The 56,322-nt window shown below is 72.0% G+C and carries 52 protein-coding genes and 1 pseudogene (1 of these 53 cut by a window edge); 11 read left to right on the plus strand and 42 right to left on the minus strand.

Going from position 1 to position 56,322, the window contains the following annotated elements:
• Positions 1–1,587: 1,587 nt before the first annotated feature.
• The 3 genes from ACIBZJ_RS13755 to era are packed head-to-tail and all read right to left on the minus strand — an operon-like array spanning position 1,588 to position 4,043.
• Complete coding sequence (locus ACIBZJ_RS13755; protein ID WP_395929178.1) at positions 1,588–2,397, minus strand: isoprenyl transferase; 810 nt, start codon at positions 2,395–2,397, stop codon at positions 1,588–1,590.
• Complete coding sequence (gene recO / locus ACIBZJ_RS13760) at positions 2,394–3,137, minus strand: DNA repair protein RecO (protein WP_395929180.1); 744 nt, start codon at positions 3,135–3,137, stop codon at positions 2,394–2,396. The genes ACIBZJ_RS13755 and recO overlap by 4 nt, the downstream gene beginning before the upstream one ends.
• A 3-nt stretch (positions 3,138–3,140) precedes the next feature.
• Positions 3,141–4,043 (minus strand): GTPase Era, encoded by a 903-nt coding sequence (era, locus tag ACIBZJ_RS13765; protein ID WP_395929182.1) that lies wholly within the window; start codon positions 4,041–4,043, stop codon positions 3,141–3,143.
• A gap of 44 nt (positions 4,044–4,087) precedes the next feature.
• On the opposite strand from era, the gene ACIBZJ_RS13770 reads away from it, so the two are divergent.
• On the plus strand, positions 4,088–4,285 hold the full coding sequence (locus ACIBZJ_RS13770; RefSeq protein ID WP_395929184.1) for a hypothetical protein: 198 nt from the start codon (positions 4,088–4,090) through the stop codon (positions 4,283–4,285).
• Between the two features lie 10 nt (positions 4,286–4,295).
• On the opposite strand, the gene ACIBZJ_RS13775 is transcribed toward ACIBZJ_RS13770, so the two are convergent.
• The 10 genes from ACIBZJ_RS13775 to hemW form a co-directional block, all read right to left on the minus strand.
• Positions 4,296–4,628 carry a cytidine deaminase gene (locus ACIBZJ_RS13775; protein ID WP_395929186.1) on the minus strand — a complete coding sequence of 111 codons (333 nt, stop codon included), beginning with the start codon at positions 4,626–4,628 and terminating at the stop codon, positions 4,296–4,298.
• Positions 4,621–5,934, minus strand: coding sequence for a hemolysin family protein (locus tag ACIBZJ_RS13780; protein ID WP_395929188.1), 1,314 nt, complete (start codon positions 5,932–5,934; stop codon positions 4,621–4,623). The genes ACIBZJ_RS13775 and ACIBZJ_RS13780 overlap by 8 nt, the downstream gene beginning before the upstream one ends.
• Positions 5,934–6,443, minus strand: a complete 510-nt coding sequence (ybeY, locus tag ACIBZJ_RS13785) for an rRNA maturation RNase YbeY (protein ID WP_395929190.1) — start codon at positions 6,441–6,443, stop codon at positions 5,934–5,936. Before ybeY ends, ACIBZJ_RS13780 begins: the two co-directional genes overlap by 1 nt.
• 20 nt (positions 6,444–6,463) lie before the next feature.
• The gene (locus ACIBZJ_RS13790; RefSeq protein ID WP_395929192.1) at positions 6,464–7,489 is read right to left on the minus strand and encodes a PhoH family protein; all 1,026 of its coding nucleotides are present in this window, start codon (positions 7,487–7,489) and stop codon (positions 6,464–6,466) included.
• A 96-nt stretch (positions 7,490–7,585) separates the two neighbouring features.
• Complete coding sequence (locus tag ACIBZJ_RS13795) at positions 7,586–8,941, minus strand: serine hydrolase domain-containing protein (protein WP_395929194.1); 1,356 nt, start codon at positions 8,939–8,941, stop codon at positions 7,586–7,588.
• Positions 8,942–9,001: 60 nt separating this feature from the next.
• The gene (locus tag ACIBZJ_RS13800) at positions 9,002–9,736 is read right to left on the minus strand and encodes a 16S rRNA (uracil(1498)-N(3))-methyltransferase (protein ID WP_395929196.1); all 735 of its coding nucleotides are present in this window, start codon (positions 9,734–9,736) and stop codon (positions 9,002–9,004) included.
• An 8-nt stretch (positions 9,737–9,744) separates the two neighbouring features.
• Complete coding sequence (dnaJ, locus tag ACIBZJ_RS13805) at positions 9,745–10,881, minus strand: molecular chaperone DnaJ (RefSeq protein WP_395929198.1); 1,137 nt, start codon at positions 10,879–10,881, stop codon at positions 9,745–9,747.
• A gap of 45 nt (positions 10,882–10,926) precedes the next feature.
• Positions 10,927–11,949, minus strand: a complete 1,023-nt coding sequence (gene hrcA / locus ACIBZJ_RS13810; RefSeq protein ID WP_395929200.1) for a heat-inducible transcriptional repressor HrcA — start codon at positions 11,947–11,949, stop codon at positions 10,927–10,929.
• Between the two features lie 100 nt (positions 11,950–12,049).
• Complete coding sequence (locus tag ACIBZJ_RS13815) at positions 12,050–12,526, minus strand: MarR family winged helix-turn-helix transcriptional regulator (RefSeq protein ID WP_395929202.1); 477 nt, start codon at positions 12,524–12,526, stop codon at positions 12,050–12,052.
• Between the two features lie 51 nt (positions 12,527–12,577).
• Positions 12,578–13,804 carry a radical SAM family heme chaperone HemW gene (hemW, locus tag ACIBZJ_RS13820; RefSeq protein WP_395929204.1) on the minus strand — a complete coding sequence of 409 codons (1,227 nt, stop codon included), beginning with the start codon at positions 13,802–13,804 and terminating at the stop codon, positions 12,578–12,580.
• Positions 13,805–13,959: 155 nt separating this feature from the next.
• Between hemW and ACIBZJ_RS13825 the strand changes: the two genes are divergently transcribed.
• Positions 13,960–14,820: a hypothetical protein gene (locus ACIBZJ_RS13825; RefSeq protein WP_395929206.1), complete on the plus strand. Its 861-nt coding sequence runs from the start codon at positions 13,960–13,962 to the stop codon at positions 14,818–14,820.
• 6 nt (positions 14,821–14,826) lie between these two features.
• Here the strand turns inward: ACIBZJ_RS13825 and ACIBZJ_RS13830 are convergent, their stop codons facing one another.
• From ACIBZJ_RS13830 to ung, 4 genes are all read right to left on the minus strand, one after another.
• Positions 14,827–15,495, minus strand: coding sequence for an MOSC domain-containing protein (locus ACIBZJ_RS13830; protein WP_395929208.1), 669 nt, complete (start codon positions 15,493–15,495; stop codon positions 14,827–14,829).
• Positions 15,492–16,142, minus strand: coding sequence for a response regulator (locus ACIBZJ_RS13835; protein WP_395929210.1), 651 nt, complete (start codon positions 16,140–16,142; stop codon positions 15,492–15,494). Before ACIBZJ_RS13835 ends, ACIBZJ_RS13830 begins: the two co-directional genes overlap by 4 nt.
• Positions 16,139–17,404 carry a sensor histidine kinase gene (locus ACIBZJ_RS13840; protein WP_395929212.1) on the minus strand — a complete coding sequence of 422 codons (1,266 nt, stop codon included), beginning with the start codon at positions 17,402–17,404 and terminating at the stop codon, positions 16,139–16,141. Before ACIBZJ_RS13840 ends, ACIBZJ_RS13835 begins: the two co-directional genes overlap by 4 nt.
• Positions 17,405–17,473: 69 nt before the next feature.
• The gene (gene ung / locus ACIBZJ_RS13845) at positions 17,474–18,151 is read right to left on the minus strand and encodes a uracil-DNA glycosylase (protein ID WP_395929214.1); all 678 of its coding nucleotides are present in this window, start codon (positions 18,149–18,151) and stop codon (positions 17,474–17,476) included.
• 107 nt (positions 18,152–18,258) lie between these two features.
• On the opposite strand from ung, the gene ACIBZJ_RS13850 reads away from it, so the two are divergent.
• A complete protein-coding gene (locus ACIBZJ_RS13850) occupies positions 18,259–19,005 on the plus strand; it encodes an ABC transporter ATP-binding protein (protein WP_395929216.1) in 747 nt (248 codons plus the stop codon).
• The gene (locus ACIBZJ_RS13855; protein WP_395929218.1) at positions 19,005–21,452 is read left to right on the plus strand and encodes an FtsX-like permease family protein; all 2,448 of its coding nucleotides are present in this window, start codon (positions 19,005–19,007) and stop codon (positions 21,450–21,452) included. Before ACIBZJ_RS13850 ends, ACIBZJ_RS13855 begins: the two co-directional genes overlap by 1 nt.
• 65 nt (positions 21,453–21,517) lie before the next feature.
• Here ACIBZJ_RS13855 and lepA read toward each other — a convergent pair whose 3' ends face one another.
• Positions 21,518–23,362, minus strand: a complete 1,845-nt coding sequence (lepA, locus tag ACIBZJ_RS13860; RefSeq protein ID WP_395929220.1) for a translation elongation factor 4 — start codon at positions 23,360–23,362, stop codon at positions 21,518–21,520.
• Between the two features lie 329 nt (positions 23,363–23,691).
• Here lepA and rpsT point away from each other — a divergent pair, with 329 nt between their 5' ends.
• Complete coding sequence (rpsT, locus tag ACIBZJ_RS13865) at positions 23,692–23,952, plus strand: 30S ribosomal protein S20 (protein ID WP_395929222.1); 261 nt, start codon at positions 23,692–23,694, stop codon at positions 23,950–23,952.
• A 96-nt stretch (positions 23,953–24,048) separates the two neighbouring features.
• Here the strand turns inward: rpsT and ACIBZJ_RS13870 are convergent, their stop codons facing one another.
• The 17 genes from ACIBZJ_RS13870 to ACIBZJ_RS13950 all read right to left on the minus strand — a co-directional run bounded on the left by ACIBZJ_RS13870 (position 24,049) and on the right by ACIBZJ_RS13950 (position 43,013).
• Positions 24,049–24,483: a hypothetical protein gene (locus ACIBZJ_RS13870; protein ID WP_395929224.1), complete on the minus strand. Its 435-nt coding sequence runs from the start codon at positions 24,481–24,483 to the stop codon at positions 24,049–24,051.
• A complete protein-coding gene (gene holA, locus ACIBZJ_RS13875) occupies positions 24,480–25,475 on the minus strand; it encodes a DNA polymerase III subunit delta (RefSeq protein ID WP_395929226.1) in 996 nt (331 codons plus the stop codon). The genes ACIBZJ_RS13870 and holA overlap by 4 nt, the downstream gene beginning before the upstream one ends.
• Before the next feature lie 101 nt (positions 25,476–25,576).
• Positions 25,577–28,000: a ComEC/Rec2 family competence protein gene (locus tag ACIBZJ_RS13880; protein WP_395929228.1), complete on the minus strand. Its 2,424-nt coding sequence runs from the start codon at positions 27,998–28,000 to the stop codon at positions 25,577–25,579.
• On the minus strand, positions 27,997–28,752 hold the full coding sequence (locus ACIBZJ_RS13885) for a ComEA family DNA-binding protein (RefSeq protein ID WP_395929230.1): 756 nt from the start codon (positions 28,750–28,752) through the stop codon (positions 27,997–27,999). The genes ACIBZJ_RS13880 and ACIBZJ_RS13885 overlap by 4 nt, the downstream gene beginning before the upstream one ends.
• Before the next feature lie 104 nt (positions 28,753–28,856).
• A complete protein-coding gene (locus ACIBZJ_RS13890) occupies positions 28,857–29,708 on the minus strand; it encodes a DegV family protein (RefSeq protein WP_395929232.1) in 852 nt (283 codons plus the stop codon).
• 53 nt (positions 29,709–29,761) lie between these two features.
• Complete coding sequence (locus ACIBZJ_RS13895; RefSeq protein WP_395929234.1) at positions 29,762–30,457, minus strand: histidine phosphatase family protein; 696 nt, start codon at positions 30,455–30,457, stop codon at positions 29,762–29,764.
• The gene (gene rsfS, locus ACIBZJ_RS13900; RefSeq protein WP_395929236.1) at positions 30,454–30,849 is read right to left on the minus strand and encodes a ribosome silencing factor; all 396 of its coding nucleotides are present in this window, start codon (positions 30,847–30,849) and stop codon (positions 30,454–30,456) included. The genes ACIBZJ_RS13895 and rsfS overlap by 4 nt, the downstream gene beginning before the upstream one ends.
• 131 nt (positions 30,850–30,980) lie before the next feature.
• Positions 30,981–31,223, minus strand: a complete 243-nt coding sequence (locus ACIBZJ_RS13905) for a hypothetical protein (protein ID WP_395929238.1) — start codon at positions 31,221–31,223, stop codon at positions 30,981–30,983.
• Between the two features lie 132 nt (positions 31,224–31,355).
• A complete protein-coding gene (gene nadD, locus ACIBZJ_RS13910) occupies positions 31,356–31,949 on the minus strand; it encodes a nicotinate-nucleotide adenylyltransferase (protein ID WP_395929240.1) in 594 nt (197 codons plus the stop codon).
• Positions 31,950–32,003: 54 nt separating this feature from the next.
• Positions 32,004–33,269: a glutamate-5-semialdehyde dehydrogenase gene (locus ACIBZJ_RS13915; protein WP_395929242.1), complete on the minus strand. Its 1,266-nt coding sequence runs from the start codon at positions 33,267–33,269 to the stop codon at positions 32,004–32,006.
• A 42-nt stretch (positions 33,270–33,311) separates the two neighbouring features.
• A complete protein-coding gene (gene proB / locus ACIBZJ_RS13920) occupies positions 33,312–34,409 on the minus strand; it encodes a glutamate 5-kinase (protein WP_395929244.1) in 1,098 nt (365 codons plus the stop codon).
• Positions 34,406–35,857, minus strand: a complete 1,452-nt coding sequence (gene obgE, locus ACIBZJ_RS13925; protein WP_395929246.1) for a GTPase ObgE — start codon at positions 35,855–35,857, stop codon at positions 34,406–34,408. Before obgE ends, proB begins: the two co-directional genes overlap by 4 nt.
• Before the next feature lie 185 nt (positions 35,858–36,042).
• A complete protein-coding gene (gene rpmA, locus ACIBZJ_RS13930; RefSeq protein ID WP_395929248.1) occupies positions 36,043–36,300 on the minus strand; it encodes a 50S ribosomal protein L27 in 258 nt (85 codons plus the stop codon).
• A gap of 11 nt (positions 36,301–36,311) precedes the next feature.
• The gene (rplU, locus tag ACIBZJ_RS13935; RefSeq protein WP_395929250.1) at positions 36,312–36,638 is read right to left on the minus strand and encodes a 50S ribosomal protein L21; all 327 of its coding nucleotides are present in this window, start codon (positions 36,636–36,638) and stop codon (positions 36,312–36,314) included.
• 183 nt (positions 36,639–36,821) lie between these two features.
• On the minus strand, positions 36,822–40,109 hold the full coding sequence (locus tag ACIBZJ_RS13940) for an Rne/Rng family ribonuclease (protein ID WP_395929252.1): 3,288 nt from the start codon (positions 40,107–40,109) through the stop codon (positions 36,822–36,824).
• Between the two features lie 124 nt (positions 40,110–40,233).
• The gene (locus tag ACIBZJ_RS13945) at positions 40,234–41,085 is read right to left on the minus strand and encodes a TIGR03936 family radical SAM-associated protein (protein ID WP_395929255.1); all 852 of its coding nucleotides are present in this window, start codon (positions 41,083–41,085) and stop codon (positions 40,234–40,236) included.
• Positions 41,085–43,013, minus strand: a complete 1,929-nt coding sequence (locus ACIBZJ_RS13950) for a TIGR03960 family B12-binding radical SAM protein (protein WP_395929258.1) — start codon at positions 43,011–43,013, stop codon at positions 41,085–41,087. The genes ACIBZJ_RS13945 and ACIBZJ_RS13950 overlap by 1 nt, the downstream gene beginning before the upstream one ends.
• A 135-nt stretch (positions 43,014–43,148) precedes the next feature.
• Here ACIBZJ_RS13950 and ACIBZJ_RS13955 point away from each other — a divergent pair, with 135 nt between their 5' ends.
• Positions 43,149–43,343 (plus strand): hypothetical protein, encoded by a 195-nt coding sequence (locus ACIBZJ_RS13955; protein WP_395929260.1) that lies wholly within the window; start codon positions 43,149–43,151, stop codon positions 43,341–43,343.
• A gap of 96 nt (positions 43,344–43,439) precedes the next feature.
• Here ACIBZJ_RS13955 and ACIBZJ_RS13960 read toward each other — a convergent pair whose 3' ends face one another.
• A complete protein-coding gene (locus tag ACIBZJ_RS13960; protein WP_395929262.1) occupies positions 43,440–45,104 on the minus strand; it encodes a hypothetical protein in 1,665 nt (554 codons plus the stop codon).
• A 246-nt stretch (positions 45,105–45,350) separates the two neighbouring features.
• On the opposite strand from ACIBZJ_RS13960, the gene ACIBZJ_RS13965 reads away from it, so the two are divergent.
• Genes ACIBZJ_RS13965 through ACIBZJ_RS13975 form a run of 3 tightly spaced genes read left to right on the plus strand, consistent with a single transcriptional unit; the run spans position 45,351 to position 48,903 of the window.
• Entirely contained in the window at positions 45,351–46,178 is an 828-nt protein-coding gene (locus tag ACIBZJ_RS13965) for a patatin-like phospholipase family protein (RefSeq protein WP_395929263.1), read from the plus strand.
• A 3-nt stretch (positions 46,179–46,181) separates the two neighbouring features.
• Positions 46,182–47,210, plus strand: coding sequence for a 1-acyl-sn-glycerol-3-phosphate acyltransferase (locus ACIBZJ_RS13970; RefSeq protein WP_395929265.1), 1,029 nt, complete (start codon positions 46,182–46,184; stop codon positions 47,208–47,210).
• A 16-nt stretch (positions 47,211–47,226) separates the two neighbouring features.
• Entirely contained in the window at positions 47,227–48,903 is a 1,677-nt protein-coding gene (locus ACIBZJ_RS13975) for a DUF885 domain-containing protein (protein ID WP_395929267.1), read from the plus strand.
• 41 nt (positions 48,904–48,944) lie between these two features.
• On the opposite strand, the gene ACIBZJ_RS13980 is transcribed toward ACIBZJ_RS13975, so the two are convergent.
• The 4 genes and pseudogenes from ACIBZJ_RS13980 to ACIBZJ_RS13995 form a co-directional block, all read right to left on the minus strand.
• Positions 48,945–50,369: a serine hydrolase gene (locus ACIBZJ_RS13980; protein WP_395929269.1), complete on the minus strand. Its 1,425-nt coding sequence runs from the start codon at positions 50,367–50,369 to the stop codon at positions 48,945–48,947.
• Between the two features lie 95 nt (positions 50,370–50,464).
• Entirely contained in the window at positions 50,465–50,935 is a 471-nt protein-coding gene (locus ACIBZJ_RS13985) for a hypothetical protein (protein WP_395929271.1), read from the minus strand.
• 31 nt (positions 50,936–50,966) lie between these two features.
• On the minus strand, positions 50,967–51,755 hold the full coding sequence (locus tag ACIBZJ_RS13990; RefSeq protein WP_395929273.1) for an ABC transporter permease: 789 nt from the start codon (positions 51,753–51,755) through the stop codon (positions 50,967–50,969).
• 35 nt (positions 51,756–51,790) lie between these two features.
• Positions 51,791–52,474, minus strand: a pseudogene (locus ACIBZJ_RS13995) (ATP-binding cassette domain-containing protein); the annotation flags it as partial.
• 69 nt (positions 52,475–52,543) lie between these two features.
• Here ACIBZJ_RS13995 and ACIBZJ_RS14000 point away from each other — a divergent pair.
• The gene (locus tag ACIBZJ_RS14000) at positions 52,544–53,236 is read left to right on the plus strand and encodes a TetR/AcrR family transcriptional regulator C-terminal domain-containing protein (protein ID WP_395929275.1); all 693 of its coding nucleotides are present in this window, start codon (positions 52,544–52,546) and stop codon (positions 53,234–53,236) included.
• A gap of 781 nt (positions 53,237–54,017) precedes the next feature.
• On the opposite strand, the gene ACIBZJ_RS14005 is transcribed toward ACIBZJ_RS14000, so the two are convergent.
• A complete protein-coding gene (locus ACIBZJ_RS14005; protein WP_395929277.1) occupies positions 54,018–55,424 on the minus strand; it encodes a benzoate/H(+) symporter BenE family transporter in 1,407 nt (468 codons plus the stop codon).
• Between the two features lie 18 nt (positions 55,425–55,442).
• On the opposite strand from ACIBZJ_RS14005, the gene ACIBZJ_RS14010 reads away from it, so the two are divergent.
• Entirely contained in the window at positions 55,443–55,958 is a 516-nt protein-coding gene (locus tag ACIBZJ_RS14010; RefSeq protein ID WP_395929279.1) for a helix-turn-helix domain-containing protein, read from the plus strand.
• Here ACIBZJ_RS14010 and ACIBZJ_RS14015 read toward each other — a convergent pair.
• Positions 55,939–56,322, minus strand: partial view of a hypothetical protein gene (locus ACIBZJ_RS14015; protein WP_395929281.1) — the 3' portion only. Its footprint extends 438 nt past the window's final position; the window shows 384 of its 822 coding nt (coding positions 439–822); the start codon falls outside the window, past its right edge; the stop codon is at positions 55,939–55,941. The genes ACIBZJ_RS14010 and ACIBZJ_RS14015 overlap by 20 nt on opposite strands.

Raw genomic sequence — 56,322 nt, forward strand, 5'->3', positions numbered from 1 at the left:
CACTGGGGCGCGGGCGTACTGGGGCGCGGGCGTACTGGGGCGCGGGCGTACTGGGGCGCGGGCGTACTGGGGCGCGGGCGTACTGGGGCGCGGGCGTACTGGGGCGCGGGCGCGTACCGGGCGCGGGCGGCCCACCGTCGCTTTCCGGGCCACCGCCGCGTACCGGGCCGACAGCGCGGAAGAGGGCGGCCGCTGCTTCCGCCGACACAGTGGACGGAGCGGCGCGGAGGCCGAATCGTCCAGCCTTCGCCGGCGCGAGTCCCACACCCGGACCGGCAGGCCCGGGCCGCGCTAGCCTGCCGGCGCCGCGCCCGAAGGCCCGCACGGCCGCCGCGCGGCGAGCGTCGCGCACCGCCGGAGCCGCCGAGAATCAGCGCAGTATCGCCGGGCCCTGTAATCGACCGGCGCGGTACCGGAGGCCCGCATATCTGGCCGCGCGGCGAGGGTCCCCCCATCAAGCAAGCGGCTCGCGGACCAGGCCGCTGTGGCAGCAGCAGCGGCAGCGGCAGCCCCGGCCCCCGGCCCCAGCCCCGGCCCCAGCCCCGGCCCCAGCCCCAGCCCCAGCCCCAGCCCCAGCCCCAGCCCCAGCCCCAGCCCCAGCCCCAGCCGAGAATCGTCCAGCCCGCGCCCGCGCGAGTCCGCACACGGCCGGGTAGGTCCGAGCCGGGGGTAGCCGGCCGGCGCCGCGCCCGGAGGCTCGCGCGGTCGGCTGCGTGGCGCGCGTCCCGGGCCGCCGGAGGCGGCGGGAACCGGGCGGACCCGCCGGGCCGCATCTGGGCTGACCGGCTCGAGCGGCTGATGCCCCGGCGGCCTCTGAATCCGGTGCCCCGGCGGCCTCTGAATCCCGTGCCCCGGCGGCCTCTGAATCCGGACGGCCGATTCAGCACCACGAGGCGATTTCTGAGCCCCGTGGACCGCATTCTGACGCCGAGCGAGCCGAGTCCGTAATCCTCGGCAAACGTGAATAGGATATTCATTTCTTCGCCGCAACAACCTGCGGCAGGCAGTAAACCGGTGCACACTTCGGTCAGCGGCATCGTCCCGGCTGGGGTCGCCACCTCCCGGGACGATGTCCCCTACGTCCGAGCGGCCCGCCGATCCGCCCGCGCCGTCGTAGCCACGCGGTATCGCCCCTCAGGCTTCAGACGACAAGGACCGCCGAGCCGTCGTAGCCACGCGGTATCGCCCCTCAGGCTTCAGACGACAAGGACCGCCGAGCCGTCGTAGGCTGCATCGCCCTCAGCCCACGACGGTCGGCGGGTCCGCCCGAGCACGACGGCCCATGGGTGGGGTTTCCGTAGCCGTCATGCCCGGATCTTCACCCGGCGTCCGAAGGGCCCGCAACGAACACCGGGGAGAGCGGACCGCGACCAGCGGCGTCCGGAGTAGCCGCCGCCGGACCGCTGTACGCGCGGCCGGGCACCAGACCGGGAACTGGTACCCGACCGCTCTCCACCCGACGCTCCCCGGCGAGGCGAACCCCGCGACCGTCGGGCGAGACCGCCCGAGAACCATTGGGCCTTACGCCATCACCGAACGGTAGAGTGACGCAGCCTTCACTCACTTTCACCAAGCGTCAGAGTCTCGTTACTCCGAGGTAGCGACGGCGGACACCGGGTTCGGAACCGCCCCGCCGTAGCGCCGATCGCGCGACGCGTAGATCTCGCAGGCCCGCCAGATGTTCCGGCGATCGAAGTCCGGGAACAGCGTGTCGTCGAAGACCAGCTCCGCGTACGCCGACTGCCAGAGCAGGAAGTTCGAGATCCGCTGCTCCCCCGACGACCGCACGAACAGGTCGACGTCCGGGATCGACGGCTCGTCGAGATAGCGCGCGAACACCTTCTCGGTGATCTTGTCCGGCGACAGCTTCCCCGCCGCGACCTCCCGCGCCACCGCGGCCGCCGCGTCGACGATCTCGGCCCGCCCGCCGTAGTTCACGCAGAACTGCAACGTGAGGACGTCGTTGTCGACGGTCATCTCCTCGGCCGTCTCGAGCTCGGCGATCACGCTGCGCCACAATTTCGGACGCCGCCCGGCCCACCGGACCCGCACGCCCATCGCGTTCAGCTGATCGCGCCGCCGACGGATGACGTCCCGGTTGAATCCCATCAGGAACCGGACCTCGTCCGGCGACCGCTTCCAGTTCTCGGTCGAGAACGCGTACGCCGAGAGGTACTTCACGCCGATCTCGACGCAACCCTCGATGACGTCGAACAGCGAGTCTTCGCCGCGCTTGTGACCCTCGGTCCGGGGCAGGCCGCGCTGCTTCGCCCAGCGCCCGTTGCCGTCCATGATCAGCGCGACGTGCCTCGGCACCAGATCGGCCGGGATCGCCGGCGGCCGCGCACCACTCACATGGGGGGTCGGCGGGCGAAAGGGCCTGCGCCGCTTGCTCATCGAGAGGACTCCGTTCGATCGACCAGCGGCAACGAGCGTAGGCCCCGCTCCAAGTGCCACTGCAGGTGGGCCGCCACCAGTCCGCTGGCCTCGCGCCGGGTCGGCGACTCGGTGCGCCCGGCGTGGTTCCAGTCGCCCTCCAGCAGCGCCACCATCAGCTCCAGCGCCTCCACCGACGGCGAGGCCGACCCCGGCGGACGGCAGTTCGCGCACACGCATCCACCAGCCTGTACCGAGAACGCCCGGTGCGCGCCGCGCAGGCCGCAGACCGCGCACTCCATCAGCGCGGGGGCCCATCCGGCGTAGCTCATCGCGCGCAGCAGATAGGCGTCCAGAACGAGTGGGGCGTCGTGCTCGCCGGCCGCCAACGCGCGCAGCGCGCCGACCGTCAGCAGGTGCAGCCGCAACGCGGGCTCGCGCTCCTCGGCGGTGAGCCGCTCCGCGGTCTCCGCGATCGCGCTCGCCGCCGTGTACCGACCGTAGTCGTCGACGATGTGCTTCCCGAACGGTTCGACGGTCTCCACCTGGCTGACGACGTCCAGCGACCGGCCTTCGTAGAACTGGACGTCGACGTGACTGAACGGCTCCAACCGGCCGCCGATCCGGCTCTTGGTCTTCCGGACGCCCTTCGCCACCGCACGGACCCGGCCGTGCCGCCGGGTGAGGAGCGTGATGATGCGGTCGGCCTCACCGAGTTGCTGAACCCGGAGGACGACGCCGATGTCCCGGTAGAGCGGCAAGTTCTAGAAACCCAATCGTCGGAGCTGGCGCGGATCACGCTGCCAGTCCTTGGCGACCTTGACCCGCAGATCCAGGAAAACCTTCGTCCCGAGCAGGGCCTCGATCTGCCGCCGGGAGGTGCTTCCCACGTACTTGATCCGCTCGCCACCGGCCCCGACCACGATCGCCTTCTGGCTCGGACGCTCGACGAACACCGTCGCGCGGACGTCGAGCAGGTCGTCGCGGCCCTCGCGCTGCTCCATCTCCTCGACGACGACCGCCAGCGAGTGCGGCAACTCGTCCCGGACGCCTTCCAGCGCGGCCTCGCGGATCAGCTCGCCGACCATGACCATCTCGGGCTCGTCGGTCAGCTCGCCGTCGGGGTAGAGCGGAGGAGACTCCGGCAGGTACTTGGTCAGCAGGTCGGCGAGCAGCTCGACCTGCTCGCCGGACTTCGCCGACACCGGCACGATCTCGGCGAACTCGGCCAGCTGCGAAACCGCCAGCAACTGCTCGGCCAGGCGCTTCTTCTCGACCAGGTCGGTCTTGGTGACCACCGCGATCAGGTTCTTCTTCTTCAACCCGGCGATCTCGTCGGCGATGAACCGGTCACCGCGCCCCACCGGCTCGTCGGCCGGCACGCAGAGCGCCACCACGTCGACCTCGGCCCAGGTCGTGCGGACCAGGTCGTTGAGCCGCTCGCCGAGCAGCGTCCGCGGCTTGTGCAGGCCCGGGGTGTCGACGAGGATCAGCTGCGAGTCGGGCCGGTTGACGATGCCCCGGACGGTGTGCCGGGTCGTCTGCGGCTTACTGCTGGTGATCGCGATCTTCGTACCCACCAGCGCATTCGTCAGCGTGGATTTGCCGGCGTTCGGCCGGCCTACGAAGCATGCAAACCCGGCATGAAAGTCGCTCACGCCGTCCATTCTCCCACTCCCGCGAGGTGGCGTCGGCCGGGCATGCTGTTCGCGTGGGCCGTGCCGACGAGTTACCACCCGCCGTGCGCCGGGCCGGTGCCTCCGAACTGACCGGCCTGCCGGTCGACGACCTGCTCGACCGGCGCGGAATGGTCCGGTCGGCGCCCGGTCACACCCGCGGGGCACGTGCGCTCGTCTACGCGCGCTCCAGTCCGGACGACGCCTACGACGAGATCGGGCTGCGGCAGTAGCCGCAGCCGATCAGGGCCGGGCGACCACCGCGCCGGTCGGATCGGCGACGAGGATCGGCGCACCCGGCGTCAGGTCCCGCACCGCCGCGGCGCCGGCCGCGTCCGCCGCACCGGCGGCGGTGACGACGGCGGCGGCCTCCAGGCCCGGCGCACCGCTCGACACCGCCATCGCTACCGCGACCTGCAGTGCGGAGAGCGAGAGCGACGGCAACGCGACGGTGGACGCCGCATACGTGCGGCCGTCGGTGTCACGCACCGCCGCGCCCTCGGGCGCACCGTTGCGCGCCCGGGTGGACCGCGCCAGCGTGATGATCTTGGCGTCCTCAGCATCGAGCTCAGACATCGGCGGTGTGCGTCTCCTCGGCCGGTTCGTCGTCGGATGAAGGCTCGAGACGCCGGACCAGGACCGTGTCGATCCGGTTCCGCCGCCCGCCCGCGCTCTCGGCGGTCAGTTCCAGGCCCTGGATCCGCACGCTCGCACCCGGAATCGGCACCTTGCCGAGCTCGTGCGCCAGCAGGCCGCCGACCGTCTCGATGTCGTCGGAGTAGTCGGGCAGATCGACGTCGAGCAGCTCACCGAGGTCTTCGACCGGCAGCCGGGCGGTCACCCGCACGGAGCCGTCGTCGAGGTTCTCGACCGGCGGACGCTCGTTGTCGTACTCGTCGGCGATCTCGCCGACGATCTCCTCCAGGATGTCTTCGATCGTCACCAGACCGGCGGTACCGCCGTACTCGTCGATGACGATCGCCATGTGGATGCGCCGCTGCTGCATCTCGCGCAGCAGGTCGGCCACCGGCTTGGACTCCGGGACGAACTCCGCGTCACGCATGATCTGCTCGACCCGCAGCTGACGATCGGCCTCCGGCTGCCCCTGGACCCGCCGGACCATGTCCTTGAGGTACACGACGCCGACGATGTCGTCGATGCTCTCGCCCAGCACCGGGATCCGCGAGAAGCCGCTGCGCAGCGCGAGTGACGTCGCCTGCCGCACGGTCTTCGTCCGCTCGATCCAGACGATCTCCGGCCGCGGCACCATCACCTCGCGGACGATCGTGTCGCCGAGCTCGAAGACGGAGTGAATCATCTCCCGCTCTTCGCTCTCCACGACCCCGCGCTGCTCGGCCAGGTCGACCAGCTCGCGCAGTTCGGTCTCGGTCGCGAACGGGCCCTCGCGGAACCCGCGGCCGGGCGTCACCATGTTGCCGACGAGGATCAGCAGGCGGGCCAGCGGGTTGAGCACCCGGCCCAGCCAGCGGGTGATGCCTGCGCTGGCCAGCGCCACCGGATACGGGTGCAGCCGGCCGATCGTGCGCGGCCCGACCCCGACCAGCACGAAGCTGACCACGGTCATGCTGCCCGCGCTGACCAGCGCGGCGATCCACCCGGGGCCCCAGCGGTCGATCGCGACGAGCGCGACGAGCGTCGTCGCGGTCAGCTCGCAGGCCAGCCGGATCAGCAGCAACAGGCTGACGTGCACCGGCAGGTTGCCGACCAGCGCGACGAGGTTGCCCGCCCCGCGCGTGCCCGCCCGCTGCATCTCCTCGGCCCGCGCCTGCGAGATCTGGTTGAACGCGGTGTCGGCGGCCGCGACCGCCCCCGCCACGACGACGAGACCGGCCGCGGCCGCCAGCAGACCCGGAGTGCTCATCAGTGATCGGAGATGGTGGGCTTGAGGTCGGCCGTGGCCGGCATGCCGGCACTGCGCCGGTACGCGCTGACCAGGCGGTTCTGCAGGCCGAACATCTCGCGCTCCTCCTCCGGCTCGGCGTGGTCGTAGCCGAGCAGGTGCAGGATGCCGTGCACGGTGAGCAGCATCAGCTCGTCCGGAGTGCTGTGACCGGCGGCCTTGGCCTGGCGCTCGGCCACCGCCGGGCAGAGGACGACGTCTCCGAGCAGCGTGGGCTCGGGGCCGTCTTCGTCCGCGCCGGGACCGCGGTCGGCGTCCAGCTCGTCCATCGGGAACGCGAGGACGTCGGTCGGGCCGGTCTTCTCCATCCAGCGGTGGTTCAGCTCGGCCATGTATCCGACGTCGACCAGCAGGATCGACAGCTCGGCCATCGGGTTGACACCCATTTCGTCCAGGGTGTTGCGGGCGACGGCCAGCAGCGCTGTCTCGTCTACCTCGTGCCCCGATTCGTTCGAGATCTCGATCGACATCGTCCTATCCAACACCCGCGTCAGGTGCGACGGGCAGGGCGGCCACCCGCGGCGCGTCGGCCACCGCCGTCGTGGTCCGCGTCGTAACGGGCGTACGCGTCGACGATGTCGCCGACCAGCCGGTGCCGCACGACGTCGGTGCTGGAAAGCTCGGCGAAGTGCACGTCTTCGACGCCGTCGAGGATGTCGCGGACCACGCGCAGCCCGCTGGTCGCGCCGCCGGGCAGGTCGACCTGGGTCACGTCGCCGGTGACGACGATCTTCGAGCCGAACCCGAGCCGGGTCAGGAACATCTTCATCTGCTCGGCCGTGGTGTTCTGGGCCTCGTCGAGGATGATGAACGCGTCGTTGAGCGTCCGGCCACGCATGTACGCCAGCGGGGCGACCTCGATCGTGCCGGCCTGCATGAGGCGCGGGATCGAGTCGGGGTCGACCATGTCGTGCAGCGCGTCGTAGAGCGGCCGCAGGTACGGGTCGATCTTCTCGTAGAGCGTGCCGGGCAGGAAGCCGAGCCGCTCACCCGCCTCGACCGCCGGCCGGGTCAGGATGATGCGGTTGACCTGCTTGGCCTGCAGCGCCTGCACGGCCTTGGCCATCGCCAGGTACGTCTTGCCGGTACCGGCCGGGCCGATACCGAACACGATCGTGTGGTCGTCGATCGCGTCGACGTACCGCTTCTGGTTGAGGGTTTTCGGCCGGATCGTCTTGCCGCGCCTCGAGATGATGTTGAGGGTGAGAACCTCGGCCGGGCGCTCGTCGCTGCCCGACTTGAGCATGGCGATCGTCCGGTTGACGGCGTCCGGGGTCAGCACCTCGCCGCGCTCGACCAGCGTCAGCAGCTCGGCGAAGAGCCGCTCGGCGAAGGCGTTGTCGGCCGGGGCACCGGTGAGCGTGATCTCGTTACCGCGCACGTGGACGTCGGCGGCGACCGATCGCTCGATGAGGGAAAGAATGGCGTCACCGGAGCCCAGCAGGCTGACCATCGCGTGGGCGTCAGGGACGACGATGCGGGTTTGCGCCGACGAAGGCGCTTTGATATCTGCCATGGGCCGACCCGGTAGGGCCGCTTCCGCCTGCTCTCGTTCTCGGGGTTCGTCTCGTCACGATCCTACCGGTCCGAATCCCCAAACGCCTCGGCAGAATCAGCGCTCGAGTTCTGACCTGGGCCCGTACGTTTGCTGGTCTCGGGTGAACCGGTAGGTGGCCCAGCGCATGTACTCGACGGTTCCGTCGGGGGCTCGGAACAGCTCCAGCCGCTCGCCCGCCTCCCGGCCGGAGACGGTCCGGAGCAGGTCCGGGGCCTCGAACGCGAACACCGCGGGCGGAGCGGCCGCCACGGCCGACGCCGACCGGCCCTCGAGGTGCCCCTTCGTCCAGCGGAACACGAACTCGCTGCCCTCCGACCACCAGCGCCCGAGGATCCCCGCGTACTCCCTCGGAGCCGGTTCGCCGATCGTGTACGGCTCGATGTCCACCGGATCGTGCTCCAGCGACGCGGCGATCAGCGCGTGCGGCGCGGCCACGATCCCGCCCGCGGTCCCCGACGACCCGAGCACCGCGGCGCCGATCGTGACACCCCGGCGGCACCAGACCCCGGCCAGGAAGCCCGGCATCGCGCCGTTGTGCCCGATGTCGAGCGCCCGGTCGCCCCCACTGCCCTGCGGCGCGGCCTGCAGCCCCAGCCCCCAGCCGGTGTGCCAGTTGACCGGGTCGGTGACGACGACCGGTTCGTACATCTCCTCCAGCGTCGACCGGGCCACCACCGACGGATCCGGCTTGGCCAGGAACAACGCCCAGCGGGCCATGTCGTCGGCCGTGCTCCAGAGCTGGGCCGCCGCCGCGGCCCCGGCCAGGTCGAAATGCGGCTCCGGACGGGCGTGATCGGAGTACGCGTCGACCAGGTAGCCCTGCGCGGCGTCCTCCCGCGGCAGCACGGTCGTGTCCGAGAGCCCCAGAGGCGTCAGCAGCCGATCAGCGAGAACCGCAGACCACGGCGCGCCGGTCTTGGCCTCCACCAGGTGCCCGAGCAGCGCGAATCCGAGGTTCGAGTAGTGCCACCGCCGACGAGGCGAGAGAACCGCCTCCGCCTTCGCGACCTCCTCCAGCAGCCGGCCGCCGTCCGGGACGTCGACCGCGTCCCAGATGTTGCCCCACGGCTCGCGCTGCAGGCCGGACGTGTGGTTGAGGATGCTGCGGATCGTCAGCTGGCCGTGCGCGGGCAGCGCCAGGTGGGCGTCGATCTGGTCGTCGAGGTCGAGCATCCCGGCGTCGCGGAGCTGAAGCACCAGCACCGCGGTGAACGTCTTGGTGACCGACCCGATCCGGAACTGGGTCGCCGGCCGAACCGGCCGGCCCGCCCCGGCGTCTCCGATCTGGAGGCTCCAGTCCGGACGGTCGGCGCGGACGACCGCCGCCGCGACGGCCGGCACACGTTCTTCTGCCTGCAACTTTCGAACGATTCGCTCACACGCAGCCGCAGCCACGTCGGCCGGAGTCATCCCGGTTCTCCTCTCACCGCCGCAAGGAGAGCCTATCCATCCATCCGTACTGTTATGCGGCTACGACCAACGGGCGGTGCGCGCGTTGAGGATCGACAGTGCCGCCACCCCGGCCGTCGACGTCCGCAGCACCGTCGGGCCGAGGCGCACCGGCACCGCACCGGCCGCGACGAACGAGTCCAGTTCGTCCGGCGCGATGCCGCCCTCCGGCCCCACGACCAGCGCGACCGATCCGAGGCCGGCGGCCAGCGGGGTCACGGCCAGGGGCTCGGTGGCGTCCTCGTGGAGCACGAACGCCGCATCGACGGCGCTCAGCGCCTTCCGCACGTCCGCAGTGGAGGCGAGATCGGAGATCTCGGGCAGCCAGAGCCGGCGCGACTGCTTGGCGGCCTCGCGGCCGGTGCTGCGCCACCGGGCCAGCGCCTTGTCGCCGCGCGCCTCTTTCCAGCGGGTGACCGACCGGGAGGCCTGCCAGGGCAGCACGACGTCGACCCCGGCCTCGGTCATCATCTCGACCGCGGCTTCGCCACGATCACCCTTCGCCAGCGCCTGCACGACCGTGACGGTCGGCGTCGGCCGGGGCACCCGCTCGATCGTCCGGACGTCGAGCCGCAGCACGTCGCGGTCGGCGGCCACGACGACGCAGGACGCCCGGCCACCAGCGCCGTCGGCGAGCAGCAACGTCTCGCCCGGCCCGAGCCGGCGCACCAGAGCGGCGTGCCGGCCCTCGGGCCCGTCGAGCACCGCCGGGCCGACCGGCGGCAACTCGTCGATCAGAAATACGGGCTCGGTCATGCGCTCGGTCAGGCGTGCCCGTTGAACGCGTCACGGACCTTGGAGAAAAAACCGCCCTGCGCCCGCATCGGCTCCGGGCGCTCCTCACCCCGCAGCTTCGCCAGTTCGCGCAGCAGACGCTCCTGCTCGGCGTCGAGACGGGTCGGCGTGCGCACCTCGAGGTGGACGTGCAGGTCGCCGCGACCGCTGCCGCGCAGGTGCGGGACGCCGCGGGCACGGACCCGGACGACGGTGCCGGGCTGAGTGCCCGCCTTGACCTCGATCTGCTCTTCGCCGTCGAGCGTCTTGAGGTTGATGTTCGTCCCCAGCGACGCGGCGGTCATCGGGAGCGAGACCCGGCAGTGCAGGTCGTCGCCCTGACGGGTGAAGACGTCGTGCGGACGCTCGTGCACCTCGACGTAGAGGTCGCCGGGGGGGCCACCGCCGGGGCCGACCTCGCCCTCACCGGCCAGCCGGATCCGCATGCCGTCCTCGACGCCGGCCGGGACCTTGACGGTCAGCGTCCGGCGGCTGCGCACCCGGCCGTCACCGGCGCAGCCGGGGCAGGGGTGCGGAATGACCGTGCCGAAGCCCTGACAGGCCGCACAGGGGCGCGACGTCATGACCTGGCCGAGGAACGAGCGCTGGACGGTCTGCACCTCGCCCCGTCCACCACAGACCTCACAGGTCGCCGGGTGGGTGCCGGGTGCGGTACCCGCGCCGGAACACGTGGTGCAGCGCACCGCGGTGTCGACCGTGAGCTCCTGGTTGACGCCGAACGCCATGTCGACCAGATCGAGGTCGAGCCGGATCAGCGCGTCGGAGCCGGGGCGGGTACGCGGACGCGGGCCACGTGTGGTGGCACCGCCGAAGAACGCGTCCATGATGTCTTGGAAGCCCATCGTGAACGGGCCGCCGGGGCCGCCCGCCGGGCCGCCGCCACCGCCGGGCGCCATCGGGTCGCCGCCGAGATCGACGAGCTCGCGCTTCGCCGGATCGGACAGCACCTCGTACGCGACCGAGACGTCTTTGAACTTCTCCTGTGCATCGGCATCAGGGTTCACGTCCGGGTGCAGCTCGCGCGCGAGCCGGCGGTAGGCCCGTTTGATCTCCTCGGGCGTCGCGTCCCGCGCCACCCCGAGGATGCCGTAGTAGTCCTTCGCCACGTGTGTGTCCCCAACTCCGGAAGGCATATCCCTGCCCAGCCCCGCTCAGTTCCCTGCGAGAATCTCACCGACGTACCGCGCTACGGCACGGACCGCGCTGATCGTGCCGGGATAGTCCATCCGGGTCGGACCCACCACCCCGAGACCGGCCAACGCGGTGTCACCAGCACCGTAGGCCGTCGTCACCACTGAAATGCCCCGCAACTCCTCAACCTGGTTCTCATCACCGATCCGGACCCGCAGCACCGTGGGAGAGTCGACCTCTCCCACGAGCTTCAGGAGCACCACCTGCTCCTCCAGTGCTTCCAAGATCGGGAAGACCGATCCGCGGAAGTCAACCGTACTGCGCGTGAGGTTGGCGGCGCCCGCCAGGACGACCCGTTCTTCCCGTCGTTCGACGAGAGTCTCGAGCAGCACACTGGCCACGATCGTCAATGCCGGACGCAACGCGGGCGCGATCGAGTCGAGCAGTTCCTCGACCCGGGTCGGCGCGTCGGACAGCCGCTGGCCGGCCAGTGCGTTGTTCACCGTGGTGCGGAGCACGTTGACGTCGTCGTCGCCGATGCCCGCCGGGAACTCGACCGTGCGCTGGTCGACCCGGCCGGTGTCGGTGATCAGCACCAGCAGCAGGCGGTTCGCCGAGAGCTGCACGAGTTCGACGTGCCGGACCGAGCTGCGCGTCAGGCTCGGGTACTGGACCACCGCGACCTGACGGGTGAGCTGGGCCAGCAGGCGCACCGTGCGGGTGACCACGTCGTCCAGATCGATCGCACCGTTGAGCAGCGTCTGGATCGCCCGCCGCTCGCCGACCGAGAGCGGTTTGACGGCGGCCAGCCGATCGACGAAGAGGCGGTAGCCCTTGTCGGTCGGAATGCGCCCGGCGCTGGTGTGCGGCTGGGCGATGTAGCCCTCTTCCTCCAGCACCGCCATGTCGTTGCGGATCGTCGCCGGCGAGACGCCGAGCTGGTGACGCTCGGCCAGCGCCTTGCTGCCGACCGGCTCTTCGGTGTTGACGTAGTCCTGCACGATGGCCCGGAGGACGGCCAGCTTCCGCTCGTCGAGCGTCACGCCGTCACCTCCCCGCCCACGTCCCTGGCACTCCGCCACTGAGAGTGCCAAGCATACGGCGCGGACGTGGCCGCCCGCTTCCTCTGTGTGGGTCTTGTTACTAACGCGAAGCGGCGGTCGCCGCGTCGGCGGGCGCTCCGCAGATCGCCCTGGCGATCTCCCCCAGCTGGGCCACCTGCTCCGGCGTCAGCCTGTCGATGAGGCGTTTACGCACCTCAGCGACGTGCGCGGGCGCGGCCGCACGCAGCACGCGGTAACCCTCGTCGGTCAGAACCGCCAGCGCGCCGCGACCGTCGGTCGGGCAGCTCTCCCGCCGGACCCAGCCGCGCTCTTCGAGGCGGGAAACCGCATGCGAGAGACGACTTCTGGACGAAAGAGACGAATGGGCGAGCTCACTCATTCGCAGGCTGCGACCGGGCACATCGGCCAGGCGGACGAGGATCTCGTAGTACGTGTGCGGCATCCCGGCATCTCGCTGCAACTGCCGGTCGAGCGCCTCGTTCAGCAGCCGGTTGGCCTCGATGTACGCGCGCCAGGTGCGCTGCTCGTCCGGGCTGAGCCACTGCGAGTCGGCCATTGCACCCCCCTCTTGCTCGCCCCCGGTGTCGAGCCCGAACTGTAACTTGCCCTACGGCAGCACTGCCCGGACGACGGCGTCGGCGAGCAACCGCCCCCGGCGGGTCAGTACCGCGCGGGTGTCGCTGGGTGCCAGCAGGCCGTCGCGCATGGCCTGGCCGGCGGCGGCTCGCCCGGTGGCGTCCAACACCGCCAGCGGCAGGCCGTCGGCCAGGCGGAGCCGGAGCATCACGTCCTCGACCCGGCGGTCTTCGGCCGCGAGCAGTTCGCGGGCCTCGGCCGGTGACGTCTTCGCCGCCAGGCGGTCGGCGTACCGGCCCGGGTGGCGCAGGTTCCACCAGCGGACGCCACCCACGTGGCTGTGCGCCCCGGGGCCGACACCCCACCAGTCGCCGCTGCGCCAGTAGAGCTCGTTGTGCCGGCAGCGCGCGCCGTCGTCGGCGGCCCAGTTCGAGACCTCGTACCAGTGCAGACCGGCCGCTTCCAGCGCGTCGTCGGCGATGACGTACCGGTCGGCGAGCACGTCGTCGTCGGGCATCGGGAGGATCCCGCGGGTGATCTGGCGGGCCAGCCGGGTGCCGTCCTCGACGATCAGCGCGTAGGCGCTGACGTGGTCGACCCCGGCGGCGACGGCGGCGGCCAGCGACGACGACCAGTCGGCGTCGGTCTCGCCGGGGGTGCCGTAGATCAGGTCGAGGTTGACGTGCTCGAAACCGGCCTTGCGCGCTTCCTGGGCGGCCTGCACCGCGCGGCCGGGCGTGTGCCTGCGGTCGAGGATCGCGAGGACGTGCGAGCGGGCCGACTGCATGCCGAGCGAGATCCGGTTGAAGCCGGCCGTCCGGAGAGCTTCCAGGGAGGCCGGGTCGACGGTGTCGGGGTTGGCCTCCGTGCTGATCTCGGCATTGTTCGCGAGGCCGAAAACGTCGTCGATGCGTTGCTTGACCTCGGCCAGGTACTCGGCCGGGAGCAGCGTCGGGGTGCCGCCGCCGACGAACACCGTGTCGACGCGGGGCAGGCCACCGGGTGCGGCGCCGAGCACGGTGCCGGCCAGGTCGACCTCGGCCAGGGCGGCCTCCAGCCAGCTCGCGGCGTCGGTCCGGCCGGCACTCCCGAGCTCGCCGGGGGCGTACGTGTTGAAGTCGCAGTAACCGCACCGGGACGAACAGAACGGCACGTGTACGTACATTCCGAAGCCGCGCTCGCCGAGCCGGGCGAGCGCGCCGTCGGGGAGCCGGCCGTCGTCCGGGGCGGGTTGCCCGTCGGGTGGGAGTCCAGCCATTCCTCTAGTGTGCCGGAATCGTTTTTCGGCCTCGCTCGTTCTCCTCACCGCAGGCTTAGGCGAAAGTCGTACGCTCGATCGGCGGACGTCTCTCGTTCCCCACGAGCGACACCACGAAACAAACGGCGTTCACGACACGGCGGGAGGAACGGGACATGCGGAAGGCGGCCGTGCTCGCAGTCGTCGTGGTGACGCTCGCCGTCGTGGCCGTCGTCAGCGTGTCCAGGCTCACGAAGCTGCACGTCCCGTTCCTGTCCGACACCTGCCGCAGCTATGCCGCCGACAACGTGGTGCGGCTCGCCCCCGACCAGCTGACCCACGCGGCGACGATCGTGGCCGCGGCCGTGCGGCGCGATCTGCCCGAACGCGCCGCCGCGATCGCGCTGGCCACCGCGCTCCAGGAGTCCAAGCTCCGCAATCTCGACGCCGGCGACCGCGACTCGATCGGCCTGTTCCAGCAGCGTCCGTCGCAGGGCTGGGGGACGCCCGAGGAGTTGCGCGACCCGCGTTTCGCCGCCGGTGAGTTCTACGAGCACCTGGTCCGGGTGCGCGGCTGGCAGAAGATGCGTCTCACCGACGCCGCCCAGGCCGTGCAGCGCAGCGCGCACCCCGAGCTGTACCAGAAGTGGGAGGCCGACGCCGAGACGCTGGCCGCCGCCCTGCTCGGCGACGAGGCCGGAGCCGTGACCTGCCAGCTGCGCCGCCCGCCCGATCGGGTCGGTTCCGGTGCCAGCACCGCCCTGATCGCCGAGCTCGCGGCTGACCTGGGGAAACTCACGGTCAACCCGAGCGTCGAGGGAGACGTTCCGATCCTGAAGGTCGCGGTCGGTGGGGGCGGGAAGTCGAAGCTGGGCTGGCAGTCCGCGCACTGGTTCGTGGCCAAGGCGCACGAGTACGGCGTCCGCCGGGTCGCTTTCGACGGCGACGTCTGGACGGCCGACAGCGGCAAGTGGGTCCGCGACCGCTCGGCTCCCGGCGAGGCCTACGTGGAAGTCCGCATGGCCGCGTCGTCCTGAACCAGGTCACCCCCGGCCGGTTCGCCCCTCGGACGGGCCACCCGCAGCCGGGGTGAGCATCCGGCGCGCGCGGTCGCGGAGTTCCTCCGGCAGGGCCGGGGCTTGCAGGAGACGGGGGGCCAGCGAGCGGTCTCCGGTCAGGGCGCGGAAGACTTCGCCGATCGTGACGCCGTGCTCGGGACGGTCGGTGATCGTGACGCGGTCACCGGCGCCGAGGTCGCCCTCCTCGATGATCCGCAGGTAGGCACCCGGGGAGCCGCGCTCGGTGAAGCGCTTGACCAGCCCCGGGACGTCCCAGAAGCCGGCGAACGTCCGGCACGGGATGCGCGGCCTGCTGACTTCGAGCAGGGTGGTGCCGATCTGCCAGCGCTCGCCGATGACCGCGTCGGTGCAGCTGAGGCCCCGCACCGAGAGGTTCTCGCCGAACGCGCCCGGCCAGAGCTCTCGGCCGAGCTCCTGCTCCCACCACTGGGCGTCTTCGTCGGCGTACGCGTACACGGCCTGGTCGTAGCCGCCGTGATTCTTCCTGTCGACGATCACGTCCCCGGTGAGCCCGACACCCTCGGCCCGGACCCGGCCGGGCGCCGGCCGCTTGTCGATGCCGGTACTGCCCATGCTCTGCGTCCAGGGCACGACCCGGAGGGTTCCGAGGTTGACGGAGACGACGACGCTCATCCTCCGAGCCTACGGAGGTAGGCGAGAACTGCCAGTACCCGGCGGTGGTCGTCGGCGTCGAGGGGCAGGTCGAGCTTCGACAGGATGTTGCCGATGTGCTTGGTCACCGCCGCTTCGGTGACGACGAGCGTCCGGGCGATCGCGGCGTTCGAGCGTCCCTCGGCCATCAGCGCCAGCACTTCGACCTCACGTCCGGTCAGCCGGTCGAGCGGATCGGAGCGGCGCCGCAGCAGCTGCCGGACGACCTCCGGGTCGACGACCGTGCCGCCGCCGGCCACGCGTTCCACCGCGTCGGCGAAGTCGTCGACGTCACCGACCCGGTCTTTGAGCAGGTAGCCCACACCACCGGTGTCGCCGGTGTCGAGCAGTTCGGCCGCGTACGTCTGCTCGACGTACTGGCTGAGCACGAGGACGGGCAGCGACTTGTTCCTGGTGCGCAGCGCGACCGCGGCCTTGAGACCGTCGTCGGTGTGGGTCGGCGGCATCCGGACGTCGGTGACGACCAGGTCGGGTTCGGTGCGGGCGACCGCGCTCTCCAGCGACGGGGCGTCACCGACCGCCGCGACGACCTCGTGGCCGTACCGGGTGAGCAGCGCGACCAGGCCTCCCCGCAGCAGCACGCTGTCTTCGGCGAGCACGATCCTCAACGGACGGGAATCTCCACACGCAGCAGAGTAGGGCCACCGATGGGGCTGACGACAGTAAGGGCTCCGTCCACGACCGCGATGCGATCGGCGAGCCCGACGAGGCCGCTGCCGAGCGCCGGGTCGGCCCCGCCGACACCGTCGTCCAGGATTTCGACGTTGAGCAGGCCGTTGTGGATGCCGCCGCGGACCGTCGCGCTGGTGGCCTTGCTGTGGCGGTCGACGTTCGTGAGCGCCTCGGTGACGACGAAGTACGCCGCGGCCTCGATCTCGGGCGCGAGCCGCCGGGGGACGTCGACGTGGACCTCCACCGGAACGACCGCCCGGCCGGCGACCTCCGTCACCGCCGGAGCCAGACCGCGGTCGGTCAGCACCTGCGGGTGGACCCCGCGGATCAGCTCGCGCAGCTCGGCCAGCGCGAGCTTCGCCTGCTCGTGGGCGGACGCCACCCGGCGGGCCACGTCGGACCCGGGCGGTGCGTCGAGCCGGGCCAGGCCCAGCTCGACGGAGAGGGCAACGAGCCGCTGCTGGGCGCCGTCGTGCAGGTCGCGCTCGATCCGGCGACGCTCGGCCTGGAACGCGTCGACCAGCCGGGCCCGCGAGCGGGTCAGCGCGACGACCCGCTCGCCCAGCTCGGATTCGCGCGGAGCGAGCAGGAACCGGGTGAGGTTCGCCCGGCCGCCCGCCCAGGCCGCGATCAGGTACGCGAACACGACCGCCAGCAGCACCCCGATCGGCACCACCGGGAGCGCCTCGCCGATCGAGTTGACCTGCCAGCCCGGCCCGAGGTTGATCACTTCCTCGGACCGGTCGCTGAACGCGATGATCACCGGCGAACCGATCAGCAGCCCGACGCTCGTGAGGACGATCGACAGCCCGATCAGGTCGGCCAGCCCCAGCACGGCCAGCAGCAGCGTGCAGGCGAACTCGCGCCAGGTCGAGGGCTCGCGGTAGCGGTGGGTGAACCAGGCCCACGCACCCGGCCTCGACGGCGGGCGGTGCGGGCTCGACACCGGCACCGGATCGACCAGCCGGAGCCGCCACCGCTCGATCGGGCCGACGACCAGCCCGCACAGCGGCAGCAGGGCGAGCACCGCGAGCCCGATCACGAACAGTGACAGCACCGCCCCGGTGATCGCGATCGTGAACAGCACGATCGCGATCACCATCCCGAGCACGCCGCCCGAGGCCAGGTACGCGAGCCCGCGCCACGGCCAGGACGAGAGCAGGAACCGAGGGCGGCGCAGCGCTTGCCAGATCGTCACGCTCTCGACGGTAGGCAGGCCACTTCGCATTGTCGGTAGGGCTGGATCTACTCGTTGAGGTCTGGACGACTACTCGGTGAGGTCCCAGACGACCTCGGGCCGGCCGGCGTCGGTGAGGGCCTTGTTCGTGGCGCTGAACGGGCGGCTACCGAGAAAGCCACGCGGGTTCATCGGGCTCGGGTGGCCGGCCTCGAGCACCACGTGCGCGGGGTTCGTGACCAGCTCGGCCTTCTTCCGGGCGTAGCTGCCCCAGAGCAGGTAGACGACCCGGTGATCGAGCGTGTTGACGGCCCGGATCGTCGCGTCGGTGAACTCTTCCCAGCCCTTGTTCGCGTGCGAGCCCGCCTTGCCCCGGCGCACGGTCAGCACCGAGTTGAGCAGCAGGACGCCCTGCTCGCCCCAGGCCGTGAGCTCGCCGCCGGCCGGCATCGCGGTGCCGACGTCGGCCGCCATCTCCTTGAAGACGTTGCGCAGCGACGGCGGAATCCGCGTCCCGCTCCGGACGCTGAAGCAGAGCCCGTGGGCCTGGCCGGGCCCGTGGTACGGGTCTTGCCCGAGGAGCAGGACCTTGACGTCTTCCGGGGCGCACAGCCGGTACGCCGCGAACAGGTCTTCCAGCGGGGGGTACACGGTCTGCTCGGCGTACTCGCGCTCGACGAACTGCTCCAAGGGTTTCAGGTCGCCGAGGAACGGCGCGAGAACGGCCTGCCACGGCTCGGGCAACAACGCGATCAGGTCGAGAGGCATGGTCGAACCCTAGGGGGCCGGTCCGACAGTTCGGTGGAGCTGGCTCTACCTGTGGGCCTCCGGTCTGCTCTGGTGTTTCCGGCCTCTTCGGACGGTTGGCTGGACGCATGCTCGCCACCGACCGAACCACTGACATCGCGGCCGCGCTGCACGGCGTCCGCAAGGAGTACGGCAGCCGGAGTCAGCGGGTCACCGCCCTCGACGGCGTCACGATCACGTTCCCGACCGGCACGTTCACCGCGGTGATGGGCCCCTCCGGGTCCGGCAAGTCGACGCTGCTGCAGTGCGCGGCCGGGCTGGACTCGCCGACCGAGGGCCTGGTCGAGGTCGCCGGGGTGAAAGTGAACAAACTCAACGAGACCCAGCGCACGCTGCTGCGACGTGACCGGATCGGGTTCGTGTTCCAGTCGTTCAACCTGCTCCCGTCGCTGACCGCGGCGCAGAACGTCGAACTGCCGCTACGGCTGGCGGGCCGTCGTCCGTCCTCCGGGCAGGTGCGGGAGGCTCTGGCCGCCGTCGGGCTCGCCGAGCGGGCCCGGCACCGGCCGAGCGAGCTCTCCGGTGGCCAGCAGCAGCGGGTCGCGATCGCCCGCGCGCTGATCACCCGGCCCGCGGTGCTGTTCGCCGACGAGCCGACCGGCGCGCTCGACAGCACGACGTCCCGCGAGGTGCTGGCCCTGCTGCGCGGGCTCGTCGACCGCGACCGCCAGACGATCGTGATGGTCACCCACGACCCGATCGCGGCCGCTTCCGCCGACCGCGCCGTGTTCCTGGCCGACGGGCGGGTGGTGGGCGAGCTCCTGTCGCCCACCGCCGACGCGGTCGCGGCCCGGCTCGCCCACCTGGAGGCGTGATGCTCGCGCTGACGACCCTGCGGACGCGGTGGGTCTCACTGCTCGGCACCCTCGTGGCGGTGGCGCTGGGTGCGGCGCTGATCAGCGGCGCGGCGGAACTGCTGGCCGGCGTCGGCGCCCTGGACGGCGTCTCGGAGCCGCTGACGCACTACGCGGCGGCCCCGATCGTCGTCCAGGGCGCGCGGACGACGGACGACTACGTGGAGGCACCGGCCCCACCCCGGGACGCGGCGGCGCGGCTGGCCCGGGTGCCCGGAGTGGGCGCGGCGATCCCCGACGTCGTGTTCTCCGCCGGACGGGGCTGGGCCGGACGGGGCTGGGCCAGCACCCGGCTGGCCGGTGCGTCGCTGGTGACCGGCCGCGCTCCCGGTGACGGCGAGGTCGTCGTCGGCCGCGAACGCGGGCTCGCCGTCGGTGCGACGGTGCGGGTCCGGTCGGCCGACCTGCGGGTGTCCGGCCTGCTCGACCGGCCCGGCCTCTACGTCTCCGACCGCACCGCGGCCCGGTGGGGAACGGTCCGCGCCGTCGGGGTCCTCGTGGCGCCGGATGCCTCGGTCGACGTGGTGGCCGCCGCGGTCCGGCGCAGCCTCGGTCCGGAGGCGACGGTACGGACCGGGGACGCGCGCCGGCTGGCCGAGCCGAGCGCGGATCGTCAGCAACTGGACGACGCCGGCGCGCTGCTCGGGATCTCGGCCGGGCTGGCCGGGTTCGTCGCGATCTTCGTGGTGTCGTCGACGTTCGCGTTCGCGGTGTCCCAGCGACGCCGGGAGTTCGCGCTGATGCGGCTGGTCGGCGCGCGCCCCCGGCAGGTGCGGCGGATGGTGTACGCGGAAGCGTTCTACGTCGGCGGGTTCGCGGCCGCGCTCGGGTCACTGCTCGGGATACCGCTGTCGTGGTTGTACACCGTGCTGCTGCACCGGGCCGGTCTGGTGCCGTCGTCGTTCTCGCCGGTGGCGCGGTTCTGGCCGCTGACGATCGGGTTCGGCGTCGGCCTGGTGGTCACCCTGCTCGGCGCATGGACGTCGGCGCGCCGGGCCGGCCGGGTGCCCGCGGTGGAGGCGCTGCGCGACGCAGCCGTCGAGAAGCGTCCGATGACGCTCGGCCGCTGGTTCTTCGGGCTGCTGTTCCTGCTCGGCGCGACGGCGTTGATCGTGGCCGCGTCGCAGGTGGACAGCGAGGGCGCGGTCGCGATGACGGTGTTCGTCGGTGAGCTCTTCGTGGTGGCGTTCGCACTGCTGGCGCCCGCGCTGATCCCGCCGGTGATCCGGGTGGTGTCGTGGCCGCTGGCCCGGTTGCGTCAGGCCGAACCGCTGCTCGTGCGGCAGGGCGCGCTGACGGCGGTTCGCCGGGTGGCGTCCACGGCCGCGCCGGTGCTGGTGACGGTCGGCATCGCCGGATCGATGATCGGGGCGATCGCCACGGTCTCCGACGCCGCCGACGCGGACCTCCGCGACCGCCTGATCGCGGACGTGATCGTCCTGCCGTCCGCCGCCGCACCGGACGCGGCCGACGCCGGCACCGGCACCGGCGCGCCGGACGGGGTCGATGGCGAGGTGCCGGCCGCGGTGGCGGCGGCGGTGCCGGGAGCGGTCGTCTCGGCACCGCTGTCGACGACCCTCTGGGAAGCCCGTCCGAGCGAGGACTCCAGCCACTCGATCACCGGCCAGGCGCTGGGCGTCGACCCGGCGACGCTGAGCCGGACGCTCGAGATGCCGGTGGTGTCCGGCTCGCTGGCCGACCTGCGGCCGGGCACGATGACCGTCCCCGACGTCTCCGACCTGCACGTCGGCGACACCACAGCGGTCCGGTTCGCGGACGGGGCCGTGTCCACGCTGCGGGTCGTCGCGGTGGTCGCTTCGCTGCAGTCCACCAGCGTGCTGCTGCCGATCGAGACGGTCCGCGCGCACGATCCGTCGGCCTCCGCCCCGGCGGTGTACGTCCGGGGTGCCCCGTCCTCCTCCGTCGAGGCGGCGGTCGCCCCGCTCGGCGCCCGGGCGGTCGGCCGGGGGACGTACGCGGACTCGGTCCGCGCGGCGACCGACGAGGGGAACCAGCTCGCGCTGGTGGCGCTGCTCGGCGTCGCGCTGCTCTACACCGGGCTGGCGATCGTCAACACGCTGCTGATGGCGACGTTCGACCGTCGCCGGGAGCTGGCGCTGCTGCGGCTCTCCGGTGCGACGCCGCGCCAGGGACTGCGGGTGGTGGTGGCGGAAGCGGCGCTGGTCGTGGTCGTCGGTACCGGGATGGCCGTGGCCGCGACCGTGCTGAGCCTGTTCGGCCTGGCCCGGGCGTTGGGTCAGATGGTGGAGTCGGCGACGCCGTCGATCCCGTGGGTACCGCTGGGAGCGGCGGCGGGGGTGTGCCTCGTGCTGGCGCTGCTGGCCACCGCGATCCCGGCGAGGGCGCTGCTGGCCCGCCCGGCGACGTCGTCGCTGGCGACGGAGTGACGGCCGCCGGCGCCTCGGGCCGGCGGGAAGCCGCCGGCCAGGCCCGCGGGGAGCCGCCGGCGGCCTCAGCTCTTCTTGGCGCCTTCCCTGGCGTCGCCGGTGGAGAGAGCAGCGATGAACGCCTCCTGAGGGACCTCGACGCGGCCGACCATCTTCATCCGCTTCTTGCCCTCCTTCTGCTTCTCCAGCAGCTTCCGCTTCCGCGAGATGTCGCCGCCGTAGCACTTCGCGAGCACGTCCTTGCGGATCGCCCTGATGTTCTCGCGGGCGATGATCCGGGCACCGATCGCGGCCTGGATCGGCACCTCGAACTGCTGCCGCGGGATCAGCTCGCGCAGCTTCTGGGCCATCGTCGTGCCGTAGTTGTAGGCCTTGTCCTTGTGCACGATCGCGCTGAACGCGTCGACCTGCTCGCCCTGCAGCAGGATGTCGACCTTCACCAGGTCGGCGGCCTGCTCACCGGTGGTCTCGTAGTCGAGGCTGGCGTAGCCCTTGGTACGCGACTTCAGCTGGTCGAAGAAGTCGAAGATGATCTCGGCCAGCGGCAGCGTGTACCGCAGCTCGACCCGGTCTTCGGACAGGTAGTCCATCCCCATCAGCGTCCCGCGCCGGGACTGGCACAGCTCCATGATCGCGCCGATGTAGTCGCTCGGCGCCAGCACGGTGGCCCGCACCATCGGCTCGTACACCTCGTCGATCTTCCCGTGCGGGAACTCCGACGGGTTCGTCACGATGTGCTCGGTCTTGTCTTCCATGACCACGCGGTAGACGACGTTCGGCGCGGTCGCGATCAGGTCGAGCCCGAACTCTCGCTCGAGCCGCTCCCGGACGATCTCCAGGTGCAGCAGGCCGAGGAACCCGACCCGGAAGCCGAAGCCCAGCGCGGCCGAGGTCTCCGGCTCGTAGGCCAGCGCGGCGTCGTTGAGCTGGAGCTTGTCGAGCGCCTCGCGCAAGATCGGGTAGTCCGAACCGTCGATCGGGTAGAGCCCGGAGAACACCATCGGCTTGGCCTCGGCGTAGCCGGGCAGGCTCTGGGTGGCCGGCTTCGCGTTGTTGGTGACCGTGTCACCGACCTTCGACTGGCGGACGTCCTTCACGCCGGTGATCAGGTAACCGACCTCGCCGACACCGAGCGCGTCCGACGGCACCGGCTCGGGGGAGATCACGCCGAGCTCGAGCAGCTCGTGGGTCGCGGCCGTCGACATCATCTTGATGCGCTCGCGGGAGCTCAGCTGACCGTCGATGACCCGGACGTAGGTGACGACGCCGCGGTAGGTGTCGTAGACCGAGTCGAAGATCATCGCGCGGGCCGGCGCGCTCGCGTCGCCCTTCGGGGCCGGGAACTGCTTGACGATCTCGTCGAGCAGGTGTTCGACGCCCTCGCCGGTCTTGCCGGAGACCTTCAGGCAGTCTTCGGGCTCGCAGCCGATGAGCTTCGCGAGCTCCTCGGCGTACTTCTCCGGCTGCGCGGCGGGCAGATCGATCTTGTTGAGCACCGGGATGACGTGCAGGTCGTTCTCGAGCGCCAGGTAGAGGTTCGCGAGCGTCTGCGCCTCGATGCCCTGGGCAGCGTCGACCAGCAGGACGGCACCCTCACAGGCGGCGAGGCTGCGGGACACCTCGTAGGTGAAGTCGACGTGCCCGGGGGTGTCGATCATGTTCAGGATGTGGGTGGTTCCGTCCAGTTCCCACGGGAGCCGGACCGCCTGGGACTTGATCGTGATGCCGCGCTCGCGCTCGATGTCCATCCGGTCGAGGTACTGGGCACGCATCTGCCGCTCGTTGACCACGCCCGTCAACTGCAGCATGCGGTCGGCCAGCGTCGATTTGCCGTGGTCGATGTGCGCGATGATGCAGAAGTTGCGGATCAGGCTCGGGTCGGTGGATCCCGGCCGCGGCGTCGGGGGCACGCGCGTGTCCCTCTCTCTCCTGGCGAAGTGGGCAGGTGACGGGCGCGCTCCGGCGGCCACGCCGTTGCGCCGCTCGCGTCATCCGGCGGCGCCGCAGAGATTGCGGCACCCCCATTCTCCCACGCACGCCGCGAGGCCGGGAGCGGCGGGAGCCGCGGGCGCGGTCACACGCGTTCGGCCGGGAGCGGGAGTGCGCGTTTTGTCGGCGGCCGATGCCTCCTGGTAGCCTGGCTATTCGCGCGGTGGGTGCGATGTGCGCTGCTCGTAGTGGAGCACCCCGCCATCGCCGGTACTTGCCAGCCAAACACGACCAGACCCGAGGCTTACGCGTGGCGAACATCAAGTCCCAGATCAAGCGCATCAAGACGAACGAGAAGGCGCGCCTGCGCAACAAGGCCGTCAAGTCGTCGCTCAAGACGGCGATCCGCAAGTTCCGCACGGCAGCCGACGCCGGCGACCGTGACGTGGCTCTGACCGAGCTGCGCAACGCGTCCCGCGCGCTCGACAAGGCGGAGAGCAAGGGCGTCATCCACAAGAACCAGGCCGCGAACAAGAAGTCGGCCATGGCGAAGCGGGCCGCGGCTCTCTGAGCCACCCCGCCACGCACGAACGGCACCGTCCCCCGGGGGCGGTGCCGTTGTCGTTCAGGAGCCCGCGGCCGTCGTTCAGGAGCCCGCGGCGGTGGTTCAGGAGCCCGCGGCCTCGTCCCGACGGGGCAGCGGCACGGTCGCTTCGTCGAGTGCGGTCACCCTGACCACGCCGAGCGCCGCGATGTCGGGCTCAGCGATGTCGGGCCCGGCATCGTTGGGCCTAGCGTCCTCCACCGGGGCCGGTACGGCTTCCCGCACCCGCGGGCGCCTCGCCGCGTGCGGGTCGGGCAGACGGCCGACGACGACGTCGTTGAGCTTCACCATCACCGCCACGGTCACCGGCCCGGCCAGCACACCCCACCAGCTCACCAGGTCGGCGAAGGCCAGCAGCATCGCGACCGCGATCGAGCCCTCGAAGAACATCGCGCACAGCACCTTGCCCGGGTCGAGATACCGCAGGCGCAGCGCGCGGGCATAAAGCGGCCGCGGGAGGTCTTGCCGGTCGGGCCCCGACGGTAACCGCGCCGTCACCGGGTTTCCCGGGCCGAGACGATCGCGAGCACCGCCCGCTCCAGCGCGTAGCTCCGGTCGTCCGCACCCCCCTTGACGTCGGCGTTCGCGGTGGCGGCCGCTCTGGCGGCACTCGCCAGACCGGCCGGTGACCAGCCCCGCCCCTGCCGCTGGGCCCGCTCGACCTTCCACGGCGGCATTCCCAGCGTGCTCGCGAGCTGGAACGAGCTGCCCCGCGCACCGGTGACCCGCGCCACGCTGCGCACCCCGTCGGCCAGCGCGTCGGCGATCGGCACCGGGTCGACGCCGATCTGCAGCGCCCAGCGCAGCGCCTCGAGCGCCCCGGCCGTGTCGCCGACCATCGCCGCGTCGGCGACGTTGAACCCACTCACGTCCGCGCGCCCGCGGTGGTACTGCCGCACCGCGTCGGGATCGACCCGGCCGCCGGTGTCGGCCACCAGCTGGCTGCAGACCGACGCGAGCTCGCGCAGGTCGGAGCCGACCGAGTCGAGGATCAGCGACGCGACCTCCTCACTCGCCTTGCCGCCGGCCCGCCGGATCTCGTCGCGCACGAAAGTCAGCTTGTCGCGCTGCTTGGTGAGCCTGGTGACCGACGTCGTCACCGCACCGGCCTTCTTCAGACCGTCGCTGAGGGCCTTTCCGCGGGCCTGGCCGAGGTGGGTGACCACCAGCACGATGCCGCTGCTCGGATCCTTTGCCAGCGCGGTGGCGTGCTGCAGCAGCGCCGCGGCGAGGTCTTTGCCCGCGGTGTGCGCCTCGCGGGCGATCAGCACCCGGGCCTCGGCGAACAGCGACGGGCTGAACAGCTCGTACAGCGCGCCCGGCGTCACCGAGGAGAGGTCGAGCTCACGAACGTCACATTCCGGATCCGTCGCCCGCGCGAGCGCGACGACGTCGGCCACCACGCGACCCGCGAGGAAGCTCTCGTCACCGAGGACGAGGTGGAGCGGCGCGAGGGTGGCCGGGGGCGAGGGGGCAGCCGAGCCAGGCATGCCGCACATCGTTGCACGCGGCGCCGACAGTTGCGGCCCCACGCCCGCGCTTCCCGCGTCCGGCACCACGTCCGCCCAGGTGGGCACCGCGGTTTCCGCCGCTACCGGTGGCCGGGGGCGACGCCGCCGCGGGTGGCCGTACGGAGCGATCCGCCGGGACCGGCGATCACCGCCAGGTCGCCGCTGCGGTCGGTGCGCAGCACCCGGGCACCGCGTGCGGCCAGATGTACGACCACGTCCCGGTCGGGGTGCCCGTAGTCGTTGTCGATCCCGACCTCGATCAACGCGACGCGCGGCCGCGCCGCGTCCAGGAACGACGGCTCGGACCACGCCGACCCGTGGTGCGGCACCTTGAGCACGTCCGCCTCCAGCGGCTCGCCGGTCGACATCAGCGCCCGCTCGGCGTCGTGCTCGGCGTCCCCGGGCAGCAGCACCGAGACCCGTCCGACCGTCGCGCGGACGATCAGCGAATTGTTGTTCGGATCCGACCGCGTCCCGTGCAGCACCCGGACCGGTCCCAGCACCCGCAGCGCGACCGCTCCGGCGGTCAGCCGCTCCCCCACCGTCAACGACGTCAGCCGGACGCCGTACCGGCGGGCGGAGCGGGCGACCGCCTGGTAGTTCCCGGCCGGTTCGGTGTACGGGCCGACCCCGATCGCACCGACCGCCCGGCCGGCCAGTGCCCCGTCGAGCCCGCCGATGTGATCCAGGTGCAGGTGGCTCAGGAGCAGGAGCGGCACGGTGTTGACGCCCAGACGCCGCAGGCAGCCGTCCACCGCCGCCGGCTCCGGCCCGACGTCCACCACGACCGCTGCGCCCGGACCGGCCCGGAGCACCAGCGCGTCGCCCTGGCCGACGTCGCAGCCGACCACGACCCAGCCCGGCGGCGGCCAGCCCGGCGCGATCACCCGCAGCGGGAGTACGGCGACCACGGCCGCCGCGCCGACGACCGCGATCAGACGCCGGGGCCACTGCCAGCGGGCGGCGAACGCCCCGGCCGCGATCAGGACCGCGAGCGCCCAACCGCCGGTAGCGCCGTCCGGCCACGGGATCAGCCCGTCGGGCACCGCGGCTCCCCGCTCGGCGACCAGGACGAGCCACCGGGCCGGCCACTGACCGAGCCAGGCCAGAACGACGGCGATCGGTGCCACCACCGGAGCGGTCACGGCGGCGAGGAGGCCGAGCACGGTGGCCGGCCCGACCGCGGGCGCGGCGATCAGGTTCGCCGGGATCGCGGTGAGGCTGACCGTGCCGGTGAGCGCCGCCAGCAGCGGTGCGCACGCGGCCTGGGCGGCGGACGGCACCGCCAGGGCGTCCGCGGCCAAACCGGGGACGCCCCGGCGCTGCAGCGCCGCCGACCAGGACGGGGCGATCAGCAGCAGGCCGGCCGTCGCCGCGACCGAGAGCGCGAACCCGGGCGCGGCCGCGAGAGCCGGGTCGAGGAGGACCAGCACCAGGATCGAGACGCAGAGCGCCGGGATCGCGGCCCGGGGGCGGCCGAGCGCCAGTGCGAGCAGCCCGAGCCCGCACATCGCCGCCGCCCGGACGACGCTCGGCGACGGCCGGGCCAGGATCACGAAACCGGCGATCGCCAGCGCGGCCAGGCCGGCCGACCGGACCGGCCCGGCGCGGAGCCGCTGCAGCGCGGCGAGCACGAGACCGGCCAGAATCGCGAGGTTCGCGCCGCTGACCGCGGTGAGGTGGGTCAGGCCGGTCCGGCGGAACGCGTCTTCGACGGCGGGGTCGAGCTCGGAGGTGTCGCCGACGACGAGGCCGGGCAGGAGGCCGCCGGGCTTGCCGGGCAGAGGCGCGCAGGCCTCGCGCAGGCCCGCGCGGAGCGACCCGGCGGCACGCTGGATCCAAGGCGGGTCGCCGTGCCGCCGCGGGGCGGCCGTGGTGCGCAGTACCGCGGCCGTGAGGTCGCGACGCCGGGGAGGCAGCAGACGGCCCTCGGCGGTGACCCGCTGGCCCGGGAGGAGCCCCTCCCAGGCCGGGTCCTGCCCGAGCACCAGGATCCGCCCGCCGGTCGGGTACCGGGCGTGGCCCACCGTCAGGAACTCGACCGTGGCGGGCACGACCCACACGGGGAGCCCGCCCACCCGCCCGTCGGCCGCCGTGGGGTCGTCCTTCACCACGAGCCGGACGGTGACCGGCCCGCCGCGGGGAAGCGCGTGGGCCACGGCGCCGGAATCCCGCTCCAGGATGCGGGGAGCCGCCCCCACGGCGCCGAGGGCTGAACCGAGGGCGACGGCCGCCACCCCGAACCACACCGCCGCGCCGCGGGCCCGCCGGGAGCCACGGGTGGCACGGGCCGCACGGGTGGCACGGGCCGCACGGGTGGTTCGTAGCCCGCAGAGGGCGGCGACAGCGGCGACCACCGCCGCGATCGCCGCGACGAGAACGGTGGCCCGTGGGCCGTGGCCCAGGCACCACCAGACGGTGAGCCACGCCCCGGACGCCGGCCCGGCGAGCCGCAGATCCGCCGGCGACCTCCCCGGCGCCACCGCCGGCGCGTCGCCGTTCACACCCGCACCAGTTCGCGGAGCTTCTCGAAGCGGCTGTCGCCGATTCCGTCCACCTCGCGCAGCTGGTCCACCGATCGGAAGCCGCCGTGCTCGGTGCGGTACGCGACGATCCGCTCCGCGAGCACCGGGCCGACCCCGGGCAGACCGTCGAACTGCGCAGCGGTCGCGGTGTTCAGATCGAGCGGGCCGTCCGCCCCCGGGCCGGGCGCCGCAGCCGTCCCGTCCGCACCCGCCGGTACCGGCGCCCCCACCGCGATCAGCTCGCCGTCGACCACCTTCCGGGCCAGGTTCAGCGTGCTCAGATCCGCCCCCGGCAGCGCTCCCCCGGCCGCGTCCACCGCGTCGGCCACGCGGGAACCGGGAGGCAACCGGACCAGCCCCGGCCGCCGCACCTTCCCGGCCACCGCGACCACTGCCACCACCGGCGACGCCGTGCCCGAGGGGGACGTCTCCCCCGGCACGGGCCCCGGCTCAGCCACCACCGAGGCAGCCGCCACCGGCTCCGACGCGGGACGGCCCCGCCACGCCACCACCCCGGCCAGCACCGCGACGACCATCCCGACGACCGCGAGCACCGCCAGCCCCCGGCGGCCCGGCCCCACCGCCGCGTCCCGCACTCCGGCCGGCACCCACCGCCGCCACCCCGGCTCGAAACCCGGCTCGAAACCCGCCTCCCCGCCGGACGAAGGCGCGAGCGCACCCAGCCTCGACCTCGCGATCGACTCGTCTCCAGCGGCCTTCCGGCGTCCCATGAGCGCAGACCGTAAGCGCCGCCGGCCTCCCACCGACCCCGCCGGAACGGCGCTGTGGACAACGCCCCCACCGGTGGAAATCCCCCGGCCGGGCCCCGCACCTGCTACCGGTGCCTGGTCACCGCCACGCCGACCAGCCCCGGCCCCACGTGCGCCCCCACCGTCGCGCCGACCTCCCCGGTCAGCACCCGCCCGATCCGCGGTATCCGCACGAACAGCTGCTCCCGCAACGCGTCGGCCCGCTCGGGTGCGGCCAGGTGCTGCACGATCAAGTCGGCGCCCCGCGAGCCCGCGGCCTCGACCGCGAGCTCCTGCAGCTTCGCCAGCGCCCGCTGCGACGTCCGCACCCGCTCCGCGATCACGATCTGACCGTCGTGCAGACGCAGAATCGGCTTCACCGACAGCGTCGTCCCGATCAGGGCGGCGGCCGCGCTGATCCGCCCGCCGCGCCGCAGGTGCTCCAGCGTGTCCACGTAGAACAGCAGCGACGTGCGGTGCACGGCGTCCAGCGCGGCGTCGCGGACCTGCTCCGGCGAGCCACCGGACTGGGCGGCCCCGGCCGCTTCGAGCACCGCCGCGCCCAGCCCCATCGCGATCGACCGGGAGTCCACCACCAGCACCGGCCCCGGCGCCGACGCGGCCGCCAGCAGCGCGGCCTCGTACGTGCCCGACAGCGCCGCCGACAGGTGGATCGACACCACCGCGTCGTACCCCCGCGAGAACGCCGCCCGGTACGCCTCGCCCAGCGAGTGCGGCGTGGCCCGGGACGTCGTCACCGGTCCGCGGCCCTGCTTCAACGCCACCGCGACGTCGGCGGAGCTGATGTCGACGCCCTCCCGCCCGGTCACGTCACCGATCGTGACGAACGTGGGCACCACCGTGATGTCGTACCGGGTGACCAGCTCCCGCGGAACGTCTGATGTGGAGTCCGTGACGACGGCGACGCGGGCAGCCATGCGCGAACCCTAACCCGCATCCGGCGCAGATGCCGAAGCGCCCGAAAAGTCCCTCAGCGACTCGTCGGGGACGACGTCAGCTCCTCGTCGGTGGCCGGTTCCGCGTCCGCGGCCGTCGACGGCTCGTCGTTCGCCGCCACGCCAGTCATCGGCCCCACGTTGTGCGCGTGCAGCCGCCAGCCCCGCGTCGACGACAGCCGCAGCTCCGTCCACCGGCAGTTACCCAGTGCCGACACCTGCGCCGCCACCTCGTCCGGCCACCCGGTCAGCGCCTGCACGGCCCGCCGGGCCGCACCGCCGTGGCACACGACGACGAGCGTCCCGTCCACGAGCCCGAGTGCGTCCGAGATCGCGGCCCCCATCCGGGCCACGACGTCAGCCGGCCGCTCGATCCCCGGGACGTCCGGCGTCTGACCGCGTTTCCAGACCGCGTACTCGGCCGGCCAGCCCTGTTCGAGCTCGGTGTGGGAGAGCCCCTCCCACGGACCGAACCCGGTCTCGCGCAGGCGGACGTCGACGCTCACCGGAAGCCCGGTCAGCGCACCCAGCGCGTCCGCGGTGCGCTTGGCCCGCTCCAGGTCGCTGGAGACGATCGCGTCCGGTCCTTCGGCCGCGAGCAGCGGCGCGGCCTGCAGCGCCTGCTGCACGCCGGTCGGGTCGAGCGGGACGTCGGTCTGGCCCTGGATCCGGCCGGTGGCGTTCCACTCGGTGCGGCCGTGGCGCCAGACCAGCACACGCCGTGCCGTCACTGCGGCTGACCGCTCTCGCCCCGCGCCGCCAGCGCCGCGTCCACGAACGGGATCGGCGGACAGTCCTTCCAGAGCCGTTCCAGCGAGTAGAACGAGCGCTCCTCGGCGTGCTGCACGTGCACCACGATGTCGACGTAGTCGAGCAGCACCCAGCGGCCCTCGCGCTCACCCTCACGGCGAACCGGCTTGGCCCCGAGGCTTAGCAGCTTCTCCTCCACCGAGTCGACGATGGCCGACACCTGACGCTCGTTCGGCGCCGACGCGATGACGAACGCGTCGGTGATGACGAGTTGCTCGCTGACGTCGAGAACCACGATGTCAGCGGCGAGCTTGTCGGAGGCGGCTTGGGCAGCGGCGAGCGCCAACTCGTTCGCGCGGGCGGAGACGGCCACGGCGGCCCCTTTCTGTCACTGGCAATTACCGCCTACCAGCCTCTCACGTCCCGGCGTGAGAGCCCATCCGGAGACCTCGGGCGCACGAAATGGGGCACCCGATATACCCGGGTGCCCCATTTCGGGAAGATTCAGCGCCGCGCGAGCTTGGCCAGCGCCGATCCGACGAACAGGTAGACGACCGCCGCGATCCCCCAGTTGACGAGGATCGCCTGGTCGCGATTCCGCATCCAGAACAGATTCTGGAACGGCGTGGTCAGCCACCGCCCGATGTCCATCACGAAGTCGACGATCATGTTCGTCTGATTCGCGTTGGCCAGCACGAAAAGGATTCCCAGGCAGATCACCAGCACCAAGGTGACGGTGATCGCCATCACGGCTCGACTAGCACTCCGCATTTCCGACACGCCCTTCTCTCTGAAGACGCTCTCGACGCGACTCGAGCTCTGATGGCTCGACGTGTCAGTTCCCGCTGATAACTGCGGGTGAAACATCCACAAGAGATTTCACGGCCGGTACAGACGCCGTTTCTCGATGTACTGGACCACCCCGTCGGGCACCAGGTACCAGACCGGCAGTCCCGCCCGGACCCGGTCCCGGCATCCGCTGGACGAGATCGCCATCGCCGGCACGTCGACCAGCGTCACGGTGTCCCGCGGCAGGTGCTCGTCCGACAACGTGTACCCGGGCCGGGTCACGCCGATGAAGTGCGCCAGCTCGAACAGCTCGTCGACGTCCTTCCAGGAGAGGATCGCCGACAGCGCGTCCGCACCGGTGATGAAGAACAGCTCGACGTCGGTGCCCCACGCGGCGACCAAGTCCCGCAACGTGTCGATCGTGTACGTCGGGCCGGGCCGGTCGACGTCCACCCGGCTGACCGAGAACCTAGGGTTGGACGCGGTCGCGATCACCGTCATCAGGTACCGGTCCTCGGCCGGGCTGACCGTGGAGTCTTCCTTCTGCCACGGATTCCCGGTCGGGACGAACACGACCTCGTCCAGTCCGAAGAGGCTGCCGACTTCGCTCGCCGCGACCAGGTGACCGTGATGAATCGGGTCGAACGTGCCACCCATGATCCCAATGCGCCGGGAAGAGCTCATCGGTAAATCTTCGCATCTCGACCACGAAGCCCCCACGAACTGGGAGCCGCGTCACTACTGACGCACGTGTCCGTCGCCCGTCACGAGGTAGGTGGTGCTGGTCATTTCCGGCAGCCCCATCGGCCCGCGCGCGTGCAGTTTCTGCGTCGAGATCCCGATCTCCGCGCCGAACCCGAACTCGCCCCCGTCGGTGAACCGGGTGGACGCGTTGACCATCACCGCGGCCGAGTCCAGCCGCGAGCTGAACCGCCGGACCGCCCGGACGTCACCGGACACGATCGCCTCGGTGTGCCCGCTTCCCCACCGCCGGATGTGCGCCACGGCGTCGTCGACCGTGTCGACGACCCGCACCGCGAGGTCGAGCGAGTTGTACTCGGTCTCCCAGTCCGCGTCGGTCGCCGGAACGGTCAGGTCGCCGGCCGCCACGAACCCGGCCGACGCCGAGTCCACGTGCAGGGTCACCCCGGCCTCGTGCAGGGCCGCCGCGACCACCGGCAGGAACGACGGCGCCACCGACGCGTGCACCAGCAGCGTCTCGGCCGCGTTGCACACGCTCGGCCGCTGCACCTTCGAGTTCAGCGTGATCGCGGTCGCCATCTCCAGGTCGGCGGCGGCGTCCACGTACACGTGGCAGTTCCCGGCCCCGGTCTCGATCACCGGCACGATCGAGTTCTCGACGACGTTCCTGATCAGCCCCGCGCCACCGCGCGGAATGATCACGTCGACCAGGCCGCGCGCCCGCATCAAGTGGGTGACCGACTCGCGGTCGACCCCCGGCACCAGCTGGATCGCGTCGGCGGGCAAGCCGGCCTTCGCGGCTGCTTCCGACAGCACCGCGACCAGGGCGACGTTCGAGTGATGGGCGGACGCCGAGCCGCGGAGCAGCACCGCGTTGCCACTCTTGACGCAGAGCCCGGCCGCGTCCACCGTGACGTTCGGCCGCGCCTCGTAGATGATGCCGATGACGCCCAGCGGCACCCGGATCTGCCGCACTTCGAGGCCGTTCGGCAGCGTGTAGCCCCGCACGACCTCACCGATCGGGTCGGGCAGGGCCGCCACGTCGCGCAGCCCCTGCGCCATTCCCTCGATCCGCGCCTCCGACAGGGCCAGCCGGTCGAGCATCCCCGACGCCAGCCCGGCCTCCCGACCGGCCGCGAGATCGCGCTCGTTGGCCGCCAGAATCGAAGCCGACGCGGCCACCAGCGCATCCGCCATCGCGTACAGAGCCGCGTCCTTCTCGGCCCTGGTGAACGGAGCCAGCTCCGCCGCCGCCACGCGCGCCCGGCCCGCGACCTCGCGGACCTCCTGCTCGGTAGTCATGTCAGACAACCTATCCCCGGTCCCAAGATTGTTCAACAATCTTCAGAGCAGCGCGAGATCGTCCCGGTGCACGACCTCCCGGCGGTACTTCGCCGAGACCGCGTCGGTCGACTTGCCCAGCAGCGGCGGCAGCTCCGACGCGTCGTAGGCGACCAGCCCCCGCGCGACCGCGACCCCCTCCGTCGACACCAGATCCACCGGATCCCCGGCCACGAAGTCTCCGGACACTCCGGTGACGCCCACCGAGAGCAACGACGCCCGGCGCGAGACCACCGCGGAAACGGCACCCTCGTCCAGCGTCAACCGGCCCCGTGGCGTCGTCGCGTGCCGCAGCCACAGCAGCCGGGTCGGCAGCCGCCGGCCGGTCGGCGCGAAGTACGTCCCGACGTCCTCACCGGCGAGCGCCCCCGCCGCGTGGCCCGCCGACGTCAGCACGACGTGCACGCCGGCCGACGTGGCGACCTGGGCCGCCGCCACCTTGCTGGCCATGCCGCCGGTGCCCACGCCCGACGCCCCGGTGGTGCCGGCCACCACGTCGGAAAGGTCGTCCGACGACAGCACCACCGGTACCAGCCGCGCACCGGGACGACGGGGATCCCCGTCGTAGAGCCCGTCGACGTCCGACAACAGCACCAGCGCGTCCGCGCGCAGCAGGTGCGCGACCAGCGCGGCGAGCCGGTCGTTGTCACCGAACCGGATCTCGTCGGTCGCCACCGCGTCGTTCTCGTTGACGATCGGCACGATGCCCAGATCCAGCAGCCGTTCGAAGTTCCGGTTCGCGTTCCGGTAGTGCGCCCGCCGGATCAGGTCGTCCGCGGTCAGCAGCACCTGCCCGACCGTCAGGCCGTACCGCTCGAACGACGCCGCGTACCGCGTCACCAGCAGCATCTGCCCGACGCTGGCACTGGCCTGCTGGGTCGCCAGATCGCGAGGCCGCCGGGCCAGCCCCAGCGGAGCCAGCCCCGCGGCGATCGCCCCGGACGAGACCAGCACGACCTGCGCCCCCGCCTTACGCCGCTCGGCGAGGACGTCCACCAGCGCGTCGATCCGGTCCGGCAGCAGCCCGCGGCCACGGTCGGTCAGCGACGACGACCCGATCTTGACGACGATCCGCTCCGCACCGGCGATCGCCGACCTCATCGATCGTCGCCGTAGTCGTAGGCCCCCCGCTCGCCGCCCGCGTCCGGGTCCTGACCCCGACGACGACGGCGCGCGAGCAGCCGGTCGGACGCACCGGGCCGGTCACTCAGCGCCAGCCGCGGGTCTTCACCACGACGGGTGAGCAGCACCTCGGCCGCGCCACCGAGCGTCGGCTCCCAGTCGAACGTCACGCCGCCGATCGTCACCGCGTCGCCGGCACTCGCGCCGACCTTGGCCAGTTCCATCTCGACGCCCAGCTTGGCCAGCCGGTCGGCGAGGTAACCGACGGCCTCGTCGTTCTGGAAGTCGGTCTGGCGCACCCAGCGCTCCGGCTTCACGCCGCGCACGACGTAGCCGCCCTCGTCGTCAGGTGTGACCGAGAACGGCGTCTCGTCGACGGCGACCGGCCGCAGCACGATCCGCGTCGGATCCGGCGCACCGCGCCGGGCCCGCTCTTCCTCCACGATCGCGGCCAGCGCGAACAGCAGCGGCTTGAGCCCTTCCCGCGTCACGGTCGAGATCTCGAACACCTGGTAACCCCGGGCGTCCAGGTCCGGACGGATGATCTCCGCGAGCTCGCGCCCGTGCGGCACGTCGACCTTGTTCAGCACGACCAGCCGCGGCCGGTCCTCCAGCCCGCCGTAGGCCGACAGTTCCGCTTCCAGGGCGTCGATGTCAGCCACCGGGTCGCGGCCCGGCTCCTCGGTCGCGGTGTCGACGACGTGCACCAGCACGGCCGTCCGCTCGATGTGCCGGAGGAACTCCAGGCCGAGCCCGCGACCGGTGGCCGCACCCGGAATCAGCCCGGGGACGTCGGCCATCGTGAACACGGTCTCGCCCGCGGTCACCACGCCCAGGTTCGGGACCAGCGTCGTGAACGGGTAGTCGGCGATCTTCGGCCGCGCCGCGGACACGACCGCGATCAGCGACGACTTGCCCGCGCTCGGGAACCCGACCAGGCCGACGTCGGCGACGCTCTTCAGCTCGAGCACGACGTCCTGGGTGTCACCCGGCTCGCCGAGCAGTGCGAAGCCCGGCGCCTTGCGCTTGGCGGTGGCCAGCGCCGCGTTGCCGAGGCCGCCGTGACCGCCGTGCGCGACGACGAACCGCGTGCCGGCGCCGGTCAGGTCAGCGAGGACCTCGCCGTCCTCACCGTGCACGACCGTGCCGTCGGGGACCTTCAGCTCCAGGTCGTCGCCGTTCGCGCCGTAGCGGTTGGCGCCCATGCCCGGGCGTCCGTTGGTAGCCTTGGCGTGCGGGCGGTAGTGGAAGTCCAGCAGCGTGTGCACGCCCGGGTCCACCACCAGGACGACGTCGCCGCCCTTGCCGCCGTTGCCGCCGTCGGGACCGCCGAGCGGCTTGAACTTCTCACGGTGCACGGAGGCACATCCGTGGCCGCCATCACCGGCGGTGACGTGCAGCACCACTCGGTCGACGAACGTCGCCACGGTGACTCCTCAGTCTGTTTGACCGGCCGTTCCGGCCGGGTCTTTCCACAACAACCGCCGATTCCGGCGTGCTGTTCCTGTCTTGACGCCGAGCCGCGACCACCGCCGGACGGCCCCGCCCGCACACGACGAAGGCGGGCCGGGAGACACCCCGACCCGCCTTCGACTGTCGTTACCCGGCGGGCTCAGGCCTCCGCCGGGACGATGCTGATCGTCTTGCGACCGCGCCTGGTGCCGAACGTCACCGCGCCCGGTGCCAGCGCGAACAGCGTGTCGTCGCCACCGCGGCCGACGAGGTCGCCCGGGTGGAAGTGGGTGCCGCGCTGGCGGACGATGATCTCGCCGGCCTTCACGACCTGACCGCCGAAGCGCTTCACACCCAGCCGCTGGGCGGCGGAGTCGCGCCCGTTACGGGAGGACGATGCGCCCTTCTTGTGTGCCATGTCGCTAAGCCCTACTTCCCGCTCTCGATCCCGGTGACCTTGATCTGGGTCAACGGCTGACGGTGACCCTGACGCTTGTGGTAACCGGTCTTGTTCTTGTACTTGTGGATCTTGATCTTGGGGCCCTTGGTGTGGGCCACGACCTCGCCGGAGATCGTGAAGGCCGCAAGCTTGGCCGCCTCGTGGGTGACGTTGACGTCGTCACCTTCACCGTCGACTACCAGCAGAGCCGGCAGGGTGATCGCGTCACCGGGCGCGCCCGTGATCTTCTCGACCTCGACGACGTCGCCGACCGCCACCTTGTACTGCTTGCCGCCGGTCTTGACGATGGCGTACATGAGACGCGGGTCTCCTGACTGCTCTGGAAGACAATGATCTGACTGCGTGCGTGTCTGGCTATCAAGCACAGTTGGCTTCGAGAGCACAGACAGCGGGGACGCGGCGAGCGCGCCATCCGAAAGACTACCGTACGGGCCGCGTGAACGACGAACCGAGGGTCGCCGCCCAGGTCGTGGGGGTGATCACTCGCTGTCGCCACCCTCCGGCGGGCCGGCCGGACGGGAGGCCGCCCGCCGGGTCCGCCGCGGGCGGCTGGTCGCGGCCGGCACCGACGCCGCCGGCACCGCCACCGGCCCGGGAGGCTCGGTCGCCGGTACCCCGTTGACGACCATCTGGTCCGCGGGCTTGCCCACGTCCACGACCTCGATGTCGTCGGTGTCGTCGACGGCGTAGGCGAGACCGGCGTCGTCGCGGGCGACGTCGTCCACGATCAGCGCCTCGGCCGTGACGTCCGCCTCGTCGTCCGCGAGCTCGATGTCGTCGTCGGCGTTCAGCGACAGGGTCCGGGAACTCGCGGCGTGGATCGCCGCCGCCGCGGCGACCGCGGGCGGCGCCGCCGGATCCGCGCCGCCGCCGCCCCGCTTCCGACGGCTCCGGCGGCCTTCCTTGACCTCGGCGACCGCCGGCTCGCTGTGCTGGTGACCGTTGTTGCCGCCGCTACCGCCGCCGCTCTGGCGTCCGATCAGCGGCTCGTTGTGGATGATGACCCCACGACCGCGGCAGACCTCACAGGTCTCGCTGAACGCCTCCAGCAGGCCCTGGCCGACCCGCTTCCGGGTCATCTGCACCAGGCCCAGCGACGTGACCTCGGCGACCTGGTGCTTGGTCCGGTCGCGGCCCAGGCACTCGGTCAACCGGCGCAGCACGAGGTCACGGTTGGCCTCGAGCACCATGTCGATGAAGTCGATGACGATGATGCCGCCGATGTCGCGCAGCCGCAGCTGCCGGACGATCTCCTCGGCCGCTTCCAGGTTGTTGCGGGTGACGGTCTCCTCGAGGTTCCCGCCCTGCCCGGTGAACTTGCCGGTGTTGACGTCGACGACCGTCATCGCCTCGGTGCGGTCGATCACCAGCGAACCACCGCTCGGCAGCCAGACCTTGCGGTCCAGCGCCTTCATGAGCTGGTCGTCGATGCGGTACGCGGAGAACACGTCGGTCTCGGCGGTGTGGTGCACCAGCCGCTCGGCGAGGTCGGGCGAGATGTCGCGGATGTACTCCTCGACCTCGGGCCACGCCTCGGTGCCGGAGACCACGAGCTGGGTGAAGTCTTCGTTGAAGACGTCCCGGATGACCCGGATCACCAGGTCGGGCTCGGCGTTGAGCAGGGTCGGAGCGCCACCCTTGGTGGCCTTCTCCTTGATCGCCTGCCACTGGGCCTCGAGCCGCTCCACGTCGTGGGTGAGCTCGGCCTCGCTGGCGCCCTCGGCCGCGGTGCGGATGATCACACCGGCGTTCTCGGGGACGATCTTCTTGAGGATGTCTTTCAGGCGCTTGCGCTCGGTGTCGGGGAGCTTGCGGCTGATACCGGTCATCTGTCCCTCGGGGACGTAGACCAGGAACCGGCCCGGGAGACTGACCTGGCTGGTCAGACGCGCACCCTTGTGCCCCATCGGGTCCTTGGTGACCTGCACCAGCACCGCGTCGCCGCTCTTCAGCGCGACCTCGATCTTGCGGGGGCGGCCCTCCATGCCGGCGGCGTCCCAGTTGACCTCACCGGCGTAGAGGACGGCGTTGCGGCCCTTGCCGATGTCGACGAACGCCGCCTCCATGCTCGGCAGCACGTTCTGCACGCGGCCCAGGTACACGTTGCCCGCGTACGCTGTCGAACTGGCCTTGGTGACGTAGTGCTCCACGAGGACGTCGTCCTCGAGCACCGCGATCTGGGTGCGGTCGCCGACCTGCCGGACGACCATCACACGCTCGACGGCCTCCCGGCGAGCCAGGAACTCGGCCTCGGTGAGCACCGGCGGACGGCGACGGTTGCTCTCCCGGCCCTCGCGGCGGCGCTGACGCTTCGCCTCCAGCCGGGTGGAGCCCTTGACGCCCTGGACCTCGTCTTCGATCGCGCGCGGCGGCGCGGCGGGCGCCGGCTGACGCACCTTGACGACGGTGTTCGGCGGGTCGTCGTTGCTCGTCTCGGCGTCACCGGCACCCCGGCGGCGACGACGGCGACGACGGCGGCTCCCCGAGCCACCCTCTTCGTCCTCGCCCTCGGCCGACGCGGCGGCCTCGTCCTCGGTCTCGTCGTCGTCGCTCTCGGTGGAGGCGGCGGGCTCGTCGTCCTCGGCCTCGGCCGAGTCGTCGGCGTCGGAGGCGTCTCCGGTCTCACCGCCGTTCTCGCCCCGGCCCCGGCCGCGGCCACGGCGCCCACGGCGGCGACGGCGGCGGGCGTCCTCGCCGTTCTCGTCCTCCTCCTCGCCGTCGACGTCGGTCTCGGCCGCGAGGTCCTCGGCCTCGGCGGACTCCTCGTCTTCCTCGGCGGACGCTTCGACCACGGGCTCGACCGGCCGGACCGGAGCGGTGACGGGCTCCGGAGCCATGAACGTGATCATCGGAGCCGGTGCACGCCGGACCCGGGTGCGGTGCGTCGACGGCTCCTCGGCCTCCGTGCCCTCCGCCACCCCGAACGGCGAGGCCGCCCGCTCCTCGCGCTCGGCGGGGGTGTCTTCGGCCGGCGACTGCTGCTCGGCGGGCTCGGCCGGAACCGACGCGACGGTGTCCTGGCTGCTGCTCTCGGCCGCACGGCTGGTCGACGAGCGGCGGCGGCGACGTGAGGACGGCGCCTCGCCCGCGTCGGTGGCGGCGGCGAAGGCCGCGCTGTCGGTGGCGAGTTCCGTCGCGGACGCGACCGGCTCGGCGGTCGGGCCGTCTGCGACCGGGCGGTCCGGGGCGGAGTTGGCCGCGGCGGGGCCGGCGGCGGCAGCCGTCTCCGGTGCGAGCGCGTCGGCGTCCGCGCTGCGGCGACGGCGGCGAGCGCGCGGGGCGGTGACCTCGACCGCGACGTTCGGCGGAGTGGGGTCTTCCCGCTGCGGCCCCTGGTCGCCTGCGGCTTCGCCCGCCGACGGTGCCGGGGCGGGCGTCTCGGGGGCGCTCTCGCCCGCCGGTCCGCTCGCCGGGGTGGTTTCGGCCTCCGGGTCGGCCGTGCGGCGGCGCGAGCGGGTCGCGCGGCGGCGAGGCGCCGGTTCGGCCTCGGGTGCCCCCTCGGCCCCGCCGGTTGCAGCCCCGCCGGTCTCGGCGGTGGCGCCCGTCGCCGCGGCGACGCCCGGTGTGGCGTCCGCAGAGGTCTGTTCTGTCGTGGGGTCGGCCGGCGGACCGGCCGCCCGCCGTGCCGCGCGTCGCCGAGGGCGAGTCGCGGGCTCGGAAGCGGTACCGGCAGTGCCGGCGGTATCGGTGCTATTCGCGCTATCGGTGGTCGATCCGGTCAGGGTTTCCCCTGCCGTACCGGCCCCGGTGGGCTCGTTTTCGAGCATCCGGGCAAGTCTCCCGTCCGCCCCCGGGCGCGTGTCCGCGGCCACTCAGGGGCGTGTCGTATTTGTGCTGTCACGCGGTAACCAGGTGGACCGGCGACCGCTGAGTCTCTTCACTGCACGCCGGTCAGGTCGGCGCTCCGATGACGGCCCCGCCACGGTCGGCGTCGAGCGGATCGACGATCCGGCCCTCGGCGGTGAGCGCGCCCTGCGCCAGACGTGTGGCTCGGGGTGGCGCTGCGAACTCCGCCGGGTCCAGATCGGCGCTGGCAACGACGTGGCGCAGACCGGTCAGGAAGTCATCGGGTCGTACGGCGGGTGTCGAATGCCGCACAACACAAGTGATTATCGCACAGGGGCTGCCGTCGACAGCCGTGGACACTCCCGGCCGGCCTCCGGTGACCCCCGTGGAGGGGTCGGTTCCCGTCTCTGCGGCTGCGCTCACCTCCCCCGTCACCACCGCGCTGACCAGCGCGGATCGCACGTCGATCGTGCGCAGGCCGGACTTGGTGCGTCGCTCCACCGGCACCGTTTCGGCGGCCAGCAGCGCGGTCACCGCCGACTGCGCCTGAGACGGGTCTACCCCGGGAAGAGCGATCTCCCACTCGGAAGCGTCGATTCGCTCCGGAAGTGACCCTCCGGTGGAGGCCACCGCGTCCAGCAGGTCGAGGCCCGGAGGCAGCGCCCGGTCGAGCGCGACCCGCAGCTGCTCGACGTCGACCTCGCGGTCGAGGCCGATCTCCAGGTACTCCGCCTCGCTCGCGACGCCGGTCGGCGACGCACCCACGTACGAGACCTTGGGATGCGGGCTGAAGCCGGCCGAGTACGCCATCGGGACGTCCGCGCGGCGCAGGGCGCGCTCGAACGCGCGCGCGAAGTCGCGGTGGGACGTGAATCGCAGGCGGGACCGCTTCGCGTACCGGAAGCGGACTCGCTGGACGACCGGGGGCGGCGGAGGGCCGTCGGGCATTCGCGACATCAGGTGTTAACTACCGTAAGCGGGAGAAGTCGTTTACCAGTGGGGCCAATCTGGATCTCGGTGTCCATCGTGGGACAAACGCCACAGTCGAAGCACGGCGTCCACCGGCAGTCGTCCTGCTCGACCGAGTCGAGCGCGTCCTGCCAGTCGGCCCAGAGCCACTCCTTGTCCAGCCCGGAGTCGAGGTGGTCCCAGGGCAGGACCTCGAGCTCCTCGCGCTCACGGGTCGTGAACCACGCGAGCGAGACGCCGAGCGGTTCGAGCTCGGCCTTGGCCGCGTCGACCCAGCGCTCGTAGGAGAAGTGCTCGTGCCAGCCGTCGAACCGGCCACCTTCCTCCCAGACCCGCCGGATGACCCGGCCGACCCGCCGGTCTCCCCGCGACAGCAGCCCTTCGATCAGCGACGGCTTGCCGTCGTGGTAGCGGTAACCGATCGCCTTGCCGAGGCCGCGGTCGGCGTTGATGGCCTGCCGCAGCTTCCGCAGCCGGTCGTCGACGACGTCCGGGTCTTCCTGGGCGGCCCACTGGAACGGGGTGTGCGGCTTCGGCACGAACCCGCCGATGCTCACCGTGCAGCGGATGTCCTTGCGGCCCGCGGCCTGGCGTCCGGCGCGGATGACGTCGTGCGCCATCGCCGCGATCTCGAGGACGTCCTCGTCGGTCTCGGTCGGGAGCCCGCACATGAAGTACAGCTTCACCTGCGTCCAGCCGGCCGAGTACGCCGCCGTGACCGTACGGATCAGGTCGTCCTTGGAGACCATCTTGTTGATGACGCGGCGCAGACGCTCGCTGCCGCCCTCGGGTGCGAACGTGAGGCCGGAGCGGCGCCCGTTGCGGGAGAGCTCGTTGGCCAGGTCGATGTTGAACGCGTCGACGCGGGTCGACGGCAGGCTCAGCGACGTGTTCGTGCCCTCGTACCGGTCGGCCAGGTCCTTGGTGAGCTCGCCGATCTCGGTGTGGTCGGCCGAGCTCAGGCTGAGCAGGCCGACCTCCTGGAAGCCGGTGGCCTTCAGCGAGGCGTCGATCATGTCGCCGATGCCGGTGATCGAGCGCTCGCGGACCGGGCGGGTGATCATCCCGGCCTGGCAGAACCGGCAGCCGCGGGTGCAGCCACGGAAAATCTCGACGCTGGCCCGCTCGTGCACGGTCTCGGCCAGCGGCACCAGCGGCTGCTTCGGGTACGGCCAGGCGTCGAGGTCCATCGTCGTGCGCTTACGGATCCGGAACGGGACGTCGGCCCGGTTCGGCACGACCCGCTGGATGCGCCCGTCGGGCAGGTAGTCGACGTCGTAGAAGCGCGGGACGTAGACGGCCTCGGTGCGGGCCAGGCGCAGCAGCACCTCGTCCCGCCCGCCGGGGCAGCCCTCGGCCTTCCAGTCGCGGATGACGTCGGTCATCTCGTTGACGGCCTCTTCGCCGTCGCCCAGGACGGCCGCGTCGATGAAGTCGGCGATCGGCTCGGGGTTGAACGCGGCGTGGCCGCCGGCCAGGACGATCGGGTCGTCCACGGTGCGGTCTCCGGCGCTGAGCGGGATTCCGGCGAGATCCAGGGCCGTGAGCAGGTTCGTGTAGCCGAGTTCGGTAGCGAAGCTGACGCCGAGGACGTCGAACGCCTTGACCGGGCGGTGGGCGTCGACCGTGAACTGGGGGACCCGGTGCTCGCGCATGAGCTTCTCGAGGTCGGGCCAGACCGAGTACGTGCGCTCGGCGAGGGCGTCGGGGCGCTCGTTGAGGATCTCGTACAGGATCTGGATGCCCTGGTTGGGCAGGCCGACCTCGTAGGCGTCCGGGTACATCAGGGCCCACCGGACCGGGTGGGCGTCCCAGTCCTTGATCGTGGAGTTCAGCTCGCCCCCAACGTACTGGATGGGCTTCTGCACGGACGGCAGGAGCTCTTCGAGGCGAGGGAAGACCGACTGAACGCTCATAGTGCGTCCCAGGGTACTGGGGCGCCCGCGGCGGGCATGACCGCCGTCACGTCGTTACCGGGATGACGACTGCCATCTGGATCGTTACAGTTAGCAGTGAGCGCAGACAGCGTTCAGAGATCAAGGAGTGTCGACATGTTTTCCTCCGGAACCACCGCGACCACGCTCGTGCGTGCACGGTCGGCCCGGCACGCCCGGGACGCCTGGTCCCGTCTCGTCGACGAGAAGGGCGAGCGCCGCGCATTCGCGGAGCTGGCTTCGTACGCCGGCGGCTCGGACGCCGCCGTTCACACGCTCAGCCGGCACGGCATCGAGACCGACCTCGACTGATACCAGCCGCCCCTCGGAGCGCTGCCACCGTAGACAGCCGAAGGCCCATAGCGAAGAGGCTATGGGCCTTTTTCGTGCCTCCTCGCGGGGCGCGGCCTACGGGGTGGTGAACGTGTTGTCACCGTCGGCCGGAGTGGCCCCGCCGGGGGTGACCAGGACCGGCGACGGCGAGGGCGAGATCGAGATCTTCACCTTGACGCCGTTGTTCTCCGGTGCCGGGGCGCCGCGGAGCGGGATGCCCACCACCGCGCCGATCAGGCACGACACGACGGCGATCACCAGTCCGGCCGCGACGAGGCCGAGGAGCATCGGTTTCGTGAACGCGTTCTGGACCTGGCCTTCCGGGGCCGGGTCCGGGGGCTGCAGGGAGGCGCCGCGGGGCTGGTCCGGCGTCCAGCCGCGGGGAACCTCGCCGGTGGAGTTCCAACCCACCGGCCCGATCGGCCCGCTGACCGGAGCCACGGTGACCGGCGCGGCCGCCCCCACCGACGCGGCACCACTCACCGGTGCGGCCCCGCTCACCGGTGCGGCTCCGTACACGGGCGCGGCACCACTCACCGGGGCCGCGGCCCCGTACACCGGGGCCGCTCCGCTCACCGGCGCGGCGCCGTACACCGGGGCCGCTCCGCTCACGGGCGCGGCGCCGTACACCGGCGCGGCACCACTCACCGGCGCGGCGCCGTAGACCGGCGCGGCTCCGCCCGCGAGCGCAGGGGCTCCGTAGACGTGGGCCGGCGGGACCGCCGCGTACCCGGGGCTCGCGCCGCCGACCGCGGCCGTCCCCTGCACCGGGATCGCACCGGTGGTCCGGCGCGGAGGCCGGGCCGCCGGGGCCCGGACCGCCTCGCGGTCGCCGGTCTCCCGGTCGGACGGCCGCTCCCGCCTCGGCCGTGGCACCGACGCGCTGCCGGCAGGCGGCCCGGACGCCCGGCGATGCCACTCCGGGTCGATGTCTCCGGTCCCCCACTCACCCTCGTCCGATTCGTACCGGGGCCGCCGCCCCCGCTCCCCGTGGGCGTCCTCGTCGTCGTAGTAGGGCTCGGGGTCGTAATAGGGCTCGGGCTCGTCGTGGTAGGCCTCCTGCCGGGCCCGCTCGGCGGCCTCCTGCGCCTCCCGCGCCCGCCGGGCCGCGGCCCGGCCACCCTCCACCGGCCGCACCGACTCGCCCCGCTCCTCCGCGCTCCCCCGCTCGTACCGGTCTTCGGGGCCCGCCGGTTCGGGCCGGTTCCGGCGCCCGCCGCCGCGGCGCTCGCCGCTCGGATCCGGCCGGCCGGGCCCGTCCGTGCTCCGCGGCTCCCGCCCCTCACCGTGCCGGTTCTCACGCCCGCCCCCGCGGCGGTCGTCGTACCGGTCGGCGTAGCGATCGTCCCGGGATTCCCCGGGCGCGGCTTCCGGGTAGGCGTCCGGCTGCTCGTAGCGACCGTCCGGCTCCGGGTCACCGGGCAGGTCGGTGGGGCCGAGCACGGAGTGACCGGCCGTGTGCAGGTAGTCCAGGTAGTAGTCGCCGTCGTCCGGACGACGCCCGCGCTCGTCCGGACGATTGCGCCGCTGCTCGATCCGCTGGACGAGCCCGGTGCGCCCGGCCGGCCCCCCGGGGTCGTCCCGCTCCTCCGGGCGGCCACCCGCCCCTGCGTCGCCCTCGTCCGCGACCGCGCCCACGCCCGCCGCGCGGACGCCACCGGCACCTTGGTCGGCCGACCACGAAACAGACCGCAGGTACGACGGACCCTGCGCCGGGTCTGGCGGGTGCTCGCCGGTCATGACCATCCTTGCTGTCCGGGTGCTGCGGGAGACGACTACAGCGTTCTTTGTTACCCCCTTGGCCAAAGTAAAGGCCGCCGTTATGCACAGCGCATGGTCCCTCGGGCTCCGCTTGGCTCCGCTGAAAAGGTAGTCCCGCCCACCCGATCGGCCGCATTTACGCACTCCCCGCTACCGGACCGCCACCTTCCACTGTGGTGGGCAGGCCGTCGGGCCCCCGGCGTCCGGCCGTGTGAGGATCAACGCATGGGCCGAACTGTCGCATTCGTGCTGGGCGGTGGCGGCGTCCTCGGCGCCGTCGAGGTCGGCATGATCCGGGCGCTCTACGACGCCGGCATCCACCCCGACCACGTGGTCGGCACGTCGATCGGCGCGCTCAACGGCGTCGTGCTCGCGGCCTCGCCGCCCGAGGAGACCACCGAGCGCCTCACCGAACTCTGGGCCTCCCCGGCGGCCCGCGAGGTCTTCCGCGCCTCGATGGCCCGCCAGGTCGGCCAACTCGTGCGTACCGGCACGCACGCGCACTCCGCCGCCCCGCTCCGGAACCTGCTGAAACCGCTGGAAGGGCTCCTCTTCGAAGATCTCCGCATCCCCTTCCAGTGCTGCGCCGCGTCGATCGAGCGGGCTGCCGAGCAGTGGTTCGAGTCCGGCCCGCTGATCGACGCGGTACTGGCCTCCTGCGCGGTCCCCGGCCTGCTCCCGCCGGTCCGGATAGGCGACGAGCACTACCTTGATGGAGGGTTGGTGAACAGCATTCCGGTCGGGCGCGCGATCGAGCTCGGTGCCGATCTGGTCTTCGTACTCCAGGTCGGCCGGATCGAGCGGCCGCTGCGAGCCCCGAGCAAGCCCTGGGAGGTGGCGATGGTGTCGTTCGAGATCGCCCGCAGACATCGGTTCGCTCGTGACATGGCGTCACTGCCCGAGGACATCGAGGTCCACGTCCTCCCCACCGGGATGCAGGAACCCGAGCCGAACAACCTCCTGGCCTACCGATCGTTCAACCTGATCGGCCGCCGGATCGACCGTGCCCACGACGCCAGCGCCGAATACCTCTCCCAGCACGGGCTCACCTGAGAGATGCCGATCCCCCGCTGGGTCCGCCGCGTCGTCATCGCGCCCGCCGCGGTCTGCGTCCTCTCCGGTCTGCTGATCACGATGCCGGTCTGGCTCCTGGTCGTCGGCCTGGTCTCGATCGGCCTCAAGGGACGCCGCCGCCTGCTGCGCGTCGTCTGGCTGGTCACGCTCTACTGCGTGCTGGAACTCACGCTCCTGCTGGAGTTGTTCGGGCTCTGGCTGGCCGCGGGCTGCAGCGCGAAACGCGTCCGCAATCCGTCGTTCCAGCTCCGGCACTACCGGCTCGTCGCCTGGGTGCTGAACGTCGCCTACCGGCAGGCGGGACGCTTCCTCAAGCTGAACGTCGTCACCGACGGGCCGGACCCCGACGCGCATCCCGGCCGCCCGCTGATCGTCCTGTGCCGTCACGCCGGGCCCGGAGACTCGTTCCTGCTGACGAACGCCCTGGTCAACAAGTACGAGCGCGAGCCCAGGATCGTCCTCAAAGACACCATGCAGTGGGATCCGGCGATCGACGTTCTGCTCAACCGGCTGCCGAGCCGGTTCATCTCGCCGAACCCCGGAGCCGAAGGCGACGCGGTCGAGGACCAGATCGCCGCGCTGGCCACCGGACTGGACGAGAACGACGCGTTCGTCATCTTCCCCGAGGGGGGAAACTTCACCCCGGGCCGCCGCACGAAGATCATCGAGAGCCTGAAACGCAAGGGCCTGCACTCGGCCGCCCGACGGGCCGAGAAGATGATCCACGTCCTGGCCCCGCGCCCCGGTGGCGTGGTGTCGGCGTTCGAGGCGGCCCCGGAGAACGCCGACGTGCTGCTCGTCGCCCACACCGGCCTCGACCACCTGCTGACCGTCGCCGACGTGTGGCGCGAGTTGCCCATGGACAAGACGATCACGATGCGGTTCTGGCTGGTCCCGGCGGCGGAAGTGCCCCGGGGGAACCCGCAGCGACAGGTGGAATGGCTGTACCACTGGTGGGAGGAGATCGACGACTGGATCGAGCAACATCATCCCGCGACCAACCGGCCCTGACGAGTACGGTCGTCGGGTGACCTCCGATACCGTGTCCTCGCTCGCCGACGAACTGCTCGAGCTGGTCTGTACGTCGGATCCGCTGGGGGCCTCGCTCCTCGGCCTTCCCGGCTACGACGACGGTCTGGCCGACCTGTCGGCGGCGGCGGAGGCCCGGTACGGCGACCTGTTCGCCCAGCTGGGCGATCGCGCGGCCGCCCTCGACGAGGCGGCCCTCTCCGAGACCGACCGGCAGACCCGCGACTTCGTCGTGCACCTGGCGAAGACGACCAGGGAGCTCGCCGACCTGCACACGGTCGAGTGGACGATCACCGACATCTTCGTGGCTCCGGCCGCGCAGCTGATCGACCTGCTGCCCCGGATCCCGCTGCTCACGCCGGAGAAGACCGCCGGGTTCCTGGCCCGCCTCGGCCTGTTCCCGACGTACTTCGCCCAGGTCGCCGACCGGCACCGCGAGGGTCTGGCCGCCGGGCGGCGTCCGGTCGCGTCGCTGGTGCAGGCCGCGATCAACCACCTCGACCGCGTCCTCGCCGACGAGAACCTGTCCGGCCTGCGGGTCGCCGGCGGCCCCGGCGTCGCCGACCCCGACGCGTTCGCCGCCGAGCGAGACCGGTTGCTCTCCGAGGCCGTCGTACCGGCGATAACGACCTACCGCGCCGTGCTCGCGGACGAGATGCTGGCCGCCGGCCGCCCGGACGACCAGGCCGGCGTCCGGTACCTGCCGGGCGGTGCCGAGATCTACGCGACGCTCGCCCGCAAGCACACGTCCACGAACCGGACGCCCGAGGAGCTGCACGCCGTCGGGCTGCAGATCATCAGCGCGCTGGAGTCCGAGTACCGCGAGGTCGGGCAGCGGGTGTTCGGCACCACTGACCTCGGGGAGATCTTCACCCGGCTGCGCACCGACCCGTCGCTCCGCTACGCCGACAGCGACGAGATGCTCGCGCAGGCCCGGGCCGCCGTCGACCGGGCCTGGGAGGAAGCACGGAACTGGTTCGGGCGCCGCCCGTCCACCGAGTGCGTGGTCGAGCCGGTACCGGCGGCCTCGGCGCCCGGCGCGCCGCCCGCGTACTACCTGCCGGGCGCGATCGACGGATCGCGCCGGGGCACCTACTTCCTGAACACGTACGCGCCGACCGAGCGCTTCCGGCACACCGCCGAGACGGTCGCGTTCCACGAGGCGGTGCCGGGCCACCACTTCCAGATCTCGATCGCGCAGGAGCTCACCGAGCTCCCGCTGGTGCGCCGGCTGCTGAACGACACCGCCTACGCCGAGGGCTGGGGCCTGTACTGCGAGCGGCTCGCCGACGAGATGGGGCTGTACTCGGACGACATCGCGCGGCTGGGCATGCTCACCGCCGACTCGTGGCGGGCCGCACGCCTGGTCGTGGACACCGGGATCCACTCGCAGGGGTGGTCGCGCGGCGAAGCGCTCGACTGGATCCGGACGCACACGCCGCTGTCCGATCAGGAGACCGCCACCGAGATCGACCGGTACATCGCCTATCCCGGCCAGGCACTGTCGTACATGGTCGGACGCCTGGAACTGCAGGCGCTGCGGGCCCGCGCGGCGAAGGAACAGGGTGACGCGTTCGACCTCAAGGCCTTCCACGACGTGGTGCTGGGTTCCGGTTCGCTGCCCCTGGCCGTGCTCGGAGACGTGGTCGACCGCTGGCTCAACCGCAGCCGGTAGGACCACGCGGCGGACGGCCGAGCGCCGCCCGCCGCGGTCGGTCACAGTGCGTTGATCGCTCGGCCGAGCAGGGCGAGCTTTTCGGTGTACTGCACCGGGTAGGTCCCGGCCGGGTCGGCCGCCCGGTCGGCGTCGATGTAGCGGTAGCCCAGGTTCGAGTGCACGACCACGATGTAGGACTTGAACGGCTTGCCGGGCAGCGACTTCACGATGCCCGCGTCGTTCCCCGAGGTGTCCGCGAGCCCGGTCTTGTGCGCGAACGTCACGGTCGCCGCCGCGTCACACGGCCGGACGTCCTGCCCGTAGTAGCGACCGGCAACGGTCACGGTGCCGTCGGCCGGGTTGATCCAGCGTGCGGGCGTCTTCTGCGGAATTCCCTGCGCCGGATACTCCCGGCCGCAGTAGTTCGTCGTCGACAGCACCTGGTTGAGCCCCTGATCCGCGAGCTTGCCCCGGAGGTAGGAGCGGGACGTACCGCTCAGCGCCGCCGCGGTGACTTTGGCCCCGCCGGGCGTCTTCCACAGCGTCCCCGGCGCCCCGTTGACGATGAGCAGCAGCTTCGCGGTGTCGATCGCGCTCATCGTGACCGGGTTGCCCCAGGTGCCACCGGTGTTCGGGTTGGTGCCCTTCAGGCGCAGCGTCGGCAGGCCGAGGTCGACGAACTCCTGGTTGAGCCCGTCGATCTTGGCGCGGTCGTGCAGCAGTTTGATCAGTGCGCAGGCGGATGGGTTCGACGACACCGTGATCATCTCGTCGAAGAGCTGCTCGATCGTCGTCGCCGAGCGGGCTCCCCCGCAGAGTGAGCTCGGCGTCCCGACCGGCGTGTAGGTGTACGTGTCCTTGAGCGTCAGCTCGCCGGCGTCGATCATCCGCAGGATCCCGAACGCGACCATCAGCTTGAGCGTCGACGCCGGGTACGGCGACATGAAGTCGATCGGCGCGCTCTCCCGCCCGGGCACGACGTCGGTCGTCCCCTGGCCGTTGTTGTCGTCCCAGGTCGCGTCGTCCCACTGCCGCCACCGCACCTGGTCGGTGAACAGGTTCGCGTCCAGCGCGACGACCTTGCCGTTCGGGTACTGCGGGCTGAGCAGGACGTCCGCCGCCGCGACCGGCCGGCCGGACCGGTCCAGCTTGATCACGCTCGCGTCGAGCTGGGGTGTCTGGTGGATCGGCTCCGCGGCGGCCAGGGTCTTGACCGTCCCGCTCTTCTCCTCACTCGGCGCCAGCTCCGTGCGGTAGAGCTGGGCCGCCGCGGCCGAGTCCGGCGGAGTGGTGTCGAGCACCTGCGCGAACTGCTGCCCGTCGACCGCCCTCTGCAGACCGGCCGCGAGCGCGGCGTCCGCTGCGGTCGAGCGTGCGGCGCTCGTCTCGGCGGCCGCGGCCCCGGAGGCGCTGCTCACCGCCGCTCCGACCAACGCCACCCCGAGTGCACCGGCCACGAGCCGGTTCCACTTCTGCTTCCGCATGCACGCCTCCTCCGAAATGGACGACGATCGTCCACTAGGAATTGAGGCGCGAACCAGCGCTCCGGTTGCAGATCTAAGGATTTGTTAAGAGTCGATCAGAGTTGCGTCCAGCAGTAGAGGTGGTGATCGGCGTCGGCCGAGCCGCAGAGGCGTCGCAACTCGTCCGTGATCTCGAGCAACGCGTCCTCGTCGACGTCGCCGCCGCCGACCCCGTCCTCCAGTTCTTCGCCGACCGCGTCGCCCCAGAGCGCGACGGCGTCCTCCCACTCCAGCTCGGGATCACCGTCCGCGCCCTTGATCGTGGAGACCACGAAGTCGTCGATCACCGTCACCCAGGGCCCCGCGTCACCGCCGTCGTAGACGAACTCGCCGCCGGAATCGCCGAGCAACCGAGCGAACGACCGCATGCTCAGCACTTCGATCAGCGCGAGCAGCACCACCGACGGATCGACGCCGGGCAGCTCGACCGCCTCCCCGGCCGGCAGCTGACTGACCGGGGATTTGGCCAGGTCGAGCGCGCTGATGCGGTCGGGCGAAGCGACGAAGTATTCGTAATCGGCGGCCACGCACCCACTCTACGGGCCGGTCAGGCCACCCTTACCGGGTAGCGACGCGGTACCGGTGCACCGCGAGGGGCACGCAGACCACGAGCAACCCGACCGACCAGCAGAGTGACGCCACCACCGGATGATCCAGCGGAATCGAGTGGGCGTGGGGCGGCACCGGGTTGCCGAACAGCGTCCGGGCCGCGGCCACCGTCGACGCGACCGGGTTCCACTCGGCGACCGGCCGTAACCAGCCCGGCAGACCGGAGGCCGGTACGAACGTGTTCGCGAGGAACGTCAGCGGAAACACCCACGCGAACGTCGCGTTGTCGGCCACCGTGACGGTCCGGGCGAGCAACCCGATGTAGGTACCGATCCACAGCATCGCCGCCGCCAGGAGCAGCAGCAGCACGTATCCGCCCGCGGCGCGGGCCACGTCGGTGTGGATCCGCCACCCGACCGCGTACCCGAGCCCGCTCATGATCAGCAGGCCGAGCCCGGACTGCAGCAGGATCGCCAGCACGTGACCGGACAGCGCGGCCGAGCGGGCCATCGGCAGCGACTTGAGCCGGTCGAGGAACCCGGTCGTCCGGTCGGTGGCGACCGCGACCGCCATGACCGTGCACGTCATCGCCATCGCCTGGCCGAAGATGCCCGGCATCAGGAACTCTCGGTAGTTCCCGCCGCCCGGCAGCACGATCGCGCTGCCGAACACGTAGGCGAACAGCACGACCAGCACCACCGGCAGCACCAGCCCGGCCGCCAGCTCCTCCGGCACCCGGACGGCGTGCAGCACGTGACGCCCGACCACGGCCCGGGTGTCGGCCAGCACCCGCCTCACTTCGTCACCGCCAGGAACACGTCGTCGAGCGTGGCGTCGGCCGACACCGTGGCCTTGAGCTCGGCCGGCGTGCCCTCCGCGACGATGCGGCCGCGGTCGATCACCGCGACCCGGCCGGCCAGCCGGTCGGCCTCTTCGAGGTACTGGGTGCACAGCAGCACGGTGGTGCCCCCGCCGACCAGTTCGCGGATGAAGTCCCACATCACGGTCCGGTTCCGCGGGTCGAGGCCGGTGGTCGGCTCGTCCAGGAACAGCACCTCGGGCGTGACGAGCAGGCTCGCGGCCAGGTCGAGCCGTCGCCGGGTGCCGCCCGAGTACGCGCGCACCAGCTTGTCGGCGACCTCGCCGAGGTCGAACCGTTCGATCAGCACGTCGGCCCGCCGCCTGGCCTGCCGGCGGGACAGCTGCGACAGCTGCCCGACCAGGCGCAGGTTGGCCCGCCCGGTCAGCATCTCGTCCACGGCCGCGTACTGGCCGGCCAGCCCGATGCGATGCCGCACCTGGTCGGCCTGGGTGACGACGTCGAAGCCGGCGACGGTCGCGCGGCCCGCGTCCGGGCGCAGCAGCGTGGTCAGCACCTTGATCGTCGTCGACTTCCCGGCTCCGTTCGGGCCGAGCAACGCGTACACGGTGCCGGCCGGAACCGAGAGATCGATCCCGTCCAGCGCTTGCACGCGCCCGAAGCGCTTGGCGAGCGCCTCGGTGTGGATCACGTCCATGACAGCCTCCTTAACAACGTTCAATTTAACGACGTTAAGGATGGCTCTAACGTTGTTAAGCTGTCAACCATGGCTCTGGACCGCGCTGTGCTCGTGCGAACCGCCGTTCGGTTGATCGACGAGGGCGGCCTGGACTCGCTCACCCTCCGCCGGCTCGCGGCCGAGCTCGGCGTCCAGGCGCCGGCGCTCTACTGGCACTTCACGAACAAACGCGAACTTCTGGACGCGGTGGCCGAGCACCTCGCCCAGGAACAGCGGTCCGCGTTCGCGAGCGCACCCGCCGAGGGGCAGCCCTGGTGGGAGTGGCTCGAGCAGCGCACGCTCGAGGCCCGCGCCGGGATGCTCGCCCACCGCGACAGCGCGCTGGTCGCGGCAGGCAACCGCCCCACGCCCGACGCCCTGCCCGACACCGAGGCACTGCTGCGCTCGCTGACGTCGGTCGGGCTGGCGCCGGCCGACGCGCTGATGTTCGTGCTGGCCAGCGGCTACTACCTGATCGGCGGAGTGCTCGAACGGCAGTTGTCGGCGGCCAGGGACTCCGGCGAGTCCGACCGGGACACGTTCGACCTGATGGCGGACGCGGACCAGTACCCGCAACTGGCCGCGGCGATGGCCGGGTTCGCCACGATGCTCGGCGGATCGCTCGAGGACGGCGCTGACGTCGACCCCGGGGAGGCGCAGAGCGCGATCGACGACGAGGTGTTCCGATTCGGCCTCGGGCTGATGATCGACGGCCTCCGCGCCCGCCTGTCGCGATCTTGACTGCGCCGCGGGACAGCATCGATACGCTGACGACTCCTCATCACGGGAGTGACTGCTGATGCAGCCTGGCCAGCCTTACGGTCCGAGCGGGACCCCTCACCCGGGTTCGCCCGCGCACCCGGGGCCCTACCCGCCCGCCGCGGCGCACCCGTACTCCGCACCGCCGGCGCAGTACGCGGCCACACCGTACGCGGCCAACCCCTACGGAGCCCCGCCGCACGGGCCCGCGCCGTACGGAGCCGCGCCGCACGGGGCCGTGCCCTACGGGGCCGCGCCGTTCGGGGCCCCACCGCTGCCACCTGGCGCGGCCGTGGGCGCGTACCCCGGCTATCCCGTGCCGCCGCACCTGATCGGGACGCCGCCGCCGGCCGGCCTCCGGGTCGTCCGCAAGCCGAAGACCACCGGCACGATCGCGTTACCGCTGGTGGCGATCGTGCTGATCGCACTGGTCTGCCCCTCGCTGCCCTGGTTCGACACCGGCAACGACAGCGCGTCGCTCTGGGACCTGATGAAGTCGGTCTACAAGAACGACCTCAACGACGGCTGGACCGCGGCGTACATCGGGTTCGTCTGGATCCCGCTGGCGATCAACGCGTTCCTGCTGGCGATGGCGGCGACCACCGACGCCAAGGGCTGGAAGATCACGTACGCGATCCTGTTCGCGATCGGAACGATCGGGCTCGTGCTGGTACTGGCGACCACCACGCTCGTGTACACCTCGGTCCGCAATCAGCAGACCGGTGGTTCCAGCAGCAGCGGGGGCGTGACCGCCGGGATCGTCCTACTGGTCATCTGGGTCGTGTTCTCGATCGGGATCTGCGTGGCCCTGTTCACCCTGCGCGGCCTGGCGTACCGGATCCCGGTCGGGCTGTTCCTGCTCGGCGCCGCGATCCTGCACGCGGCCACCGTGGCGAACATCGGCGGCGACTACGTCGACGCCGAGCCCTGGGCGTACATCGCCTCGATCGGCTACGTCCTCGCCGCCGTCGGAGCGTTCATCGGCCCCCGGTACGTGCGGTACTACGCGATCGCGTAAACCCCGGAACAGCAGCAGGAACGCTCCTCCGGCGAGCAGCCCCCAGAACGCGGCGCCGATGCCGGCCAGCGTCACGCCCGAGCCGGTGACGACGAACGTGACGATGGCGGCTTCGCGGCCGCCCGCCACCGACGACGCCGACGACAGCGCGCTGGTCAGCGCCGATGCCAGTGCGGCCAGCAGCGCCAGCCCGGCGACCGCCTCGATCAGCACCGGCGGGGCCAGCACGACCAGCGCGGTCGCCAGCCCCGACCCGAGCCCCAGCACCGCCAGACCGCTGCCCGCGGTGACCGACGCGATCCAGCGCCGCTGCGGGTCCGGGTGCGCGTCCGGACCGGCGGCCAGGGCCGCCGTGATCGCCGCCAGGTTGACGGCATGCCCGCCGAACGGGGCACCGGCCGCGCTCGCCAGCCCGGTCGCGACCAGCGCGGACCGCAGCGGAGGCCGGTAGCCGTAGGTCGCGAGCACGGTCATCCCCGGCACGTTCTGCCCCGCCATCGTGACGAGGAACAGCGGGATCGCGATGCTCACGATCGCGGTCAGGCTGAACACCGGCGCGGTGAACGTCACTTCCGGCCGCAGAGCGGCGTCCAGACCCTGGTCGTAACGGGTGATGGCGACGCCGGCCGCCGCCACCACCAGTGCCGCGGGCACGGCCCAGGCGCGGGCGAACCGGGTGAGCAGCGCCCACACCGCGATGACCGGGAGCGCCAGCCACGGCGTCTCGACGACCGCCCGCACCGGTGACAGGCAGAGGTCGAGCAGCACGCCGGCCAGCATCGCGCTGGCGACCGGCGCCGGGATCGCCGCGATCCACCGGGCCAGCGGCCCGAACAGCCCCGCGATCACGACGAGCACGGCCGCGGCCAGGAACGCCCCGACCGCCACGGCGAAGCCGCCCGGCTGCACACCGGTCGAGACCAGCAGCGCGGCGCCCGGGGTCGACCAGGCGATCGCGATCGGCATCCGGTAGCGCAGGCCGAGCACGGCCGCGACGACACCGCTGGCCACGCACACCGTGAGCAAACCGGAGGCGGCTTGCCCGGGATCCGCGCCGACCGCGCGGAGACCGGCGATGACCACCGCGAACGAGCTGGAGAACCCGACCAGCGCGGTCACGATCCCGGCGAGCACCGGCTGCATTGGTTCCATATATGGAACCCTAATCGAATGAATGATGTCGGACGACGGTTGCGGGCTCTCCGAAAAGAACACGGCATCTCGCTGTCCGCGCTGGCCGAACGAGCCGGAATTGGTAAGGCGACGCTCTCCCGGCTCGAGACCGGCGCCCGGAACCCCACCTTGGAGACCCTCTACGCGGTCACCGGTGCGCTCGGCGTTCCGCTCGCGGCCGTCCTGGCCGAACGTCCCCCTGGCGACGTCGTGGTGCGCGGCGCCGCGGTCGAGGCCACGCTCCTCGAGGTTTTCCACGACCCGGACGCCACGTACGAGCTCTACCGGATCCGCCTCCGGGCCGGAGCCCGGCAGGTCTCGCCCGCCCACCCGGCGGGCGTCACCGAGCACCTCACGGTGTTCCGCGGCGAAGTCGTCGCCGGGCCGGTGGACGCCCCCCGGTACGCCACCGCCGGTGGCTACCTGCGCTGGACGTCGGACACCCCGCACACCTACGCGGCGGGCGGCGACGAGGACGCCGAGGCGAGCTTGCTCATCCGCTCGCCCAGGTGATCCGGAACGAGCGGGTGTTGTCGCTGGTGCGCCCGGCGATCTGGAGGCTGCGGGCGGTGCGGACCGAGGTCAGGCGAAGCGACGAGCCGGATCCCATCGGGAAGCTCAGCGGCGCCGACAGCAGCGAGCCGCACTGGTCGTCGAGGCCGCGCGTCGCGTAGAGCAGGTTGTCGATCTCGCCGGCCCGGTCGACGGGACCCATCGCCGGGCGGTGCAGGTTGCCGACGAACCCACCGGCGCCGTCGCCGGAGAGCGTCCAGTAGCCGACCGCCCGCAGGCTCGCGGCGCGCGGGCCCGAGCCGGCGACGGTGGAGGCGACGCGGAACGAGCCCTCGGCCGCGACCGCGTCGGTGTCGAACGTGAG

Origin of the sequence: Cryptosporangium sp. NPDC051539, assembly GCF_044454545.1 — a bacterium.
GTDB lineage: Bacteria > Actinomycetota > Actinomycetes > Mycobacteriales > Cryptosporangiaceae > Cryptosporangium.

Coding starts and splice junctions, on each gene's coding strand:
- ACIBZJ_RS13890 (WP_395929232.1), bottom strand. CDS start 29,708: ATGGCTGCCCGCGTCGCCGTCGTCACGGACTCCACATCAGACGTTCCG.
- ACIBZJ_RS14005 (WP_395929277.1), bottom strand. CDS start 55,424: ATGGAACCAATGCAGCCGGTGCTCGCCGGGATCGTGACCGCGCTGGTC.
- ACIBZJ_RS13795 (WP_395929194.1), bottom strand. CDS start 8,941: ATGACTCCGGCCGACGTGGCTGCGGCTGCGTGTGAGCGAATCGTTCGA.
- rplU (WP_395929250.1), bottom strand. CDS start 36,638: ATGTACGCCATCGTCAAGACCGGCGGCAAGCAGTACAAGGTGGCGGTC.
- ACIBZJ_RS13850 (WP_395929216.1), top strand. CDS start 18,259: ATGCTCGCCACCGACCGAACCACTGACATCGCGGCCGCGCTGCACGGC.
- era (WP_395929182.1), bottom strand. CDS start 4,043: ATGGACGGCGTGAGCGACTTTCATGCCGGGTTTGCATGCTTCGTAGGC.
- ACIBZJ_RS13955 (WP_395929260.1), top strand. CDS start 43,149: ATGTTTTCCTCCGGAACCACCGCGACCACGCTCGTGCGTGCACGGTCG.
- ACIBZJ_RS13815 (WP_395929202.1), bottom strand. CDS start 12,526: ATGGCCGACTCGCAGTGGCTCAGCCCGGACGAGCAGCGCACCTGGCGC.
- ACIBZJ_RS13790 (WP_395929192.1), bottom strand. CDS start 7,489: ATGGCAGATATCAAAGCGCCTTCGTCGGCGCAAACCCGCATCGTCGTC.
- holA (WP_395929226.1), bottom strand. CDS start 25,475: ATGCCTGGCTCGGCTGCCCCCTCGCCCCCGGCCACCCTCGCGCCGCTC.
- ACIBZJ_RS13855 (WP_395929218.1), top strand. CDS start 19,005: ATGCTCGCGCTGACGACCCTGCGGACGCGGTGGGTCTCACTGCTCGGC.
- ACIBZJ_RS13945 (WP_395929255.1), bottom strand. CDS start 41,085: ATGTCGCGAATGCCCGACGGCCCTCCGCCGCCCCCGGTCGTCCAGCGA.
- rpmA (WP_395929248.1), bottom strand. CDS start 36,300: ATGGCACACAAGAAGGGCGCATCGTCCTCCCGTAACGGGCGCGACTCC.
- ACIBZJ_RS13960 (WP_395929262.1), bottom strand. CDS start 45,104: ATGACCGGCGAGCACCCGCCAGACCCGGCGCAGGGTCCGTCGTACCTG.
- ACIBZJ_RS14000 (WP_395929275.1), top strand. CDS start 52,544: ATGGCTCTGGACCGCGCTGTGCTCGTGCGAACCGCCGTTCGGTTGATC.
- ACIBZJ_RS13800 (WP_395929196.1), bottom strand. CDS start 9,736: ATGACCGAGCCCGTATTTCTGATCGACGAGTTGCCGCCGGTCGGCCCG.
- proB (WP_395929244.1), bottom strand. CDS start 34,409: ATGAGGTCGGCGATCGCCGGTGCGGAGCGGATCGTCGTCAAGATCGGG.
- ACIBZJ_RS13950 (WP_395929258.1), bottom strand. CDS start 43,013: ATGAGCGTTCAGTCGGTCTTCCCTCGCCTCGAAGAGCTCCTGCCGTCC.
- ybeY (WP_395929190.1), bottom strand. CDS start 6,443: ATGTCGATCGAGATCTCGAACGAATCGGGGCACGAGGTAGACGAGACA.
- ACIBZJ_RS13905 (WP_395929238.1), bottom strand. CDS start 31,223: ATGGCGATCACCGTCACCTTGGTGCTGGTGATCTGCCTGGGAATCCTT.
- ung (WP_395929214.1), bottom strand. CDS start 18,151: ATGCCTCTCGACCTGATCGCGTTGTTGCCCGAGCCGTGGCAGGCCGTT.
- ACIBZJ_RS13940 (WP_395929252.1), bottom strand. CDS start 40,109: ATGCTCGAAAACGAGCCCACCGGGGCCGGTACGGCAGGGGAAACCCTG.
- ACIBZJ_RS13965 (WP_395929263.1), top strand. CDS start 45,351: ATGGGCCGAACTGTCGCATTCGTGCTGGGCGGTGGCGGCGTCCTCGGC.
- ACIBZJ_RS14010 (WP_395929279.1), top strand. CDS start 55,443: ATGAATGATGTCGGACGACGGTTGCGGGCTCTCCGAAAAGAACACGGC.
- ACIBZJ_RS13915 (WP_395929242.1), bottom strand. CDS start 33,269: ATGACTACCGAGCAGGAGGTCCGCGAGGTCGCGGGCCGGGCGCGCGTG.
- ACIBZJ_RS13970 (WP_395929265.1), top strand. CDS start 46,182: ATGCCGATCCCCCGCTGGGTCCGCCGCGTCGTCATCGCGCCCGCCGCG.
- hemW (WP_395929204.1), bottom strand. CDS start 13,804: ATGGCTGGACTCCCACCCGACGGGCAACCCGCCCCGGACGACGGCCGG.
- ACIBZJ_RS13755 (WP_395929178.1), bottom strand. CDS start 2,397: ATGAGCAAGCGGCGCAGGCCCTTTCGCCCGCCGACCCCCCATGTGAGT.
- ACIBZJ_RS13830 (WP_395929208.1), bottom strand. CDS start 15,495: ATGAGCGTCGTCGTCTCCGTCAACCTCGGAACCCTCCGGGTCGTGCCC.
- ACIBZJ_RS13775 (WP_395929186.1), bottom strand. CDS start 4,628: ATGTCTGAGCTCGATGCTGAGGACGCCAAGATCATCACGCTGGCGCGG.
- ACIBZJ_RS13980 (WP_395929269.1), bottom strand. CDS start 50,369: ATGCGGAAGCAGAAGTGGAACCGGCTCGTGGCCGGTGCACTCGGGGTG.
- ACIBZJ_RS13780 (WP_395929188.1), bottom strand. CDS start 5,934: ATGAGCACTCCGGGTCTGCTGGCGGCCGCGGCCGGTCTCGTCGTCGTG.
- nadD (WP_395929240.1), bottom strand. CDS start 31,949: ATGAGCTCTTCCCGGCGCATTGGGATCATGGGTGGCACGTTCGACCCG.
- ACIBZJ_RS13825 (WP_395929206.1), top strand. CDS start 13,960: ATGCGGAAGGCGGCCGTGCTCGCAGTCGTCGTGGTGACGCTCGCCGTC.
- ACIBZJ_RS13885 (WP_395929230.1), bottom strand. CDS start 28,752: ATGGGACGCCGGAAGGCCGCTGGAGACGAGTCGATCGCGAGGTCGAGG.